The sequence below is a fragment of the uncultured Pseudoflavonifractor sp. genome, from assembly GCF_944387805.1.
GTDB lineage: Bacteria > Bacillota > Clostridia > Oscillospirales > Oscillospiraceae > Pseudoflavonifractor.
The window spans coordinates 1-55995 of record NZ_CALXGI010000006.1; the positions used below are offsets into that span (position 1 = coordinate 1).

Annotated in this window: 54 protein-coding genes (1 of these 54 only partly in view); 6 read left to right on the top strand and 48 right to left on the bottom strand. The window is 61.8% G+C overall.

Translation table 11 applies throughout. The features are described 5' to 3' along the window. Positions 1 to 307: 307 nt before the first annotated feature. The 15 genes from trmFO to Q0K06_RS02845 all read right to left on the bottom strand — a co-directional run bounded on the left by trmFO (position 308) and on the right by Q0K06_RS02845 (position 17696). Positions 308 to 1612 carry a methylenetetrahydrofolate--tRNA-(uracil(54)-C(5))-methyltransferase (FADH(2)-oxidizing) TrmFO gene (trmFO, locus tag Q0K06_RS02775; protein WP_294548296.1) on the bottom strand — a complete coding sequence of 435 codons (1305 nt, stop codon included), beginning with the start codon at positions 1610 to 1612 and terminating at the stop codon, positions 308 to 310. 60 nt (positions 1613 to 1672) lie between these two features. Then, entirely contained in the window at positions 1673 to 3997 is a 2325-nt protein-coding gene (topA, locus tag Q0K06_RS02780; RefSeq protein ID WP_294548298.1) for a type I DNA topoisomerase, read from the bottom strand. A gap of 52 nt (positions 3998 to 4049) precedes the next feature. Continuing rightward, positions 4050 to 5282 (bottom strand): DNA-processing protein DprA, encoded by a 1233-nt coding sequence (dprA, locus tag Q0K06_RS02785; RefSeq protein WP_294548300.1) that lies wholly within the window; start codon positions 5280 to 5282, stop codon positions 4050 to 4052. 20 nt (positions 5283 to 5302) lie between these two features. Then, positions 5303 to 6061 carry an RNA methyltransferase gene (locus Q0K06_RS02790; RefSeq protein ID WP_294548302.1) on the bottom strand — a complete coding sequence of 253 codons (759 nt, stop codon included), beginning with the start codon at positions 6059 to 6061 and terminating at the stop codon, positions 5303 to 5305. A 31-nt stretch (positions 6062 to 6092) separates the two neighbouring features. Continuing rightward, on the bottom strand, positions 6093 to 6746 hold the full coding sequence (locus Q0K06_RS02795) for a TrkA family potassium uptake protein (protein ID WP_294548305.1): 654 nt from the start codon (positions 6744 to 6746) through the stop codon (positions 6093 to 6095). A gap of 56 nt (positions 6747 to 6802) precedes the next feature. Beyond that, on the bottom strand, positions 6803 to 8152 hold the full coding sequence (locus Q0K06_RS02800; RefSeq protein ID WP_294548519.1) for a potassium transporter TrkG: 1350 nt from the start codon (positions 8150 to 8152) through the stop codon (positions 6803 to 6805). Between the two features lie 144 nt (positions 8153 to 8296). Beyond that, positions 8297 to 9799: a lysine--tRNA ligase gene (gene lysS, locus Q0K06_RS02805; protein ID WP_294548308.1), complete on the bottom strand. Its 1503-nt coding sequence runs from the start codon at positions 9797 to 9799 to the stop codon at positions 8297 to 8299. A 75-nt stretch (positions 9800 to 9874) separates the two neighbouring features. After that, positions 9875 to 10348, bottom strand: a complete 474-nt coding sequence (greA, locus tag Q0K06_RS02810) for a transcription elongation factor GreA (protein ID WP_294548311.1) — start codon at positions 10346 to 10348, stop codon at positions 9875 to 9877. Between the two features lie 154 nt (positions 10349 to 10502). Further along, positions 10503 to 11249, bottom strand: coding sequence for a hypothetical protein (locus tag Q0K06_RS02815; RefSeq protein WP_294548313.1), 747 nt, complete (start codon positions 11247 to 11249; stop codon positions 10503 to 10505). A 142-nt stretch (positions 11250 to 11391) separates the two neighbouring features. Next, entirely contained in the window at positions 11392 to 12573 is a 1182-nt protein-coding gene (locus Q0K06_RS02820; protein WP_294548315.1) for a S41 family peptidase, read from the bottom strand. Between the two features lie 109 nt (positions 12574 to 12682). Continuing rightward, a complete protein-coding gene (locus Q0K06_RS02825; protein ID WP_294548317.1) occupies positions 12683 to 13963 on the bottom strand; it encodes a M23 family metallopeptidase in 1281 nt (426 codons plus the stop codon). 25 nt (positions 13964 to 13988) lie between these two features. Beyond that, positions 13989 to 14888, bottom strand: coding sequence for a permease-like cell division protein FtsX (ftsX, locus tag Q0K06_RS02830; protein ID WP_294548320.1), 900 nt, complete (start codon positions 14886 to 14888; stop codon positions 13989 to 13991). Next, positions 14872 to 15564: a cell division ATP-binding protein FtsE gene (ftsE, locus tag Q0K06_RS02835; protein ID WP_294548322.1), complete on the bottom strand. Its 693-nt coding sequence runs from the start codon at positions 15562 to 15564 to the stop codon at positions 14872 to 14874. The genes ftsX and ftsE overlap by 17 nt, the downstream gene beginning before the upstream one ends. 102 nt (positions 15565 to 15666) lie before the next feature. Then, complete coding sequence (locus Q0K06_RS02840; protein ID WP_294548324.1) at positions 15667 to 16758, bottom strand: helix-turn-helix domain-containing protein; 1092 nt, start codon at positions 16756 to 16758, stop codon at positions 15667 to 15669. 185 nt (positions 16759 to 16943) lie between these two features. Further along, complete coding sequence (locus Q0K06_RS02845; RefSeq protein ID WP_294548326.1) at positions 16944 to 17696, bottom strand: pseudouridine synthase; 753 nt, start codon at positions 17694 to 17696, stop codon at positions 16944 to 16946. Positions 17697 to 17799: 103 nt separating this feature from the next. Here Q0K06_RS02845 and Q0K06_RS02850 point away from each other — a divergent pair, with 103 nt between their 5' ends. After that, positions 17800 to 18279, top strand: coding sequence for a DUF4830 domain-containing protein (locus Q0K06_RS02850; protein WP_294548328.1), 480 nt, complete (start codon positions 17800 to 17802; stop codon positions 18277 to 18279). Positions 18280 to 18330: 51 nt separating this feature from the next. Here Q0K06_RS02850 and Q0K06_RS02855 read toward each other — a convergent pair whose 3' ends face one another. The 9 genes from Q0K06_RS02855 to rpoB all read right to left on the bottom strand — a co-directional run bounded on the left by Q0K06_RS02855 (position 18331) and on the right by rpoB (position 32736). Then, positions 18331 to 18924 carry a hypothetical protein gene (locus Q0K06_RS02855; protein WP_294548331.1) on the bottom strand — a complete coding sequence of 198 codons (594 nt, stop codon included), beginning with the start codon at positions 18922 to 18924 and terminating at the stop codon, positions 18331 to 18333. Positions 18925 to 18947: 23 nt separating this feature from the next. Beyond that, positions 18948 to 19802, bottom strand: a complete 855-nt coding sequence (locus tag Q0K06_RS02860) for a mechanosensitive ion channel family protein (RefSeq protein ID WP_294548333.1) — start codon at positions 19800 to 19802, stop codon at positions 18948 to 18950. A gap of 229 nt (positions 19803 to 20031) precedes the next feature. Continuing rightward, positions 20032 to 21234 (bottom strand): elongation factor Tu, encoded by a 1203-nt coding sequence (gene tuf, locus Q0K06_RS02865; protein WP_294548336.1) that lies wholly within the window; start codon positions 21232 to 21234, stop codon positions 20032 to 20034. A gap of 162 nt (positions 21235 to 21396) precedes the next feature. After that, the gene (gene fusA / locus Q0K06_RS02870; RefSeq protein WP_294548338.1) at positions 21397 to 23505 is read right to left on the bottom strand and encodes an elongation factor G; all 2109 of its coding nucleotides are present in this window, start codon (positions 23503 to 23505) and stop codon (positions 21397 to 21399) included. Positions 23506 to 23517: 12 nt separating this feature from the next. Beyond that, the gene (gene rpsG / locus Q0K06_RS02875) at positions 23518 to 23988 is read right to left on the bottom strand and encodes a 30S ribosomal protein S7 (protein ID WP_294517717.1); all 471 of its coding nucleotides are present in this window, start codon (positions 23986 to 23988) and stop codon (positions 23518 to 23520) included. 201 nt (positions 23989 to 24189) lie between these two features. After that, a complete protein-coding gene (gene rpsL, locus Q0K06_RS02880; RefSeq protein WP_294548340.1) occupies positions 24190 to 24624 on the bottom strand; it encodes a 30S ribosomal protein S12 in 435 nt (144 codons plus the stop codon). A gap of 71 nt (positions 24625 to 24695) precedes the next feature. Then, positions 24696 to 24938, bottom strand: a complete 243-nt coding sequence (locus Q0K06_RS02885; protein ID WP_294548343.1) for a ribosomal L7Ae/L30e/S12e/Gadd45 family protein — start codon at positions 24936 to 24938, stop codon at positions 24696 to 24698. Positions 24939 to 25248: 310 nt separating this feature from the next. Next, on the bottom strand, positions 25249 to 28998 hold the full coding sequence (gene rpoC / locus Q0K06_RS02890; RefSeq protein ID WP_294548346.1) for a DNA-directed RNA polymerase subunit beta': 3750 nt from the start codon (positions 28996 to 28998) through the stop codon (positions 25249 to 25251). A gap of 21 nt (positions 28999 to 29019) precedes the next feature. Beyond that, positions 29020 to 32736 (bottom strand): DNA-directed RNA polymerase subunit beta, encoded by a 3717-nt coding sequence (gene rpoB, locus Q0K06_RS02895; protein ID WP_294548521.1) that lies wholly within the window; start codon positions 32734 to 32736, stop codon positions 29020 to 29022. A 466-nt stretch (positions 32737 to 33202) separates the two neighbouring features. Here rpoB and Q0K06_RS02900 point away from each other — a divergent pair, with 466 nt between their 5' ends. The 3 genes from Q0K06_RS02900 (at position 33203) to Q0K06_RS02910 (ending at position 36656) form a co-directional block, all read left to right on the top strand. Next, positions 33203 to 33727 (top strand): RNA polymerase sigma factor, encoded by a 525-nt coding sequence (locus Q0K06_RS02900; protein WP_294548348.1) that lies wholly within the window; start codon positions 33203 to 33205, stop codon positions 33725 to 33727. Next, positions 33724 to 35121, top strand: a complete 1398-nt coding sequence (locus Q0K06_RS02905) for a hypothetical protein (protein WP_294548350.1) — start codon at positions 33724 to 33726, stop codon at positions 35119 to 35121. Before Q0K06_RS02900 ends, Q0K06_RS02905 begins: the two co-directional genes overlap by 4 nt. A gap of 143 nt (positions 35122 to 35264) precedes the next feature. Further along, positions 35265 to 36656, top strand: a complete 1392-nt coding sequence (locus tag Q0K06_RS02910) for a conjugal transfer protein TraL (RefSeq protein WP_294548352.1) — start codon at positions 35265 to 35267, stop codon at positions 36654 to 36656. Positions 36657 to 36659: 3 nt separating this feature from the next. Here the strand turns inward: Q0K06_RS02910 and Q0K06_RS02915 are convergent, their stop codons facing one another. Then, positions 36660 to 37094, bottom strand: coding sequence for a DUF3842 family protein (locus Q0K06_RS02915; RefSeq protein WP_294548355.1), 435 nt, complete (start codon positions 37092 to 37094; stop codon positions 36660 to 36662). Positions 37095 to 37317: 223 nt separating this feature from the next. Between Q0K06_RS02915 and Q0K06_RS02920 the strand changes: the two genes are divergently transcribed. Both Q0K06_RS02920 and Q0K06_RS02925 read left to right on the top strand, forming a co-directional pair. After that, positions 37318 to 37608 (top strand): hypothetical protein, encoded by a 291-nt coding sequence (locus Q0K06_RS02920; protein ID WP_294548358.1) that lies wholly within the window; start codon positions 37318 to 37320, stop codon positions 37606 to 37608. A gap of 81 nt (positions 37609 to 37689) precedes the next feature. Then, on the top strand, positions 37690 to 38601 hold the full coding sequence (locus Q0K06_RS02925; RefSeq protein WP_294548361.1) for an SH3 domain-containing C40 family peptidase: 912 nt from the start codon (positions 37690 to 37692) through the stop codon (positions 38599 to 38601). An 82-nt stretch (positions 38602 to 38683) separates the two neighbouring features. On the opposite strand, the gene Q0K06_RS02930 is transcribed toward Q0K06_RS02925, so the two are convergent. The 23 genes from Q0K06_RS02930 to Q0K06_RS03040 all read right to left on the bottom strand — a co-directional run. Beyond that, a complete protein-coding gene (locus tag Q0K06_RS02930; protein ID WP_294548364.1) occupies positions 38684 to 39055 on the bottom strand; it encodes a serine proteinase in 372 nt (123 codons plus the stop codon). 286 nt (positions 39056 to 39341) lie between these two features. Then, positions 39342 to 39848 carry a phage holin family protein gene (locus tag Q0K06_RS02935; RefSeq protein WP_294548367.1) on the bottom strand — a complete coding sequence of 169 codons (507 nt, stop codon included), beginning with the start codon at positions 39846 to 39848 and terminating at the stop codon, positions 39342 to 39344. A gap of 10 nt (positions 39849 to 39858) precedes the next feature. Then, the gene (locus tag Q0K06_RS02940) at positions 39859 to 41433 is read right to left on the bottom strand and encodes an N-acetylmuramoyl-L-alanine amidase (protein ID WP_294548370.1); all 1575 of its coding nucleotides are present in this window, start codon (positions 41431 to 41433) and stop codon (positions 39859 to 39861) included. Next, positions 41430 to 42083: a hypothetical protein gene (locus tag Q0K06_RS02945; RefSeq protein ID WP_294548373.1), complete on the bottom strand. Its 654-nt coding sequence runs from the start codon at positions 42081 to 42083 to the stop codon at positions 41430 to 41432. The genes Q0K06_RS02940 and Q0K06_RS02945 overlap by 4 nt, the downstream gene beginning before the upstream one ends. A gap of 10 nt (positions 42084 to 42093) precedes the next feature. After that, positions 42094 to 42549, bottom strand: a complete 456-nt coding sequence (locus tag Q0K06_RS02950) for a hypothetical protein (RefSeq protein ID WP_294548375.1) — start codon at positions 42547 to 42549, stop codon at positions 42094 to 42096. An 11-nt stretch (positions 42550 to 42560) separates the two neighbouring features. Then, positions 42561 to 43217, bottom strand: coding sequence for a hypothetical protein (locus Q0K06_RS02955; RefSeq protein WP_294548378.1), 657 nt, complete (start codon positions 43215 to 43217; stop codon positions 42561 to 42563). 15 nt (positions 43218 to 43232) lie between these two features. Then, a complete protein-coding gene (locus tag Q0K06_RS02960; protein WP_294548382.1) occupies positions 43233 to 43499 on the bottom strand; it encodes a hypothetical protein in 267 nt (88 codons plus the stop codon). After that, entirely contained in the window at positions 43492 to 43839 is a 348-nt protein-coding gene (locus tag Q0K06_RS02965) for a hypothetical protein (protein WP_294548385.1), read from the bottom strand. Before Q0K06_RS02965 ends, Q0K06_RS02960 begins: the two co-directional genes overlap by 8 nt. Then, on the bottom strand, positions 43836 to 43985 hold the full coding sequence (locus tag Q0K06_RS02970) for a hypothetical protein (protein WP_294548387.1): 150 nt from the start codon (positions 43983 to 43985) through the stop codon (positions 43836 to 43838). Before Q0K06_RS02970 ends, Q0K06_RS02965 begins: the two co-directional genes overlap by 4 nt. Positions 43986 to 43994: 9 nt before the next feature. After that, positions 43995 to 46220 carry a hypothetical protein gene (locus tag Q0K06_RS02975; protein ID WP_294548389.1) on the bottom strand — a complete coding sequence of 742 codons (2226 nt, stop codon included), beginning with the start codon at positions 46218 to 46220 and terminating at the stop codon, positions 43995 to 43997. Then, positions 46217 to 46603: a hypothetical protein gene (locus tag Q0K06_RS02980; RefSeq protein ID WP_294548391.1), complete on the bottom strand. Its 387-nt coding sequence runs from the start codon at positions 46601 to 46603 to the stop codon at positions 46217 to 46219. The genes Q0K06_RS02975 and Q0K06_RS02980 overlap by 4 nt, the downstream gene beginning before the upstream one ends. After that, positions 46603 to 48618 (bottom strand): hypothetical protein, encoded by a 2016-nt coding sequence (locus Q0K06_RS02985; RefSeq protein ID WP_294548393.1) that lies wholly within the window; start codon positions 48616 to 48618, stop codon positions 46603 to 46605. Before Q0K06_RS02985 ends, Q0K06_RS02980 begins: the two co-directional genes overlap by 1 nt. 185 nt (positions 48619 to 48803) lie before the next feature. After that, positions 48804 to 49166 carry a hypothetical protein gene (locus tag Q0K06_RS02990; protein ID WP_294548395.1) on the bottom strand — a complete coding sequence of 121 codons (363 nt, stop codon included), beginning with the start codon at positions 49164 to 49166 and terminating at the stop codon, positions 48804 to 48806. After that, on the bottom strand, positions 49166 to 49750 hold the full coding sequence (locus Q0K06_RS02995) for a major tail protein (protein ID WP_294548397.1): 585 nt from the start codon (positions 49748 to 49750) through the stop codon (positions 49166 to 49168). The genes Q0K06_RS02990 and Q0K06_RS02995 overlap by 1 nt, the downstream gene beginning before the upstream one ends. Before the next feature lie 2 nt (positions 49751 to 49752). Further along, a complete protein-coding gene (locus Q0K06_RS03000; protein WP_294548399.1) occupies positions 49753 to 50058 on the bottom strand; it encodes a hypothetical protein in 306 nt (101 codons plus the stop codon). After that, positions 50055 to 50438 carry an HK97 gp10 family phage protein gene (locus Q0K06_RS03005; protein WP_294548401.1) on the bottom strand — a complete coding sequence of 128 codons (384 nt, stop codon included), beginning with the start codon at positions 50436 to 50438 and terminating at the stop codon, positions 50055 to 50057. Before Q0K06_RS03005 ends, Q0K06_RS03000 begins: the two co-directional genes overlap by 4 nt. Beyond that, the gene (locus Q0K06_RS03010; protein ID WP_294548403.1) at positions 50431 to 50742 is read right to left on the bottom strand and encodes a hypothetical protein; all 312 of its coding nucleotides are present in this window, start codon (positions 50740 to 50742) and stop codon (positions 50431 to 50433) included. Before Q0K06_RS03010 ends, Q0K06_RS03005 begins: the two co-directional genes overlap by 8 nt. Continuing rightward, on the bottom strand, positions 50735 to 51013 hold the full coding sequence (locus tag Q0K06_RS03015) for a head-tail connector protein (RefSeq protein WP_294548406.1): 279 nt from the start codon (positions 51011 to 51013) through the stop codon (positions 50735 to 50737). Before Q0K06_RS03015 ends, Q0K06_RS03010 begins: the two co-directional genes overlap by 8 nt. A gap of 57 nt (positions 51014 to 51070) precedes the next feature. Beyond that, a complete protein-coding gene (locus Q0K06_RS03020; protein ID WP_294548409.1) occupies positions 51071 to 52261 on the bottom strand; it encodes a phage major capsid protein in 1191 nt (396 codons plus the stop codon). Further along, positions 52261 to 52842, bottom strand: coding sequence for an HK97 family phage prohead protease (locus Q0K06_RS03025; RefSeq protein WP_294548415.1), 582 nt, complete (start codon positions 52840 to 52842; stop codon positions 52261 to 52263). Before Q0K06_RS03025 ends, Q0K06_RS03020 begins: the two co-directional genes overlap by 1 nt. After that, positions 52793 to 54058 carry a phage portal protein gene (locus Q0K06_RS03030; RefSeq protein ID WP_294548418.1) on the bottom strand — a complete coding sequence of 422 codons (1266 nt, stop codon included), beginning with the start codon at positions 54056 to 54058 and terminating at the stop codon, positions 52793 to 52795. The genes Q0K06_RS03025 and Q0K06_RS03030 overlap by 50 nt, the downstream gene beginning before the upstream one ends. 9 nt (positions 54059 to 54067) lie before the next feature. After that, the gene (locus Q0K06_RS03035; protein WP_294548421.1) at positions 54068 to 55720 is read right to left on the bottom strand and encodes a terminase large subunit; all 1653 of its coding nucleotides are present in this window, start codon (positions 55718 to 55720) and stop codon (positions 54068 to 54070) included. Next, positions 55717 to 55995, bottom strand: the 3' portion of a protein-coding gene (locus tag Q0K06_RS03040) for a hypothetical protein (RefSeq protein WP_294548424.1). Its footprint extends 72 nt past the window's final position; 279 of the gene's 351 nt are visible here — the last part of the coding sequence; the start codon falls outside the window, past its right edge — the gene reads right to left on this strand; it ends in the stop codon at positions 55717 to 55719. Before Q0K06_RS03040 ends, Q0K06_RS03035 begins: the two co-directional genes overlap by 4 nt.

Below are 55995 nucleotides of genomic sequence, written 5' to 3' on the forward strand. Positions count from 1 at the left end.
TTCGGCAAGGTTTTCGCATTGCGAAAACGCTTGGACGCGCCCCCGGCGCGGCTCGCTCCCGCTCGCAGGGCAAGCGGCCGTTACCTTATTCCGTGTCCAGCTCCGCCAGCTTCTCCAGCGCCCGCTTGGACAGCTCGGCGTTCTTGTTCCGCTTGTCCCCACGAAATTATAATTTCGTGGGGGCCCCTTGATTCCATCTCCTCGGGGCGAGTGAATCGCCCCTTCGGCAAGGTTTTCGCATTGCGAAAACGCTTGGACGCGCCCCCGGCGCGGCTCGCTCCCGCTCGCAGGGCAAGCGGTCGTTACCTTACTCCGTGTCCAGCTCCGCCAGCTTCTCCAGCGCCCGCCTGGACAGCTCGGCGTTCTTGTTCCGCTTGCCCTTCACCTTATAGCCCAGGGGCGGGATGATGCCGAAATTCACGTTCATGGGCTGGAAGTCGGTGACGCTCTCGTTGCTGATATACAGCGCCAGGGCGCCGGTGGCGGTCTCCTGGGGAAAATCCACGGGCGGCAGGCCACGCAGGCGGCGGGACAGCTCCAGCGCCGCCAGGAAGCCGGAGGCGGTGGACTCCACATAGCCCTCCACGCCGGTAATCTGTCCGGCAAAGCAGATGCGGGGGTCCTTCTTCACCCGGTAATACCGGTCCAGCAGGCGGGGGGAATCCAGGTAGGTATTGCGGTGCATGACCCCGTAGCGGACGAACTCGGCGTTCTTCAGGGCGGGAATCATGGAGAACACCCGCTTCTGCTCAGGCCACTTCAGGTGGGTCTGGAAGCCCACCAGGTTATAGATGGTGCCGTCGGCGTTGTCCTTGCGCAGCTGCACCACTGCAAAGGGCTCCCTACCCGTCCTGGGGTCCTTCAGGCCCCGGGGCTTGAGGGGGCCGTAGCACAGGGTGTCGTGGCCCCGGCGGGCCATGACCTCCACGGGCATGCAGCCCTCAAACACGTTCCTGTCCTCAAAGCCGTGGACCTCCGCCTCCTGGGCGGCGCACAGCTCGGTCCAGAAGGCCTCGTACTCCTCGGCAGTGAGGGGGCAGTTGATATAGTCCGGGGTGCCCTTGTCGTACCGGGAGGCAAAGAAGGCGCTGTCCATGTCCACGCTCTCAAAGGTCACCAGGGGCGCGGCGGCGTCGAAGAAGTTCAGGTAGCGGCTCTCGGGGAAAAATGCCTTGATGTCCTCGGCCAGGGCGTCCGAAGTCAGCGGCCCGGAGGCCACAATGACCTGCCCCTCCGCCGGAAGGTGCTCCACCTCCCCCTCCACTACGGTAATCAGGGGGTGGCTGCGGATTTTCTCTGTAACGGCCTGGGCAAAGCCGTGGCGGTCCACCGCCAGGGCGCCCCCCGCCTCCACCCGGTGCTCATCGGCACAGGACAGAATCAGGGAGCCCATGCGGCGCAGCTCCTCCTTCAGCAGGCCCACCGCGTTCTCCAGCTGGTCGGACCGCAGGGAGTTGGAGCACACCAGCTCGCCAAACCAGGGCGTGTGGTGGGCGGGGGTCATCTTCTCCGGCTTCATCTCCCGCAGCTCCACCGGGATGCCCCGCTGCGCCAGCTGCCACGCGGCCTCGGACCCGGCCAGGCCCGCGCCGATTACAATCACTGGTTCCATCGTATCTCCTTTGTATCGCAAGAGGGCAGGGGCGGGCGCTTCCCCGCCCCTGCCCCAGGGTTATTCCTCGGTCTTGGCGGCCTTCCTGGCCGCCGTCTTTTTCGTGGTGGTCTTCTTCGCCGCAGGCTTCTTCTCGGCTGCCTTCTTGGCAGCCGTCTTTTTCTCCGCAGGCTTCTTGGCCGCCGTCTTCTTGGCGGCGGTCTTTTTGGCCTTCTCCTCTCCCTCGGCAGGAGCGGCCTCAGCCGCGCCCTCGGCGGCGGGCTTCTTCTTGTAGCCCCGCTGATCCTCAGGCAGGAAGTTGGGGCACTCAGGGTTGATGCAGAAGGGCTTCTTAAAGCCTCTGCCCGACTTCTTGAACATCGTATGGCCGCAGGAAGGACAGTTGTCCTTCACCGGCACATCCCAGGTCATAAAATCGCACTTCACGCCGTTGCGGCCGGAGTTGTTCTCGCAGCCGTAGTAAGCAAAGCCCCGCTTGGAAGTCTTTTTCAGAATCCGTCCGCCGCACTTGGGGCAGCGGCCGGGCATCTCAATCACAATGGGCTGGGTATGGTCGCACTCGGGCCAGCCGGGGCAGGCCAGGAAGCGGCCGAACCGGCCCGACTTGATGACCAGGTTCCGGCCGCACTTGGGACAGATCTCCTCAGACACCTCGTCGGGCACCTTGATGCGCTCGCCGTCCAGGTCCTTTTCCGCCTGCCGGAGCTCCTTCTCAAAGCCGCCGTAGAAGCTGCTGATGAGCTCCCGCCAGTTGACCTTGCCAGTCTCCACCTCATCCAGCTGCTCCTCCATGTGGGCGGTGAAGGCGGTGTCCACAATGTCGGGGAACTTGTCCTTCATCAGGTCAGTGACCACCTCACCAAGAGGAGTGGTGCGCAGGTACTTGCCCTCCTTCACCACATACTCCCGGTCCAGAATGGTGGACACAGTGGGAGCGTAGGTGGAAGGGCGGCCGATCCCCTTCTCTTCCAGTGCCTTAATGAGGGTGGCCTCGGTGTACCGGGCGGGGGGCTGAGTGAAGTGCTGGTCCCGGTTCAGCTTCCGCAGGTCCAGGGACTCCCCTTCCTTCAGGTCGGGCAGCGGGGACTGAAACTCGTCCTCCTCCTCGTCCTTGCCCTCCACGTACACCGCCATATAGCCGGAGAATTTGATGGCCGAGTGGTTTGCCCGGAAGGTGTATCCGGCGGACTCCACGTCAATGGTCACGCTGTCGTACACAGCGGCGGCCATCTGGCAGGCCAGGAAACGGCTCCAAATCAGCTTGTAGAGCCGGTACTGCTCACTGGTCAGATCCTTCTTCACGTCCTCGGGGGTCAGGTTCACGTCGGAGGGGCGGATGGCCTCGTGGGCGTCCTGCGCGCCCGATTTGGCCTTGTAAACCCGCGCCTTGCCCGGATAGTACTCCTGGCCGTAACGGCCCAGGATAAAGCTTCTGGCGGCCGCAGTGGCCTCGTCAGACAGGCGCAGGGAGTCGGTTCTCATATAGGTGATGAGACCCACGGTGCCCTCTCCCGCGATGTCCACGCCCTCATAGAGCTGCTGGGCAATGGACATGGTCCGCCGGGGGGTCATGTTCAGCTTGCGGGAGGCCTCCTGCTGGAGGGTGGAGGTGGTGAAGGGGGGCGCGGGGTTGCGCTGCTTGTCCTGCCGCTTCACACCCCGGACGGTAAAGGGGGCGTGCTCTACGGCGGACGCCACCGCGTTGACCTCCTCCGCGCTGTGGAGCTCCATCTTCTTCTCACGGCCGTAGAAGGCGGCCTTGAACTTACCCGCCGCGGGGGCGATGCGCTCCAGCTCAGCCTCCAGCGTCCAGTACTCCTCGGGCTTAAAGTCCCGGATTTCCCGCTCCCGTTCAGCCACCAGCCGGGTGGCCACGGACTGAACCCGGCCCGCGCTCAGGCCCCGGCGGATCTTCTTCCACAGCAGGGGGGAAATCTGATAGCCCACAATGCGGTCCAGCACCCGGCGGGCCTGCTGGGCGTCCACCAGGTCCATATCAATGGCCCGGGGGTGGGCGATGGACTCGTTGACCACCTTCTTGGTGATTTCATTAAAGGTAACCCGGTGGGTTCGCTCGTCGGGCAGCCCCAGCAGCTCCTTCAGATGCCAGGAGATGGCCTCGCCTTCCCGGTCCGGGTCGGTGGCCAGGAAGATCTGGTCGCTCTTCTTGGCGGCCTTCTTCAGGTCGTCGATGACCTCTTCCTTGCCTTTGATGGGCTGATAGTCCAGAGTGAAGCCATGTTCCACGTCCACGCCCAGCTTGCTCTTGGGCAGGTCGCGCACGTGGCCCATCGACGCCTTCACCTGATACCCAGGGCCCAGGTATTTCGTAATGGTCTTGGCCTTGGCCGGTGACTCCACGATAACCAGATTTGTCTTTGCCACGATATACCTCCAAAAGAGGAGCGGCCGCTCCACCAGGCCCGGCTCCCCTCGCTTATTCTCGCTTTAGTCTCACGGTGCTCTCAAAGCGCCTGCCCGCCTTCTCCTCCACATATCCGCGGATTTGCAGCATGGTCAGGGCGCTGGACACCCTGCGGGCAGGAATCTGGGTCAGTTCCACCAGGTCGTCTGTCCGCAGCGCCCGCCCCTCCAGGGCCAGAAGAATGTCCCGCTCATCGTCGGTAAATCCTCCTTCCCCATCTTGTAAGGTAATATATGCCATTTTTTCAAGGTTGTCAACCGTTTCAGCCGCGGCGGCCCGGGTCTGATCCGGCTCCGGCAGAGGCGCGGGCGTCTCCAGCCGTTCTGCCTCCTCCTGAGCCGGGAGAGGCTCGGGACGGCTTACCCGTCCCGGCAGCAGATACTCATACTCACACAAAATGTCCCAGCCGGACATGATCAGCTTGGCCTCGCCCCGCTGAATCAGCAGATTGGTGCCCCGGCTCATGGGCGCGTCGGCATTACCGGGCACCGCAAAGGCATCCCGTCCCTGATCCAGGGCCAGGCGCATCGTGATCAGAGTTCCGCTGTGCTCCTCCGCCTCCACGGCGGCCACGCCCAGGGACAATCCACTGATGATCCGGTTGCGGACGGGAAAATGGTCGCCCTTGTTTTCTGTCCCCGGCGGGTACTCGGAGATGAGAGCCCCGGCTGCCGCCACGTCCTCATAGAGCCAGCGGTTTTCCGCCGGGTAGACCACGTCAATTCCGCCGCCCAGCACGGACACCACACTGCCGCCGCCCTTGAGGGCGCCCCGGAGGGCTGCCGCATCCAGGCCCCGGGCAATCCCGGAGACCACCAGCGCGCCCCCTCTTGCCAGGTCCATGCCCAGCCGCCCCGCCATGATTTTCCCGTACTCCGAGGGACGCCGGCTGCCCACCACACCGATGGTCACCAGCTCGTCAAAGGGGAACAGCTTTCCCCTCACATAGAGCAGGCAAGGCGGATTTGTAATCTGCCGGAGCCGCTCCGGGTACTCTGCGTCCTGGATGGTGAGAATGCGGATGCCCAGCCGGTCGCACTCGGCCAGGATACGCTCGGTCCCATCCATGCTCTTGTCCAGCAGGGACTTCTGCTGCCACTCATTGAGACCGAACAGGCGGTATTCCTCCCGGTCGGCAAAGTAGGCTGCCTCCGGCGTGCCGAAATGATCCAGCAGCTGGAAGGTCTGAAGGGGCGTAAGTCCCCGCCGCGTGGTGAGCCAAATCCAATATTTCAGCGCTGCCACAGCCATCCCCTCCTATTCTCTTACCGGCACATCTCCCACAGTACAATCCCTGCCGCCATAGCTGCATTCAGGGATTCACAGCGCGTCCGCATGGGGATTTTGATTGTCCTCCGGCACAGGGCCAGGGCCTCCTCCGAGATGCCCCTGCCTTCGCTGCCAATCACCACAGCCGACCGTTTCAGGTCCACCTCCCGCACGTCCGCCGTATCTGCCCGAAGGGCAGTTGCATAGAGCGGGATACCCGCCCCGTCCAGCAGTGCCCGGACCGTCTCTAATTCCGTCTCCCAGGCGGGCAGGCGGAAGCAGGCTCCCATCGTCGCCCGGATGGTCTTGGGACTCCAGGGGTCGGCGCAGCCGTTGACCAGCAGCAGGCCGTCGGCGCCGAAGGCGTCGGCGGTGCGCCAGATGGTGCCCAGATTTCCCGGGTCCTGCACTCCGTCCAGCACCAGGTAACGCCCGCCGGACAGCTTGTCCGGCGGCGCGAGCGCCGGAGTGCGGCACACCGCCAGCAGCCCCTGAGGTGTCTCCACCGAGGAGACCGCTCGGAGCAGGCTGTCAGGCACCTCCACTTGACGGGTCCTGCCAGTCAGGCTTTGGGGCACGGAACAGCCCTCCGCCGCCAGAATGGTTTCCACATCAGCCCCCCACTTTAGGGCCTCTTCAATCAGCTTCGGCCCCTCGCAGACAAACGCGCCCTCTTCCCGCCGCTGGGCGCGGCTGTGCGCCAGCTTTTTGATCCGGACCATCAGGGGATTCTGCCGGCTGGTGATGTGCTCCATAGGGGGCCTCCTTCTCTCTGCTGCCTGACCCTTACAGGTCGTGCAGACGGTTGATGTCCTCGTTCCGGCCCAGGGTGACCACCGCGTCCTTGCCCTCCAGAACGTAGTCGCCGCCGGGAGCCACGGTCAGCTGACCGGTGCTTCCCCTGCGGACGGCGATAATATTGACATGGTACCTGGCCCGGACGTCCAGATCCCGAATGGATCGGTGCTGCCAGCTCTTGGGGATCTCCAGTTCCACAATACCAAAGTCCTCGGACAGCTCAATAAAGTTGAGCACGCTGGAGCTGGACAGCCCCTGGGCCAGCTTGACGCCCATCTCATGTTCGGGGAACACCACCCGGTCGGCGCCAATTTTCTCCAGCACCTTCCGGTGGACATGGCTCTGGGCCTTGCAGATGACCCGCTTGACGCCAATCTCCTTCAGATTCAGCGTAATCAGAGCGCTGTTGCCCACGTCGTCGCCCACAGCCACAATGGCGCAGTCGTAATTGCGCACACCCAGGGCACGGAGCACGGCGGGATCCCGTGCATCGCCGGCCACGGCATGGGTAACCCGGTCGGCCACCTGCTGTATGCCTTCCTCGCTGGCATCAATGGCCAGCACCTCGTGCCCCAGCTCACAAAGCTCAGTGGCCACGGCAGTGCCGAAACGTCCCAGTCCAATAACAACAAAAGTCTTCATGATAATTCACCTTTCTCCGCTGTTGGCGGATGCAGAATCGACGGCTCTATCTGCCGTCAGCCGATCATAACGTCCAGATTCGGATATTTGATTTTTGCCGGATAGCGGCTCCTGGTCAGGAATGCCATGGAGAAGGTAAGAACACCGATACGGCCCAGATACATCAGGCAGATAAGAATCACGTGAGAAACAGGACTCAGGGAAGGCGTAATGCCCACGGTCACGCCCACCGTGCCCAGTGCCGACGCTGTTTCAAAGGCGGCATGAAGATAGGGTACCCCATCCGCCAGAGAGATCAGAATGGAGCCTGTCATAAACAGGAATACGATGATCAGCGCCAGTGTCATGGCGTCGATGACCTTTCGGTAAGAGATGGCCCGCCCCCGGATGGTCACCTGCTCCCGGCCGGCCAGATTGGCCCGCAGGCTCAGCAGCAGCAGCGCCGCCGTCACCGTCTTCAGTCCGCCGGCTGTGGAGCCCGAGGATCCGCCGATCAGCATCAGGACGCAGGAGACCACAATGGAGCTGTCCTGCAGACCGCCCTGATTAAAGGATGCAAAGCCCGCCGTACGCAGCGTCACAGATTGGAACATCGCGTTGAGCACCTTCTGGGGCAGCGGCATGGCTCCAAAGGTGGCGGGGTTGTTGTACTCCACGCACAGGAAGAACACAGCGCCGCAAATCAGCAGCCCGGCAGTAATGGTGAGCACCATTTTCGTGTAAAAGGAAAAGCCTTTCCATCTTTTGACCCGAAGCATATCCTCCCATACGAAAAAGCCCAGACCGCCGGATACAATCAGCACCATAATCGTGCCCAGCACCAGCGGATCGTTGTTGTACCCTTCCATACTTGTAAAGGCGCCGAACTTTCCACCTACCAAATCGAATCCGGCGTTGCAGAAGGCGGAAATGGCGTGGAAAATTCCCCGCCAGATGCCGCCCAGAAGGCCAAACTGAGGAATAAACCGGGTAGAGAGCACCACTGCGCCGATACCCTCCATGGTGAATGTCACCATCAGCGCATGACGTACCACCCGGACCACGCCGTCCATGTCGTTCAGGTTCAGCGTGGATGCTATGATCAGCCGCTCAGACAAGCCGATACGGCGGCGCAGCAGCAGTGAGAACAGCGACAGCACGGTCATAAAGCCCAGGCCGCCCACCTGTATCAGCAGAATGATGACCACCTGTCCAAAGAAGGTCCAGCTCATCCCCGTATCCACCGGGACAAGTCCGGTCACGCAGGTGGCGGAAGTGGCGGTGAACAGGCTGGTAAGAAATCCGGCGCTCTGGCCGTTCTGGGATGCAATGGGCAGCATCAGCAGCAGCGTTCCCAGCAGAATAATGATAGCGAAGCTCCCAGCCACCATGCGGGTGGCATTCATACTCTTCCTCCGGATCAGCATGTCTCTGAACCAGATACCGATATATTTTTTCAAACTAACGCCTCCACAGTATAGCGGGGGCGTGATTCGTTCCGCCATTTTCCCCGTTTTACGCAGAACAGCATACCGAAGGGATGGATCTCCTCCGGTATGCTGTTTGTAAGATTAGTCCAGGGGCTTCATGGTGGGGAACAGAATCACGTCCCGGATGGTATCAGAGTTGGTAAGCATCATGACACAGCGGTCAATGCCAATGCCCAGGCCGCCCGTGGGCGGCATGCCGTACTCCAGGGCATTGAGGAAGTCCTCGTCCATCATGCCGGCCTCGTCGTCGCCCTTGTCCCGCAGCTCCACCTGCTTCTGGAAGCGCTGGCGCTGGTCAATGGGGTCGTTGAGCTCGGAGAAGGCGTTGCCCATCTCACTGTGGCAGATAAACAGCTCAAACCGCTCGGTGAGCCGGGGGTCCTTGGGGGAACGCTTCGCCAGAGGGGACACGTCCACGGGGTGCATGGTGATGAAGGTGGGCTGAATCAGCTTCTCCTCTACACGCTGGTCAAACACCTCGTACAGGGCATTGCCCCAAGTTTTATCAGCGGTCTCAGGCAGCTCCACGCCGATGGACTTGGCGGCCGCCACAGCCTCCTCATCAGAAGTGATGGCCATAAAGTCCAGGCCGGTGTACTGCTTCACCGCCTCGTGCATGGGCATCCGGGGCCAGCCAGGAGTCAGATCGAGCTTCTCGCCCTGCCACTCCACCTCGTAGGTGCCCAGAATCTTCTGGGCGGCGGAGGACAGCAGGTCCTCAAACAGATCCATCATGTCGTTGAAATCGGCAAAGGCCTGATAGAGCTCCACCGTGGTGAACTCGGGGTTGTGCTTGGGATCCATGCCCTCATTGCGGAAAATACGGCCCAGCTCGTATACCCGGTCCATGCCGCCCACAATCAGCCGCTTCAGGGGCAGCTCGGTGGCGATGCGCATGTACATATCAATGTCCAGGGTGTTGTGGTGGGTGATGAAGGGCCGGGCGGTGGCGCCGCCGGAGATGGTGTTGAGCACAGGGGTCTCAACCTCCATATAACCCCGGTTGTCCAGGAACTCCCGGACGTGCTTAATGAACCGGGAGCGCACCACAAAGGCCTGGCGCACCTCGGGGTTGACAATCAGGTCCACATACCGCTGGCGGTAACGGGTCTCCTTGTCGGTCAGGCCGTGGAACTTCTCAGGCAGGGGCCGGAGGGACTTGGAGAGCAGAGTGACCTGCCTGGCCTTGACGGAGATCTCGCCCCGCTTGGTGCGGAAGGCCTCTCCTTCCACGCCCACAATGTCGCCGATGTCCACCTTTTTGAACCGGGCGAAGGGCTCCTCTCCCAGCTCGTCAATGCGGACGTACAGCTGAATGCGGCCCTGGACGTCCTGCAGGTCGCAGAACATGGCCTTGCCCATGCCGCGCTTGGACATGAGGCGGCCAGCAACGGAGACCGTCTGTCCCTCCATCGTCTCAAAGTTGTCCTTGATCTCCTGGGAGTGGGCGGTCACGCTGTACTTGGTCTGCTGGAAGGGGTCCATTCCTGCGTCCTGCAGGTCCTTCAGCTTGTCCCGGCGAACCTGGAGAAGCTCCGAAAGGGACTGCTCCTCCTGGCGGGGGGCGTTGGTATTCTCTGTCATACTCCTTGCTCCTTATCTTGTTGCCGGATAATCCCGGCTTCTCTTATGTTGTTCCGCTGGGGGCCGCGCCCCAGCTTACTTGCTGATCTCCAGCACCTTGTAGTGCATGGTGCCCGCAGGCGCCTCCACCACCACGTCATCGCCCACGCTCTTGCCCAGCAGGGCCCGGCCAAAGGGGGAGTCCTCGGAGATGCGGCCGTTCATGGGGTCAGCCTCCTGAGAGCCCACCACCTCATACTCCAGCTCCTGGTTGAGCTTCACATTCAGCACCTTGATCTGGCTGCCCAGGCGGACCGTCTTCCCGTCGTGGTTATCTTCCTCAATAACCACGCAGTTCTCCAGGATGTTCTCTACCTCGGCAATCCGGGAGTAGAGCTTGCCCTGCTCGTTCTTGGCCTCATCGTACTCGCTGTTCTCGCTCAGATCGCCGAAGGAGCGGGCCTCCTTAATCTGATCGGCCACCTCTTTCTCCCGGACCGTCTTCAGATAGACCAGTTCATCTTTCAACGCCTTCCAGCGCTCAGGGCTGAGCTTGAATTCCTTCGCCATATTGCTGCGCACACCTTTCCGTTTCAAACAAATTTCATTCAACCGTGAAGGGGCCGGCGCCGGCAGCCGGTCGGTCCCTATTTTTGCGTATAATAAAAGACCCACTATCTCGCAATAGTGACGTTACGTATTATATGTAGTTTGTCTGGTTCTGTCAAGGGCCTTTCCGCTCCGAAATCCCCCCGGCCGCCATCTTTTCTTCCTGCTCCCGGACAATCTGCGGCGGCTGGGACAGGCAGCCGGCCTCCCACAGGGCGGCTGTCAGCGGCAGCGGCGCAAACCCCTCCGGGATAGCCCCGGCCGGCCGCAGCGTCAACCCCAGCAGGTCCGGCGCCGGGCCGTGGAGCACCAGGGCGGGACAATTCGGCCTTCTGCCTGAGACAGGTGAAAATTCTACAATCAGATCCGGACGTTCCCGCTCCAGCACCGGGAGGCCATACTCCCGGCGCAGGTAGTCCGCCAGCTCTGACCCGCCGCCGGGCACATCCACTTCCACGCCCCACACGCGGGCACACAGCGCCGCTGCCGCCTGGAAGAGCGGGCGGGACACCCGGCCGCCGCGCAGCGCCACCACAGCCCGCCCCGGCGGATGCAGCCTCTCCAGCGCCGCCAGTGCCAGGGGAGCCGCCAGTGCCTGGCACATGGGGCCCGGGTCGACACCCCGCAGCCCCTGGGCATCCAGCAGATCCCAGTACGGAAAGTCCGGCCCGGTCAGCACCCGGCAGATGCCTCCCTCCCTCAATCTCCTGGCGGCCCGCTCCACACGCCGCGCCAGCCGCTTCTCCCGCCGCCCGCCGGTGCCCGGCACCAGCGCCCGCGCCAGCGCCAGGCCCATAATCTCCGTCTGCTCCAGGATGGTCTTTCGGCCCCTCTCCCCTGTCAGCGCCATATAACCCAGCATGTTCCGCTCCCCCGCCGCTCCTGTATTGGGGCGGCGCAGCCGCCGCTCCGGTCAGGGCAGTATATTCCTCCCTCTCGGCTTCCATGCCACAGAAAAGCCCGGAGGCCATCCCAGGCGGGACAGTCTCCGGGCTCTATCAATCTCATCCATTTGATTGCGTCCTGCCCAGCAGCTCCAGCGCGGCCTGAAGCTGAGCGTCCTCCTCGTAAGGAAGCCGGCCCGCCTGCAGAAGCTGACCCTCCTCCTCAGAGAGGTACACCTCCCGGTCCAGGGTAACGCCGGTTCCAATGAGCGAGATGCCGTTGCCGGTAAAGTATTTCTCGGTGGAGATGCCCAGCCCTCCGCCGCTGGGCAACGGGAAGGTTTGCTGGGAGTAGCCCTTGCCGGAGGTGGGTTCTCCCACGATGACCCCCACCCCCTGCTCCTGCAGCTCGGCGCCAAAGAACTCGGCAGCAGAGTAAGTACTTGCGTTGACCAGGGTGGCCATGGGCAGGTCAATGCAGTGACTGTCCGAGTTGGTTACAGTCTCATTGCCCTCCCGATCCTGCTGGCGGAAAATGGGGCCCTCGGGCAGCAGATAGTCCAGCATCTCGGTAAGCTCGTCCAGGTAGCCGCCGCCGTTGTTGCGCATGTCAAACACCAGCGCCGTGGCCCCCTGAGCCACCAGGTCATCCACCGCCTCCTTCACCCGGTCGGCGCTGCGGCGATAGAAGTTCTTCACCTGGATATAGCCTGCGCCGCTCTCCAGCAGCTCATACTCCACCGGGTCGGTCTCCATCTGGGCCCGGGTTGTGGTCACGGTACGCACCGCGCCGTCGGCCCCTTGAATCTCCAGCTCCACGCTGGTGCCTGCCTCGCCCTGAATCAGGTCTGCGCCGTCGTATCGGGCGTCACCGGCCAAAGAGGTGCCGTCCACGGCGATGATAATGTCTCCCACCTGAAGGCCGGCCTGGTCAGCGGGTCCGTCCTCCGTGACGCCGATGACGGTGAGGCCCTCCTCACTGGTATAGTTGACGGTCACGCCAATGCCGGTATACATGTTCTGCCGGCGCTGCTGCGTGGCGGCGTAGCTCTCCGGATCCAGATAGTAGGACCAGCGGTCATTCAGCGCCGACACCATGCCGGCCATGGCCGCGTCCACCACATCGCTCTCCTCATACTCACCCACAAAGCGGGTGTTGATCAGTGTCAGCCCCTCCAGCAGAGTAAGGGCCTGCGGACCGATAAGCGCCCAGGCCGCCAGGGCAACGCCGCCCAAGGCGACAGCCAGGGTAATCACCACGGCCAGAATCAGGGCCAGGGGGGAAAATCGCTTTTTTCTCATTGGGATGCTTCCTTTCCAGGCAGAGTTTGTACGGCTGCTTTATCAAAGGCGGGAGCGGGCAGGGGGTGTCTCCCCCGCCCGCTCCCGTCTTTCATGCATTCTTTGGTTATCAGGTATTGTACTGGCGATAGAAGGGCAGGTCGGGCCAGTACTGCTCCGGGTCCACCCGTGTGCCGTTGACCCGGATTTCCAGGTGCAGGTGGTTGCCGGTGGAATTGCCCGTGGAGCCCACATAGCCGATGATATCGCCCTGACTGACCACATCGCCCACTCTGGCCGCCCGGCTGCTCATGTGGGCGTAGAGACTGGTGGTGCCGTCGCCATGACTGATGACCACATAGTTTCCATAAGAGCTGCCGTACTCCGAGATGGTGACCACGCCGCTCTTCACCGCCTTGATGGGCGTGCCGTAGGGCGCGGCGATATCCGTGCCGGTGTGGCTGTGGGGCCGGCCGGTGATGGGATGGATCCGGTAGCCAAAGGCGGAGGTCAGGGTCATGCAGCTGGTGGGCAGCGGATAGAGCCAGCCGTTGCTGACGGTAAACTGGATCTGGTTCTGCCGGATCAGCTCCTCCAGCTCCGCCTCCTTCTGGGCAATCGCGTCGTTGACCCGCGCCTCTTCGGCGGCCTGGGCCTCCAGCAGGCGCTCATACTCGGCCACGTCGCTCTCCAGGTTCTTCAGCACCTGGGCTGCCTCCTCCACCTTGACGGCCTGATCCGCCCGCTGTTGGTCCAGCAGAGTTTTCTGATTGGCCTGCTCGGTACGGGAGCTCTCCAGCGCGGTAAGGGCGTCGGCCACCGCCTGGCGGTCCGCCTTGAGCTGCTCAATCACCGCGTTGTCGTAGTCCATCACGTCCTGAACAAAGACCAGCTTGTCCAGCATGTCGGAAAAGCTGCTGGCGTTGAAGAGAATGGCCCAGTAAGAGACGTTGCCCGCCTCCTCCATGGCCCGCACCCGCTGGCAGAAGAGCTCATACTGGGCCTCTTCCTTGGCCTGGGCCTCAGCCAGATTGGCGGTCTCCTGCTCGATGAGCTGGTCGTAGTAGGCAATCTGGCTCTCCGTGTTGGCGATTTGCTGGTCGATGTAGGCCAGCTCCTGGTCCCGGAGCTGCTTCTCCTGCATGGCCTTGTCCTTCTGGCCCTGGACCTGCTCCAGCTGGCTCTGCAGCTCCTCCTTTTTGCTCTCCACGTCGGAGGCGCTGCCCTTCAGGTCCTCAATCTGCTGCCGGAGTTCATCTTCGGTCACGGCCCGCGCCGCAGGCATGGCCATGGTTAGAATAGGCAGGAGCAAAAGGAGCACCATTGTGCAGGCCAGGACTGCCATCAGAATTCTTCTGGCGTCCCACACCTTTTTCTTTCCTGACCTCTGGTTTTGCTGTTTCTTTGCCATGAGTATCTCCTTTTTGTCTCGCCCCTTATACCTGCAGGAACTTGCCGATGGCCACCATACTGCCGCCGACGCCCACCACCAGACCGGTGCCGCAGAAGATGCCGAACACCTTCAGCGCCAAGGTCTGGAAGGGGATGATGGTGATAAGCTGGATGGTGTCGGATGTCTCAATAGCCTGGCCGATGAGGCTGTACACGCCCCACTGGAGGAGGAAGGCCACCACGGCGCCTACCAGGCCCAGGATCATGCCCTCTACCACAAAGGGCCAGCGCACAAAGCTGTTGGTGGCGCCGCACATCTTCATGATGGCAATCTCATCCCGCCGGGTAAAGGTTCCCAGCTTGATGGTATTGGCGATGATGAACAGAGACATGACCACCAGCATGACCACCAGAATAATAGCGACGCCGCTGGCCACGTTGCTGATGACCACAAAGCCCTGGGCAATCTCCGGGATGGCCTGGATATTCACTATGCCGGGCACCGACTCCACAGCTGATACTGTGGCGGAGAACTGCTCAATGTCCCTGACCTTGATGCTGTACCGGTCCCGGAACACCTCATCAGGCAGATTCAGAAACAGTTCGGCATCCTCGCCGTTGGCGTACTGCTCCACATAATTCTCTTTGGCGGTCTCCTTGCTGATGAATTCCACCGAGGCCACATTGGGCACCGCCTCCAGCGTCTTCTGGAGGGCGGCCTCCTCCTCTTCCGGGATGGTCTCGTCCACATAGGCCAGAAATTCGTTGTCCCGCTCCAGCTCTCCCAGCATATTGCCCACGTTGACGGCCACCAGGGAGAAGGAGCCCATAATCAGAAGGCAGGCCACGATCATACACACGGCGGCAAAAGACATGAGACCGTGGGTAAAAATACTGTGGAAGCCCTCAGAAACAAAATAGCTGAAATTAAAACGTTGTCTCATTGTTGTAATACCCGCCTGTCTCGTCGCTGATAATCCTGCCGCTCTCAATTGCCACCACCCGCTTGGAGAAGCGGTTGACCAGTTCCTTCTCGTGGGTGACCACCAGCATGGTGGTGCCCAGTTCATTGATGCGCTCCAGCAGCATCATAATCTCCAAAGATCGCTGAGGGTCCAGGTTGCCGGTGGGCTCGTCGGCAATGATCATGCTGGGGTTGTTCACCAGCGCCCGAGCGATGGCTACACGCTGCTGTTCGCCGCCCGAGAGCTGGTTGGGACACATGTCCTTCTTCTTGGACAGGCCCACCAGCTCCAGCACATAGGGAATCCGCTTGCGGATCTCCCGGGATGAAGCGCCCACCACCCGCATGGCGAAGGTCAGGTTCTCCGTCACTGTCTTTTTCTCGATCAGACGGAAATCCTGGAAGATAACCCCCAGCGTACGCCGGAGATAGGGCACCTGCCGGGGCCGGATGGTGTTCAGGTTGTAGCCGTTCACCATCAGCCGCCCCTCAGTGGGCGCCACCTCGGCGGTCAGCAGCTTGATAATGGTGGACTTGCCGGAGCCTGAGGGGCCCACCAAAAAGGCAAATTCGCCGTCATCAATCCGCAGATTGATCCCTTTCAGGGCCTTTGTACCGTTGTCATAGGTCTTATAGATATCGATGAGTCGAATCATAGCTACCTCGTCTGCCTGATAGTTATCATGCGTACCAATACATATCCATTCAACTGCGTATAGGGGACGCCGAAACCGGCGTCCCCTATACGGTTGTCATGTTCAGGAATCAATGCCCCGGGAGATCAGATACTTTTTGACCATGAGGGCCACCTTAAAGGTGATGGCGTCGTCAAACTCCCGCAGGTCCAGACCCGTCAGCTTCTTAATCTTCTCCAGGCGGTACACCAGGGTGTTCCGGTGGACAAAGAGCTTACGGGCCGTCTCGGACACATTCAGGTTGTTCTCAAAGAACTTATTGATGGTGAACAGGGTCTCCTGATCCAGGGCGTCGATAGGATTCTTCTTAAAGACCTCCTGGAGGAACATCTCGCACAGAGTGGTGGGCAGCTGATAGATCAAGCGCCCAATACCCAGATTCTCATAGTTGATGATGGACTTCTCGGTGTCAAACACCTTGCCCACGTCAATGGCCACCTGCGCCTCCTTGTAGGCCCGGGCCAGATCCCGGATGTGGGTAACAATGGTGCCGATGCCGATAACCGCCTTCACATTGAGCTCCTCGGCCAGGGCGTCCTCAATCTGCTTGGCCACCTTATACAAGTCCTTGCTCTCGGTGGTGTCAGACAGCTGCTTGATCAGAGCCACATCGGTCTCGCTGATGGAGAGGACAAAGTCCACCTGCTTCTCAGGGAACAGCGACCTGACCACGTCGATGGCACCCACATCGGTGGAACCCACCTGGCGGATCAGGAACACAGCCCGGGGGACCTCAGAGGTAAAGTGCAGCTCCTTGGCCCGGACATAGATATCTCCCAGCAGGATATTGTCGGAGATAATGTTCTTGACAAAGGTGGCCTTGTCATGCTTCTCCTCGTAGTAGGTCTTTGCTCCGTTGAGCGCCACGGCAGCCATGGCGCAGATAAGCCGGGCCTGGTCATCCTCGCCGCGGACAAATACGGCATAGTCAAACTGAGCGCCCCAGCCGGTCAAAGGCTTAAACGTCTTTCCTTCAAAGGTGACAATCTCATTTCCCGCGGCGTTTACCGCCTCCACCGCGCCGGGCCAACGCTCTCCAATATTGGTCAGCTCATTGCAGGCCACTACCGTCCCCTCGGAATCGATAACGCCAACGGCTCTGTCTGAGCTCTCTTTCATCTGTAGTACGACGCTCTGGAAAATCCTGCTGGACATAGGCGACAGCCTCCCTCAAACTCTATTATCATGGGAACGCACATTTTCCTTTACAGTATAGCGGATTTTTTTGTGCATTTCAATAGCAAACGCAAATTTTTTTGTGAAAATTGCCGAACCAGGTCTGTCACTTCCTAAATTTGTGACGATATCAGGGAAAGTTTGCTGTTTTTTCGCCGTTTCTATCACTTATCAGGCAAATTTTTTTGTGGATTTTCTGACACAGCGCCCGGAACGGACCGCAGTTTGGCCAGTTCCGCCTCTGTCAAAGGCCGCCAGTCCCCCTTCTCCAGCTCCTTGTCCAGTGCCAGCGGTCCCATGGTAAGCCGCTTCAGATAGCGTACCGGCTTGCCTCGGGCCGCCAGCATCCGCTTAATCTGGTGGTACTTTCCCTCCCGCAGCGTCACCAGCGCCTCGTCAGGTTCTTCCAGCAGCTCCAGCCCCGCGGGCAGACAGGCCAGCCCGCCCCCCAACGTCATCCCGCCGGAAAATGCTTCCACGTCTGATTGGTCCAGCTTCCCCTCCACGCGGACGAAATAGGTCTTATCCACATGCTTGCGGGGAGAGAGCAGGTCGTGGGCCAGAGCCCCGTCGTTTGTGAGCAGCAGCAGCCCCTCCGTATCCCGATCCAGACGGCCGGCGGGAAAGAGGCCAATCCTCCTCAGGTGCTCCGGCAGCAGCTCCAGAACGGTAGGCTGCCTGGGGTCCTCTGTGGCAGAAACCAATCCTGCCGGCTTGTGCAGCATCAGGTAGGTATACCGCGCACAGAGCACGCTCTGTCCGTCCACCTGCAGGTCCAGGCCCTCTCTCTGGTATTTCTCCTCCGGACTGCGGACCACGCCGCCGTTGGCCGTTACCCGGCCGGCCCGCACCAGCTCTTTCACCTCCCGGCGTGACCACCGTCCCGTCGAGGCCAGAATTTTATCCAGTCGCTCCATATTGTTCTCTCCTGTCCCTCTGTTTTGCCGCCGTTTCCTGGCATAACCTCTGCCCCGCTCACATATGGATTACCACGACATAAAACGGAGGGAGCGTTGTGCTGTGTTTATCTTTACCGCCAAAATAGACCGCAGAAAGCTCACCGCCGCGGCTGTGGCCGGGGTGATTTTCTGCGGCGCACTGGTGGCCCTGTTCTTCCTCCTGGGCGGGAGGGAAACAGCTGTCTCCGCCCCAGTGGGGTCCAGCAGCGTCAGAACCAACGAGGACCGGGTGGCTTACCTGGAGCAGTACGGCTGGACAGTGGAGCCGGAACCCATCGCAGTGGAGGAGCTCCTGATCCCGGAAACCTTTGACGAGACCTACGACCAATATCTGGAGCTCCAGTCCAGCCAGGGCTTTGACCTGACCAAATACTGCGGCAAGCGGGTGAAGCGTTATGCCTACGCCATCACCAATTACCCCACCGGCGAGAGCGGCGTCCAGGCCGGCCTCTTGGTCTATAAAAATACGGTCATCGGCGGAGAGGTGCTGTCCAGCCAGCTGGACGGCTTTATCCACGGTCTGTCTCTTCCACAGTCCTGAGAAGCGCTGTCTGCGGCGCCGCGCACGTCGAGGCGCCCGGCGCGCCTCTCTTTATCGCTGTTCCTTCAGCACGCCCCTGCTTCGGTAGAGAAATACCATGAAAATCAGGCGATTCAGCAGCTGCAGCACCAGATAGGCCAGCACCAAGGCCGGCATCATCTTCGTGTTGCGGATATAGAAGATGACGCCGGCACAGAGAATGCCACCGCATCCGCACAGTGTGCACAGCCGCCAGGTCCATTTTCCCCGGCCTGCGTCTCTCTCTCCGTCCCGCTCTGCCATCAGACGGCTGGACAGGCGGCAGACTACCGCAATACCCGCTATCTCCATCAGCTGCCTGACTACTGCCAGAAGCAAAATCAGCAGTGCATTGTCCATAATCAATGCGGCCAGCAGTCCCACCACAGCGCTTCCCCGCGCGCACCATATGGCCCGCCAGTAGCCGCTCTCCACGATAGAGGAGGCCGACAGCCCCACAAATACCATAAAAAAGACCGCCAGGCACATAATGGCAGAGAGCACCCGAAGCGGCATCAGTCCCAGGACCAGCCCCGTGGTGTTCAGCAGCACATAGGCTGCGGACAGACACACGCCGAAAAACACCTTCATCAGGCCCTGTCCTACCGCAGAAAATTGCTTTTCCATCGGCAACCGCCTCCTGTGCGCGCTTAATCCTGCATCATATGGACATTCAAATGGTTGTAGGTCATCTCAATCCCGTTCTGATCAAAGGCCGCCTTGACCTGTTCCAGCAGGTCGGAATAGAGCGCCCAGTAGTCATTGGTGGCGCACCAGACCCGCACAGCGTATTCAATGGAACTGTCATTATAGGCCGAGACCCGGGCAAAAGGAGCAGGCTCCCGGAGCGCCTTGGGATGGCTGCGAATGACCGCCTGAATCGTCTCCTTCACCAGCTCCACCGGCGCGTCATAGGAGGTATTGAACTTTAAATCTACCCGCCGCCGCTCCTCGGCGGTATAGTTGGTAATCTTGGCCGAGGAGATCTGACCATTGGGAATCATAATAAGCTTGTTATCGTAAGTTTTGACTTTTGTGTACACCAGGCCAATTTCACTTACGGTACCGCTCACACTTTCCGTCTCAATATAATCCCCGGCCTTAAAGGGCTTGGATACCAGCACCTGAATCCCTCCCGCCAGATTGGAGAGCGTGCCCTGAATTGCCAGAGAAATAGCCAGGCCGATAACAGAGAGCAGCGCAATCAGGGACGTGACTTCTATGCCAATGTATCCAAGAACGATGATAATGGTCAAAAACCAGAGCAGAATTCTGACCACAGATTTGATGAAAGTATGGAGTCCCTTCTCAATGTTCAGCCGGTCCAGCGCCCGATTGAGTATGGACATCAGCAGCTTCATCACAATCAGGCAGGCCGCCAGCAGCAGCGCCACATACAGCACCCTCAGCCAGAGGTTGGGCGCCTGAAAAAACTTTGTAAATGCATCTACGACCTGTTCTGAATCAGCACTTACCGCGCTGTTCACATCAATACTACCATCCACAGGTCCGCCCCCCTTCCACAGTCGCATTCATACAGCACACCGCGCAAAAATCCGCAGGACGCTCATAATGATTATACAATATTCAGCTGTCAATGTGAAGCATATCCTGCATCTCCTGTCAGTTCCTTCGTTTTTCGAATTTTCCCTGCGCACAAAAAAGAGAGGTCCTATCCAAAACGGACAGGACCTCTCTGAGATCACACGTCAGCTGCGCGCAGCGAGAAGCGAATTACTCGTCGATCTCGATGACGACGCCGGAACCAACGGTACGGCCGCCCTCGCGGATAGCGAAGCGCAGGCCCTTCTCGATGGCGATGGGGGTGATCAGCTCCACGTTCATATCGACGTTATCGCCGGGCATGCACATCTCAGTGCCCTCGGGCAGGGTGATGATGCCGGTCACGTCGGTGGTACGGAAGTAGAACTGGGGACGATAGTTGTTGAAGAAGGGGGTGTGACGGCCGCCCTCGTCCTTGGTCAGCACGTAAACCTGGCCCTTGAACTTGGTGTGGGGGTGAATGGAGCCGGGCTTGCAGAGCACCTGGCCACGCTCGATGTCGGTCTTGGCGATACCACGGAGCAGGCAGCCCACGTTGTCGCCGGCCTCAACGTAGTCCAGAGTCTTGCGGAACATCTCCATGGAGGTGACGACGGTGGACTTCTTCTCCTCGGTCAGGCCAACGATCTCAACAGTCTCGCCGGCCTTCAGGATGCCACGCTCAACACGGCCGGTAGCCACGGTACCACGGCCGGAGATGGTGAACACATCCTCGACGGGCATCAGGAAGGGCAGGTCGTCGTTACGGGCGGGAGTGGGGATATACTCGTCGACAGCATCCATCAGCTCCTTGATGCAGGCATACTCAGGAGCGTTGGGATCGGTGGACTCGGACACCAGAGCGTTCAGAGCGGAACCCTTGATGATGGGGATCTCGTCGCCGGGGAACTCATACTTGTCGAGGGTCTCGCGGACCTCCATCTCCACCAGCTCCAGCAGCTCGGGATCGTCAACCTGATCGCACTTGTTCAGGAAGACCACGATGGCGGGCACGCCCACCTGACGGGCCAGCAGGATGTGCTCCTTGGTCTGAGCCATGGGGCCGTCGGTGGCAGCGATGACCAGGATGGCGCCGTCCATCTGAGCAGCACCGGTGATCATGTTCTTGATATAGTCGGCGTGGCCCGGGCAGTCCACGTGGGCATAGTGACGCTTGTCAGTCTCATACTCCACGTGAGCGGTGTTGATGGTGATGCCGCGCTCCTTCTCCTCGGGGGCCTTGTCGATGCTGGCATAGTCCTCGAACTGAGCCTGGCCCTTCAGAGCCAGATACTTGGTGATAGCAGCGGTCAGGGTGGTCTTGCCGTGGTCAACGTGGCCGATGGTGCCAATGTTGACATGGGGCTTAGTACGCTCAAATTTTGCCTTAGCCATGTTGGGTATCCTCCTTAATTACATGTTAACATGTTTGATGTTTTAAATGAATGCGTAGATATTGTATAGCATTGACGGAGAAATTGCAATACTTTCTTCCGCATCCGGAAAAACTCATCCCGCGGGCCCCTCCGAAGAGGGGCCTTTGGGCTGTTTTGCAGCTTAGTCGGCGTTGTTCCGGCCGCGCTCAGCGATGATCTTCTCAGCGATGTTCTTGGGAATCTCCACATAGCTGTGGGGCTCCATGGAATACTGGCCGCGGCCCTGAGTGCGGGAACGCAGGTCAGTGGCATAGCCGAACATCTCGCTCAGAGGCACCAGAGCGTCGATGGCCTGAGCACCGGGACGGGCTTCCATGCCCTGGATCTGGCCGCGGCGGGCGTTCAGGTCGCCGATAACGTCGCCCATATAGTCCTCGGGGACAATGACGTCCACCTTCATGATGGGCTCGAGGAGCACGGGATCAGCCTTGCGGCAGGCCTCTTTGAAGGCCATGGAGCCGGCAATCTTAAAGGCCATCTCAGAGGAGTCGACCTCGTGATAAGAGCCGTCGTACAGGGTGACTTTCACGTCCTCAACAGGGTAGCCGGCCAGAACACCGGCCTGCATGGCGCCCTGAATGCCGGCGTCAACCGCAGGAATATACTCCTTGGGGATGGCGCCGCCCACAATGGCGTTGACGAACTCGTATCCCTTGCCGGATTCATTGGGCTCCACATGAATCTTTACGTGACCATACTGGCCCTTACCGCCGGACTGACGGGCATACTTGGTGTCCTGATCCACAGCCTTGCGGATGGTCTCCTTGTAAGCGACCTGGGGTGCGCCAACGTTGGCCTCCACTTTGTACTCGCGGAGCAGGCGGTCCACGATGATCTCCAGGTGGAGCTCGCCCATGCCGGCGATGATGGTCTGGCCCGTCTCCTCGTCGGTATAGGTCTTGAAGGTGGGGTCCTCCTCAGCCAGCTTGGCGAGGGCGATGCCCATCTTCTCCTGACCGGCCTTGGTCTTGGGCTCGATAGCCACGCGGATAACGGGGTCGGGGAACTCCATGGACTCCAGAATGATGGGGGCCTTCTCGTCGCAGAGAGTATCGCCAGTGGTGGTGTTCTTCAGACCGATGACGGCGGCAATGTCGCCGGAGTACACAGTCTCGATATCCTCACGGTGGTTGGCGTGCATCTGCAGGATACGGCCGATGCGCTCCTTCTGCTTCTTGGTGGAGTTGAGCACCGCGGTACCGGTGTTCAGGGTGCCGGAGTAGACACGGATAAAGGACAGACGGCCGACAAAGGGATCGGTGGCAATCTTGAAGGCCAGAGCGGCGAAGGGGCCGTCGTCGGTGGAGTGACGCTCCTCCTCCTCGTCGGTGTCGGGATTGATGCCCTTGATGGCGGGGATGTCCACGGGAGAGGGCATGTAATCCACGATAGCGTCCAGCAGCTTCTGCACGCCCTTGTTGCGGTAGGAAGTGCCGCAGGTGACGGGCACAACCTTGTTGTCGATGGTACCCTGGCGGAGAACCTTGCGGATCAGGTCCTGAGGAATGGGCTGATCCTCCAGGGCCAGCTCCATGATCTCGTCGCTCAGGTCGGCGCAGGCGTCAATCAGCTTGGTGCGATACTCCTGGGCCAGCTCCATCATGTCCTCGGGAATGGGCTCCACGCGCATGTCCTTGCCCATCTCATCATAGTAGATGTCAGCGTCCATCTCCACCAGGTCGATGATGCCCTTGAAGGTATCCTCGCTGCCGATGGGGAGCTGAATGGGCACGGCGTTGCACTTGAGGCGGTCATGGATCATGTTCAGCACGTTATAGAAATCGGCGCCCATGATGTCCATCTTGTTGACATAGATCATACGGGGGACCTTGTAGTGGTCCGCCTGGCGCCAAACGGTCTCAGACTGGGGCTCAACGCCGCCCTTGGCGCACATGACGGTCACAGAGCCGTCCAGCACGCGCAGGGAGCGCTCCACCTCGACGGTGAAGTCCACGTGGCCCGGCGTATCAATGATGTTGATACGGGTCTGGGGGAACTGATTCTTGGTCCCCTTCCAGTAGCAGGTGGTGGCGGCGGAGGTGATGGTGATGCCGCGCTCCTGCTCCTGGGCCATCCAGTCCATGGTGGCGGTACCGTCGTGGGTCTCGCCAATCTTGTAGTTGACGCCGGTATAGTAGAGGATACGCTCGGTAGTGGTGGTCTTGCCCGCGTCGATGTGGGCCATGATACCAATGTTCCGGGTATTCTCCAGGCTAACTTTTCTAGGCATACTTTAACTCCTTTACCAGCGGTAGTGAGCGAACGCCTTGTTGGACTCGGCCATCTTGTGAGTATCCTCGCGCTTCTTGACGGCGGAACCCAGGTTGTTGGCGGCGTCCATGATCTCGCCGGCCAGACGCTCCTTCATGGTCTTCTCGCTGCGGGCGCGGGAGTAAGTGGTGAGCCAACGCAGACCCAGGGTCTGACGGCGCTCGGGACGGACCTCGATGGGCACCTGGTAGGTGGCGCCGCCCACACGGCGGGCCTTAACCTCCAGGGAAGGCATGATGTTCTCGATAGCGGCGGTGAACACATCCAGGGGCTCCTTACCGGTCTTCTCCTTGATGATGTCAAACGCCCCGTAGACCACCTTCTGGGCCACGCCCTTCTTGCCGTCCAGCATGATGCTGTTGACCAGCTTGGTAACCAGTACGGAGTTATACAGCGGGTCGGGCAGAACCTCCCGCTTGGGTACGTTTCCTCTTCTGGGCACTTTGCTTCCCTCCTTCATAGTATGATTTCATAGGTACTCGAAGGCGATTCATACGCCCCCGTGTAAGACAAGTGCCTGCTTGTCCAGTGCCCTGCCGGAAACGCCCCTATATATAAGGAAGCGCTTCTGCAAGGACAACTGCCTTGCGCTCATGCGCATTGTGTCATTTCAATGTTGCTGGGGTAAGTTGCAGCGGGGAAATTACTTCTTCGCGCCGCCCTTGCCGGCCTTGGGCCGCTTGGCGCCGTACTTGGAACGGCCCTGCATACGGCCATTGACGCCCTGAGTGTCCAGAGTGCCGCGGATGATGTGGTAACGCACACCGGGCAGGTCCTTGACACGGCCGCCGCGGATCATGACCACAGAGTGCTCCTGCAGGTTGTGGCCCACACCGGGAATATAGGCGGTGACCTCGTAGCCATTGGTCAGCTTAACACGGGCAATCTTACGAAGAGCCGAGTTAGGCTTCTTGGGGGTGGAGGTACGCACAGCGGTGCACACGCCGCGCTTCTGGGGGGAAGGCAGGTCGGTCTCGCGGTTGGTCAGGGTGTTCAGGCCATGCTGCATAGCGGGAGAAGTGGACTTATAGGTCACCTTCTCGCGGCCCTTACGGACGAGCTGGTTAAACGTAGGCATGGTTTTCCTCCTTTCTTAGACGATGATAGAATATATTTTAACAGAATAACCGTAAGATTATTCCGCTAAAATCAACGGATCAGAGCCGCCACAGCGCTCCCTACGGCAATGCCGCAGGCGGCGCCCAGCTCCTTCATGGCGGGGACATGCTCCACAGCAATCCCCTTCTCCCGGCAGAGCGTCTCCACCGGCTCGGTTACACGGGGATCGGCATCCTCTGCCAGAAAGACGCGCACCGCTCTCCCGTCCCCAATCGCCCGTTTTGTCTGCTTGACACCGGCCACCTTGGGGCCATTTTTCAGCTCCGAGAGCATCTGTGCGCCTCCTTCTTCCCGTTTTCTTACGCAAAAAACAGTGCATTGATACGCCTTGCGCAGACATACCTGCGCAATTTGAGATTATAGCATAGGCGGATTGGATAGTCAAGCACAAAAATACCGGAAAACGCGGTGTTTTTGCAGTTTTCTTCCCTTTCGGGCACTGATAACAATTTTACCCCCACACCCCGGCTTCCTTTCTATGGAAAACGTACAGATTACTCCCCTACCCTGACTGCTCCGGACAGAAAAATGTGCTCCGCCGCCCTCTGAGAGGCGGCGGAGCACTGTGTTTTGCAGGATTTGCTTAGAAGCTGGAGCGCATAAGCTCCTGAGTGGCGTGGACCGCAGAGGCGGACTCGGCCTGAGCCTCCTCCTGCTTGTCGTACTTGCGGTAAGCGGCCAAGCCGGAGCCGGCAGGAATCAGCTTACCGATGATGACATTCTCCTTCAGGCCCAGCAGGTGGTCCACCTTGCCCTTGATGGCGGCCTCGGTCAGGACCTTGGTGGTCTCCTGGAAGGAGGCGGCAGACAGGAAGGACTCGGTGGCCAGAGAGGCCTTGGTGATGCCCATCAGCAGACGGGTGCAGGTGGGCAGCCGCAGTTCCATGCCGTCGTTGGTCTCGCCGGCGGCGATGCGGTCCTGGACCGCCTTGTAGGCGTCCTTGAACTCAATGATGTCCACAGTGGAGCCGGAGAGCAGATTGGAGTCGCCGGCGTCCTCAACGCGGACCTTGCGCATCATCTGGCGGCAGATAACCTCAATGTGCTTGTCGTTGATGTCAACGCCCTGCTGACGGTAGGGCTTCTGCACTTCCTGGATGAGGTAGTTATAGACCGCGTGGACGCCCCGGATACGGATAACATCCTGGGGATAGAGAGCGCCGTCGGTGAGGGCGTCGCCCTTTTTCACCGTGTCGCCGTCCTTCACGCGGATGCCCGCGGAGTTGGGAATGGCATAGGTGACCACCTCGCCGTCGTCGGCGGTGATGGTAACGTTGAGCAGCGTGGCGCGCTTGGCTTCCTCAATGGAAACCCGACCGGAGATCTCAGCCAACTGAGCCATCTTCTTGGGACGGCGGGCCTCGAACAGCTCCTCAACACGGGGAAGACCCTGGGTGATATCGCCGCCGGCAACGCCGCCGGTGTGGAAGGTACGCATGGTCAGCTGGGTGCCGGGCTCGCCGATGGACTGGGCGGCGATGATGCCCACCGCCTCGCCGGCGCCCACCCGCTCACCGATGGCCAGGTTGATGCCGTAGCACTTGGAGCACACGCCGCTTCTGGCCTCGCAGGTGAGGACAGAGCGGATCTTGGCCTGGTGGATGCCGTGAGCCTCCAGCAGCTTGGCGTGGTCCGCGGTCATCATGGTGTGGTGGTCAATGAGCACCTCGCCGGTGACGGGATCGCAGATATCCTCCACAGGATAGCGGCCCTTCAGGCGCTCGCCGAAGCTCTCGATGACCTGGCCGTTCTCAGAGATCTCGGAGACGATAATGCCGTCGTGGGTGCCGCAGTCCTCCTCACGGATAATGACCTCCTGGGAGACGTCCACCAGACGGCGGGTCAGGTAACCGGAGTCGGCGGTACGCAGAGCGGTATCGGCCATACCCTTTCGGGCGCCTCGGGAGGAGATGAAGTACTCCAGGACGGACAGGCCTTCACGGAAGTTGGACTTAATGGGGATCTCAATGGTACGGCCGGAGGTATCGGCCATCAGGCCGCGCATGCCGGCCAGCTGACGGATCTGGGCGGAGCTGCCGCGGGCGCCGGAGTCGGCCATCATCCAGATGGGGTTATACCGGTCCAGGCAGGCCATCAGGGCGTCAGTCACGTCCTTGGTGGTCTTCTCCCAGGCCTCAACCACCAGGCGGTACCGCTCGTCGTTGGCCAGGAAGCCCTGCTTGTACAGGTTGTCAATCTCCACAATCTTCTTCTCCGTGGCGGCGATGAGCCCCTCCTTCTCCTTGGGCAGGGTCATGTCGTAGATGGAGACGGTCAGGGCGCCGCGGGTGGAGAACTTATAGCCCCGGGCCTTAATGGTGTCCAGTACGCCGGCAGAGTAGTTGAAGCCATACTTGGTGATGCACTTGTCAATGATCTTGCCCAGCTGCTTCTTACCGGTGACGAAGTTGATCTCCGGGTCAAACATGGTCTCGGGATCGCTGCGATCCACAAAGCCCAGGTCCTGGGGGATGCCCTCGTTGAAGATCAGGCGGCCCACGGTGGTGCGCACCAGCTTGCTCTTGGTGACGCCGTCCACCTCGCGGCTGCGGCGGACCAGAATGGGCACATGGAGCTCCAGCTCGCCTTCGTCGTAGGCCAGGCGGGCCTCGGTGTCGCTGGAGAAGGCGTGGAGCACCTCCCGGGGCAGCTCGCCGTCGGGAGTCTCGGCACAGATGCCGGCGTAGGTGGGGATATCGTCCAGAGAGCCGGGGTGCTTGACCCAGATGTAGTCGTCGGCCTGGATGACCCCCTCGGCCAGCGCGGCCTTGACAGCGGCCACATCCTCATAGGTCTCGCCTTCGGTGTGCTCGGGGTACTTCTCGTAGGTCAGGTAGTAGGAGCCCAGCACCATATCCTGAGTAGGCACGGTGACGGGGCCGCCGTCCTGAGGACGGAGCAGGTTGTTGGCGGAGAGCATCAGCAGCCGGGCCTCAGTCTGAGCCTCGGCGGACAGAGGCACGTGGACGGCCATCTGGTCGCCGTCGAAGTCGGCGTTGAAGGCGGTACACACCAGGGGGTGCAGCTTAATGGCCCGGCCCTCCACCAGCACCGGCTCGAAGGCCTGGATACCCAGACGGTGCAGCGTAGGCGCACGGTTGAGCATGACGGGGTGCTCCTTGATGACGAACTCCAGCGCATCCCACACCTCGGCCTTGCCCTTGTCCACCATCTTCTTGGCGGACTTGATGTTGTTGGCCAGGCCGTCCTCCACCAGCTTCTTCATAACGAAGGGGCGGAACAGCTCGATGGCCATCTCCTTGGGCAGGCCGCACTGGTAGATCTTCAGCTCGGGGCCAACCACGATAACGGAACGGCCGGAGTAGTCCACACGCTTGCCCAGCAGGTTCTGACGGAAACGGCCCTGCTTGCCCTTGAGCATGTCGGACAGGGACTTGAGCGCCCGATTGTTGGCGCCGGTGACGGCGCGGCCCCGGCGGCCGTTGTCGATGAGGGCGTCCACAGCCTCCTGGAGCATCCGCTTCTCGTTGCGCACGATGATGTCGGGCGCGTTGAGCTGGATGAGGCGCTTGAGACGGTTGTTGCGGTTGATGACCCGGCGGTACAGGTCATTCAGGTCAGAGGTAGCGAAACGGCCGCCGTCCAGCTGCACCATGGGGCGCAGCTCAGGAGGAATCACAGGCAGCACGTCGATGATCATCCATTCAGGCTTGTTGCCGGAGAGACGGAAGGCATCCACCACCTCCAGGCGCTTGACGATGCGGGCCTTCTTCTGGCCGGAGGCGTCCTTCAGCTCGGCGCGGAGCTGCTCGGACAGCTGCTCCAAATCGATATCCTGAAGGAGCTTCTTTACGGCCTCAGCGCCCATGCCGGCCTCAAAATCATCCTCGTACTTCTCCCGCATGTCGCGGTACTCCTTCTCGGAGAGAATCTGGTTCTTGGCCAGAGGGGAGAAGCCGGGGTCGGTGACAATATAGCTGGCGAAGTAGAGCACCTTCTCCAGAATGCGGGGGCTGATGTCCAGCAGCAGGCCCATACGGGAGGGGATGCCCTTGAAGTACCAGATGTGGGACACAGGGGCGGCCAGCTCGATGTGGCCCATGCGCTCACGGCGCACCTTGGCCCGGGTGACCTCCACGCCGCAGCGGTCGCAGATTTTGCCCTTGTAGCGAATCTTCTTATACTTGCCGCAGTGGCACTCCCAGTCCTTGGTGGGGCCAAAGATGCGCTCGCAGAACAGGCCGTCCCGCTCGGGCTTGAGCGTGCGGTAGTTGATGGTCTCCGGCTTCTTGACCTCGCCGTAGGACCACTCGCGGATCTGCTCCGGGGAGGCGATGCCAATGCGGATGGCGTCAAACTCAGCGTAACTCATAACTCTGTCGTCCTCCCTTTCTTATTCCTCGTCGCCGTCATCGGACAGGAAGTCCATGTCGCCGCCGTCGGAGAAATCATCATCCTCGTCGCCGTCGGAGATGGCCAGATCGTCATCGTCGCTGCCCTCCTTGAGGGTGTAGCCGGCGGCCTGGAACTCGGCCTCGCCGCCCTGGTCGTAGCCAAAGCCGAAGTCGTCGTCGTGGCTGTGGTCGGGGGTGTAATTGTCCTCGTCGTCGTCCTTGAGCTCAATCTCCTGGCCCTGGGCGTCCAGAACCTTGATGTCCAGGCACAGGGCCTGCAGCTCCTTGACCAGAACCTTAAAGGACTCGGGCACGCCGGGCTTGGGCACGTTGTGGCCCTTGACAATGGCCTCGTAGGTGCGGACGCGGCCGGTGGTATCGTCGGACTTGACGGTGAGGATCTCCTGGAGGGTATAGGCGGCGCCGTAGGCCTCCAGGGCCCACACCTCCATCTCGCCGAAGCGCTGGCCGCCGAACTGCGCCTTGCCGCCCAGAGGCTGCTGGGTGACCAGGGAGTAGGGGCCGGTGGAGCGGGCGTGAATCTTGTCGTCCACCAGGTGGTGCAGCTTGAGGAAGTAGACGTAGCCCACGGTGACGCGGTTATCGAACCGCTCGCCGGTACGGCCGTCGTACAGCCAGCTCTTGCCGTCGGGGCTCAGGCCGGCCAGCTGAAGGGTCTCGGCGATGTCCTTCTCGTCGGCGCCGTTGAAAATGGGGGTGGCCACCTTCCAGCCCAGGGTCTTGGCGGCATAGCCAAGATGGACCTCCAGCACCTGTCCGATATTCATACGGGAAGGCACGCCCAGGGGGTTCAGCACGATATCCAGGGGGGTGCCGTCGGGCAGGAAAGGCATATCCTCCTGGGGCAGAATGCGGGACACGACACCCTTGTTGCCGTGACGGCCGGCCATCTTGTCGCCCACGGAGATCTTGCGCTTCTGGGCGATGTAGACGCGGACCACCTGGTTGACGCCGGGGGACAGCTCGTCGCCGCCCTCGCGGGTGAACACCTTCACGTCCACGATGATGCCGCTCTCGCCGTGGGGCACCTTCAGAGAAGTGTCGCGGACCTCACGGGCCTTCTCGCCAAAGATGGCGCGGAGCAGGCGCTCCTCGGCGGTCAGATCGGTCTCGCCCTTGGGGGTGACCTTGCCCACCAGGATGTCGCCGGAGCGGACCTCGGCGCCCACGCGGATGATGCCGCGCTCGTCCAGGTCCTTCAGGGCGTCCTCGCCCACGTTGGGAATATCCCGGGTAATCTCCTCGGGGCCCAGTTTGGTGTCCCGGCTCTCAGTCTCATACTCCTCAATATGAATCGAGGTAAAGACATCATCCTTCACCATACGCTCGTTGAGCAGGATGGCGTCCTCGTAGTTATAGCCTTCCCAGGTCATGAAGCCCATGAGGATGTTCTTGCCCAGGGCGATCTCGCCGTTGGCGGTAGAGGGGCCGTCGGCAATGACCTCCCCCTTCTCCACCCGCTGGCCGGCGTCCACAATGGGGCGCTGATTGATGCAGGTGGTATGGTTGGAGCGCATGAACTTTGTCAGCTTGTAGTCCACCACCCGGCCGCTGTCGTAGCGGACGGTGATGTACTGGGCGGAGACCTTCAGGATCTCGCCGTCCTCCTCAGCCAGGATGGCCACGCCGGAGTCAATGCAGTTCTTGTGCTCCTGGCCGGTAGCCACGATGGGCGCCTCGGGGCGGAGCAGAGGCACGGCCTGCCGCTGCATGTTGGCGCCCATCAGAGCGCGGTTTGCGTCGTCGTTCTCCAGGAAGGGGATCTGGGCGGTGGCGATGGAGAACATCATCTGGGGGGAGACATCAATGTAGTCCACCTGCTCCCGGTCCACCTCGATGATCTCATTGCGGCGGCGGCAGGTAATACGGTCGTTGATCAGATGCTTGTTCTCATCCACGGGCTCGGTGGCCTGGGCGATGATGAACTGGTCTTCAATATCGGCGGTCATGTACTCCACCTGATCGGTGAGGCAGCCGGTGGCCTTGTCCACCTTGCGGTAGGGGGCCTCAATGAAGCCGTACCGGTTGATGCGGGCGTAGGCGGACAGGTAGGAGATCAGGCCGATGTTGGGACCTTCGGGGGTCTCGATGGGGCACAGACGGCCATAGTGGGAGTAGTGGACGTCCCGCACATCGAAGGAGGCCCGGTCACGGGACAGACCGCCGGGGCCCAGAGCGGACATACGGCGCTTGTGGGTCAGCTCAGCCAGAGGATTGGTCTGGTCCATGAACTGGCTCAGGGGGGAGGAGCCGAAGAACTCCTTGATGGCGGCAGTGACAGGACGGATGTTAATCAGGCTCTGGGGGGTGACGATATCCAGGTCCTGAATGGTCATGCGCTCCCGGATGACACGCTCCATGCGGCTGAAGCCGATGCGGAACTGGTTCTGGAGCAGCTCGCCCACGCAGCGCAGGCGGCGGTTGCCCAGGTGGTCGATGTCGTCGGCAGTGCCGGCGCCGTTGGCCAGGCAGTTGAGGTAATTGATGGAGGCCATCATGTCGTCCACAATAATGTGTTTGGGCACCAGATCGTCGGCGTGCTCCGCCACAGCCTCCTTCAGCTCCTCGCCGGAGTACTGATTCAGCAGCTCCTGGAGGACGGAGAAGCGGACCCGCTCGGTGATGCCGCACTCAGCGGGGTCAAAGTCCACGAACTTGGACATGTCCACCATGTTGTTGGAGAACATCTTCACCTGAGTGCCGTTCTCCAGCTCAATGACGGCCTCGTTGACGCCGCGGTCATCCAGCTCGTGGGCCTTCTCCCGGCTGATGATCTCGCCGGGCTCAGCCAGAATCTCGCCGGTCATGGGGTCGGCGATGGGCAGGGCCAGCTTCTGGCCGGCCAGCCGGTGCCACAGAGCCAGCTTCTTGTTGAACTTATAGCGGCCCACGGCGGACAGGTCGTACCGCCGGGGATCAAAGAACAGGGCGTTGAGCAGGCTCTCGGCGGAGTCCACCGTGGGGGGCTCGCCGGGACGGAGCTTGCGGTAGACCTCCAGCAGGGCGTCCTCATAGGTCTTGCAGGCATCCTTCTCCAGGGTGGCCAGAATACGGGGGTCCTCACCGAACATGTCGATAATCTCGGCGTCGGTCCGGGGACCCACGGCCCGGATAAAGCAGGTGATGGGCAGCTTGCGGTTCTTGTCGATGCGGACATAGAACACATCGCTCAGGTCGGTCTCATACTCCAGCCAGGCGCCCCGGTAGGGGATGACGGTGGTGGCGTAGGTCACGTTGCCGGCCTTGTCCTCGGTGCGGGCGTAGTACACGCCGGGAGAGCGGACAATCTGGGAGACGATGACGCGCTCAGCGCCGTTGATGACAAAGGAACCGGAGTCGGTCATCAGGGGGAAGTCTCCCATGAAGATCTCCTGCTCCTTGATCTCCTCGGTCTCCTTGTTGCGCAGGCGGACCCGCACCTTGATGGGGGCGGCATACGTGGCGTCCCGCGCCTTGCACTCCTCAATGCTGTACTTGGGCGGCTCGTCCATGGAATAATCAATAAAGGAGAGCTCCAGGTTGCCCGCGTAGTCGGTGATGGAGGCCACGTCCTTGAACACCTCACGAAGGCCTGTGTCCAGGAACCACTGGTAGGAGTTCTTCTGAACCTCCAGCAGGTTGGGCATGTCCAGGATTTCCTCGTGACGGGCGTAGCTCTTGCGCAGGGTCTTGCCGTAGTACACGTCCTTGACCATCATCGTAGAAATAACACCTCGTTTTCTGATACTGCCGCGATTTTTTGCCTGTTCCATCAGGCCGAAAACCGCTTTCTCTGTCCTCTTCTTCGTCAAATCCTACAAAGGGGTACGCCGCGGACGTTCCGATACGCCCGCATGCGTTGAAACGATATTTGGGTTTCCTATTGCGCTTTTCTCATGTCCGTGTTAAACTGTACCCAAGCTGGGAGAGAATTGGGATGTATCTTTTCCGGCTATGAGAGCATTTAAGTATATCATGTGTAGTTGTATAAGTCAATCCCCTTTGCAGGTGAAATTTGGAGAAATCCAGATTTTTATTTTGCCTTCCTGCCGGTTCTAAACGGTTCGTCCTCATTCGGGCGAACCGTTTTCTTTTTTCGCCCATCTGTCACAAAATCGTCTCTGCAGCCGTTATCATGGGTGAAACCAGGTTTCAGCATTACATAAGGAAAGAAGGGACACCATGGACGAACAGCAGCTCCAGGACGCCTTTTCCGCCGGGGACGAGGCCGCCCTCTCCACCGCCATCGACCGCTATGGACAGTCCCTGCTGCGCTACTGCCACCACATTCTCTGTGACTATCACGAGGCTCAGGACGCGGTACAGGATACCTTTTTCAAAGCTTGGCGCTACCGGGAGCGGCTCAAGGCCGCCCCGCTCCAGCCATGGCTGTACCGGCTGGCCTATACCGCCTGTATCGACCAGATACGGCGGCGGAAGCGGCAGCTCTTCGCGCCCCCTCCTCCGCCTTCATCAGACCCGGACTATATCGGCGAGGACCTGCGCCGTGCCCTGCTCACCCTCAGGCCGGAGGAACGTGCCATGGTCTTTGGCCGGGTCATGGAGGAACAGCCCTTTGAGGTCCTGGCCCAGCGGCACGGCATATCCGCCGCCACCGCCCGGCAGCGCTACCAGCGAGCCAAAAAGAAGCTGGCCAGGACTCTTGCTCCATCTCACCCATCCTGTGTAAAGGAGGATTGTTTATGAACCGAACCCCGGATGAACAGCTGATATACGACGCCCTCTCCCAGGTGCACACGCCCTGCTGTGACATTGAGCAGGGCGTCCGCCTGCGGCTGGCTGCGGACAGCGACCGTCAGCGCCGCGCCCTCCCCCGGCGCACCCTTCTGGTGGCCGCCGCCCTGGCCCTCTTTTTTATTATTGGCGCCGCGGCTGCCGGCGTCTCCGGCCTATGGCAGCACTTCTGGCCCGGCGCTGATATTCCCTCCAGTGCTGTTACCTCCCCCGGCGTCAGCCAGACCGCCGGAGACTACACTCTCATCCTGGAGGATGTGATGGCCGACGACAGCGGCATCATCCTGCTACTCTCCATCTCCCGTTCGGACGGCGGCCCCATAGACCCGAACACCCGGCTCAGCGGCCACGTCATGCACGCCAGCCTTCTGGCCGACGGTCAGTCCTTCGGCGGAGGAGGTATGGACACCCCCGTCCTCTCAGAGGACGGAACCACGCTCTTCTTCCGCTGTGAGCTGGAGGACCACCGTCTCTCCGCCGGAGTGACCCTGTCCGGCAAGCAGCTCACCTTTACGGCTGACGGCGTGGTTATTCCTCTCTACTCAGACAACGCCCTGGGCTATCAACCGGAAGAGACCGTATCTCTGGCAGACCTTGGGGAGTTGGATATCCCGGAATACAGCGCCGGACAGGACGTCGCCGCCCTGGAACAGGTCTCTATCCCTCTGCCGCTGGACGAGGAATTCCCCCAGTACCGGATACTGGGCGCGGCGGTCACCGAAAACGGGCTGGGTATCCTTCTCAGCGACGGCACAGCCCAGAGCGGCGAACTGGTATGCAGCGGCGTCCTCCCGGAGGCTCTGATGGACACCAGAACTGGTGAGCGCTATTCCCTCTTCGGCGGCGACGGCGTCACCCTGTCCGACGGCATCAGAGGCGTACTTTACACCTTCCGTGACTGTCCCCTTACCGCCGCCGACCTACCTTGGCTGGAGTTGATGGTCTCCTATCAGATGGACAAGGTCCTGTCCGACGCACCCTTCTCTCTCACCTTTACCGCCGACCAGAGCGCAGCTTTGACGCTGGATATCCAAACCACTGTGGACCTGAACGGCACAGCCCTCCAGCTCACCAGCCTGCGGCTCTCCGCCCTGGATGTCTCCTTTACCGCAGCCAACGGCATCGGCAACCTGAGCACCCTCTCTGACCAGGACATCGCCCCGGTGCTCACCATGGCGGACGGCAGTCAGGTTGCCACCGTGTGGCAGGGCGGCTCCGGTGCAGCCAACGGCCCCTCCTCCGCCCACTTCCAGCCCGTAGACAACGACGGAAACCGCATTTTCCCCGACACTGCGGACATCGTCTCCGTCTCCCTGGCCGGACAGGTCGTCTGGACCGCACCATAACCTTATTTCTCCCCTTTTCACGCCTCTCCCCCCACCGGGAGAGGCTCTTTTTTGCTCCGCCGCTCCTTTCGCCCGGTTTCCCGAAATTTTCTTCCCTTTCCATGGTAGGATTATGGAAGATTCTTCCTGAAAGAAGGGATTTTATGCCTGACACGCTCTGGCACTCTCCCCGCACCTGCGGAGCCTGGCTGGCGATTCCGTGCGGAGCGGCGGGGGCGGCGCTGCTGATGCTGGCTCTGGTCCGGGTGATGGGGCTGCAATATGCCACCGTACCAGACCGGTGGCTGATTTTTATGCTGGTGCTCATGCTGGCGGCCTTGTCTCTGGCCCTGCTGGCCCTGGAGAGCTGCGGCTGGCAGCTGTGTCTGCTCTGCCTGCTGCCGGTGGGGGCGGCCCTCTTCTACCGTGTGCTGTGCCTGGATTACTGCTCCTATGATTATTACGACTTCCTCGGCCCCTGGACGGCCTATTTCCGGAACAACGGCGGCTTCGCCGCTCTGAAGGACAGCGTGGGAAACTACAATGTCCCCTATCTCTATTTTCTCGCCGCCCTCTCCTATCTGGACGTGCCCGATTTCTACCTGATTAAACTCTTCTCCGTGCTCTTTGATATAGTCCTGGCCTGGGGCGGCTTCCGGCTGTGCCGTCTCTTCTGCCCGGATGACAGCCCCCGCCCTTCCGTTGCCTTCTGCCTGCTCCTGCTGCTGCCCACGGTGGTGCTCAACGGCGCCTGCTGGTCCCAGTGCGACGCCATCTACGCCGCCCTTCTGCTCCACGCACTGGCCTGCGGCCTGGAGAAGCAGGGCGCCGCCTCTCTGGCGCTGGCCGGGCTGGCCTTCTCCGTCAAGCTTCAGACCGTCTTCCTTCTGCCCCTGTGGGCCGCCCTTTGGTTTACAGGACGGGTTAAAACCAGGCACCTGCCCCTCTTCCCCGCCGCCTTTCTGGCCGCCATCTTCCCGGCACTTCTGGCCGGGAAACCCCTGCCTGATATTTTAATGGTATATGCAGCGCAGGCAAAGGCCTATTCCGCCCTCACGCTTAACGCCCCCTCGGTCTATGCCCTGTTCCCCGGCGCGGTGCCTGCGGAGGCCTCTTTTCCGGCCGCGCTGGGCACCGCCGCCGCCGGGCTGCTGGCGGCCGGCGTGCTGCTGGCCCTTTTTCTCAACCGGCGGCGGGTCCCCCAGCAAGCGCTGCTGGCAGGCGGCGCGGTACTGGCCATCGGGATTCCCTTTCTCCTCCCCCACATGCATGACCGGTACTTTTTTCTGGCAGATGTCCTCACCTTACTCTGGGCCTGCACCGACAGACGGCGCGTTTTCCTTGCGGCACTGGTCCAGACAGCTTCTCTGGGCGCCTACTACACCTATTTAAAGTTAGAGCGCGCCTTTCCTATGTCCGTAGGCGCCCTGCTCATGCTCTCCGCACTGCTGGGCGCCGCCTGGGGGCTGTTCCGGTCTCTGGCTTCTCCGGCGGACAGGCCTCAGAACGCGCAGGAGCGCCCCCGCCTGCACAGCAGACAGAGGCGCGCCGGATGAGGTTCAGTCCTGCGTCAGCCGGTCCAGCTCCTGCCCTGCCAGCTCCACGGCCCGGTCCAGGTATTGCGCCACTGTGCCGGGCTCCGCCGCCACCCGGATGCGGCAGCGCTCCATGGGGATGAGAATCTTGACCGCTTCACTCTCCCCGATAGCCAAAGCCATGGCAGGCGTGACCTCCCCCAGCAGGCCGTTGGCGGCCAGCACGGTGACCACCCCCAGAATCATCTGCACCTTTCCTGCGTTGACTACGACTGCGTTCTCACCAGTGGCGCCGTCGTCCGCCCCCGCCTTCAGCATGCGGGCAGTGGCTCCGGAATTGGTCCCCAGGGCGCGGATATGAAGCCAGGGATAGTTCTTCTTCAGCTTCTCCACAAGGCTCTTCCCGATTCCGCCTCCCAGTCCGTCCACTACGGCTACAATAATATTTTCCCGTTTCAATTCCTACCGACTCCATTCGTTATCCATTTTTCGCTCTATCTACGCAATTTTACCCTGTGCTGTGCAAAATTGCAAACAATTTTTACGAAAAAATCCCTTCGTCATTTTGATTGACATAATAATTCTCCTGGCAGGATTTTCTGCCGGAAAAAGTTTGACACGGCGACTACAATGTGTTACAATTTGGTTACAGTTTGATTCTAGTTGTTACAAGGAGGGCCTCATGGCTGAAGAAAAGATTCCTCTGGTTTATAAAGGTCACCCGCTCCGCCGCAAAGATAATCTGATCTACTACGGCAGCATGGCGGATAAATACATTATCATGATGCAGATTATGGACACCAAGAAGGTAAAAGACCTGGATGTGGCCACTCGCGTGTCCGTGCAGCTGCAGCTCACCGACCCTGACCTGAAGAGCCGGGACCGGATGGTAAAGAAGACTGAAAAGGACAGCCTGTACAACGCCATGGATGTGGCTTCCGTCTGGCTGGAGCGCAGCCTCTCCTCTAAATAAGAGGCTCCATTACCGCAACTTTACAAAAGAGAAAGCATTTTCGGCGCAAGCCGGACCAAATCTGTATGGAGGATGATACCAATGATACCTGCCGGAAAGTTCCTGCGCGTCGCAGTTCTCGGCGCCGCCCTCTCCGCTATTACCGTCGCCGGCGCTTCTGCCGCCAGCGTGGGTGTAGGCACTGTTACCGCCGACGCCCTCCGCCTCCGCGAGAGCGCCAGCACCGACTCCACCATCCTGGCCACCGCTCCCAGCGGCGACACAGTCGTCGTCCTGGCGGACGCGGGCAACGGCTGGTACAAAGTGGATTACAATTCCATTGAGGGCTATATGTCCGGGGAATATCTGGACGTGCAGGCAACTGCCGATGTGAAGATCGGCTACGGCAAGGTGAGCACCGGCGGCTCCACGCTGAACATGCGCAGCGGCCCTGCCACCAGCTACAGCCGCGTGGCCACCCTCAGCGACGGCGCTGTGGTGGACATTGTGGGCATTGATAACGGCTGGTACAAGGTTACATATAACGGCGCCACCGGCTACGTCAGCAGCGATTACATGATTACCGTAAAGGACTCCGCCGGTTCCCGCGGCGACAGCACCGCCGTCTCCTCCAACGCCAGCCTGGGCCAGCAGATTGTCGACTATGCTCAGAACTTCCTGGGCTGCGCCTATGTGTGGGGCGGCAACGGTCCCTCCTCCTTTGACTGCTCCGGCTTCACCAAGTATGTGTACTCCCATTTCGGCTACACCCTGAACCGCACCGCTACCGACCAGCTGGCAAACGGCGTGGCTGTAACCAAGGATCAGCTTCAGCCCGGCGATCTGGTGTTCTTCAACAGCGGATACACTTCCAAGCCTGTGTCCCACGTGGGTATCTACATCGGCAACGGCAAGTTTATCCACGCCTCCACCAACGCCTACATGGTTCAGATTGATGATCTCTCCAGCGGTTACTACTCCCGCGTCTATGTCTACGGCCGCCACATCATCTGAGTATCATTTTTGAATCTCCATACATAACAGAAAAAGAGCGCCGCTGTCCTTCTTCAGGACAGCGGCGCTTTTCTCTTTCTTCTCAAAGGGTTCCGTCAGAGTCGTCCCCGCCGCAGCCAGGCTCCTCAGGCGGAATATTGGTGTACACAGGAGGCGTCTCCGTGTCCTCCAGGCTGCCCTCCGCTTTCAGCTCAGCGATGCGGCTCTTGTTCTCCTCGATGGTCACCTTGGAGGCAGTGATCTTCTCGCACAGCGCCACATAGGCCGCCTCTGGAGCCATGCCCCGCTCGGCGTAATAGAGCTTGCCGATCTCGATGTAAGCCTTTTTAATTGCGTCCTCCTCGGCGGAGTTGGCCAGATTCAGCTTGGCAATCTCGGCCAGCTGCCGGGATTTGGCCACGCCCGCCCGGCCCAGATCCATCGCTTTATCCTTCAGTTCATCAAAAAATGCCATAGGAAACAACCTCCTCATGTCTTCCCAACTTCTTCATCCGATTCAACAGGACGCTTCTTCGGAATCTGGGTTTATTTTAACCTCTTTTCTTGCCCGGCGCAATAGCCCTCAATATGATTTAAGCCTTTTTTAATGTACTCGTATTCCTTGCAACCATTTCATTCGATTTTATGGCGTATATTCGCAGGTTTTTAATCAATATATAACTTTTTATGATTCGTTATATTTCACATAAATAATGGATTAGTAACAAGGCCCTGCCGGAATGTTCCGGCAGGGCCTTGCCTTATTTGTTCTTACTCTCTGCCTGGACGGCGCTGTCATCCGCAGGCACCACTTTGTTGCCGGCCTCATCCACTGCTGTCTTAGCGGCGGCCAGGCCCTTGAGCAGGATGTCCGGCACGTCCACGCCCAGGGCCACCATGTTCTCCACGATGCTGGTCAGCTCATTGATGATGTAAATGGCCAGCACGAACCAGCCGATGAGCTGGAGGAAGGACAGGTCCAGACCCAGCACGGTGCCCACGTCGATGAACACGCAGGCGACGCCGAAGGCCAGGGCGATGAGCACCCAGTAAGACACCTTCTTGAGAATGCCTTTGGCGCCCTTGGCGCTGGACATGGTGCCCGTGGCCCTTGCTTTGAGAACGCCGTAGACATAGTCCACCACATTGAGCACAAAGAAGAAGGCAAACAGAGGCCAGTGGGTGCCGAAGGCATAGGACAGGCCCGTCAGGACGGCGCCCCAGATAAGATTGGCCTTGTCCGCAAATGCGGCGAAGATGTTTTCCATATGTATCTCCTCACTTTCCGGCCTTAATGGCCTGGTAGAGCCGCTGGAGCATAACCCACACCTCGGCGCGGGTGACATTGTCCAGAGGGCGGCTGCCGTCCGCAATACCCATAGCGGTCACCCAGTTCTGCGCGTCGGTGTACCACTCGGTGGGCTCCTCCGGCTCCTGGGGTGTCTCACCATACAGGAGCGCCCGGACAGCGGCGCGGAAGTCGTCCATCGTCTTGCCGTGTCTGGGCCACCAGTGCTCCACGTCGGCATGGTTGGAGGCGATGCCCGCCCGGTAGCCCTCGGCGTGGCAGAGGATGTCCGTCACAGGGTTGAGCTGGTAGGCGTTGCACAGCTTGGCGCACAGGGCCATGGCGCGCTCCCAGGCGGCGGCAAAGTAGTCCTCCGCCTCCTGGGGGTCATAGGCCATAAGAGAGCCCTCCTGGGCCGCTGCCGCCGCCAGGGTGGCGGGGCCGCAGGAGCCGTCCTGAGTGAGCCCCAGCGCGGCCTGGGCGGCCCGGGTGGCTGTCTCGGTGGCCGGGCCAAAGCTGCCGTCAATCTCCCCGGAGTACAGGCCCATCCGCTGTAGCTCCTGCTGCCAGCGCTTGACAGCCCAGGCACTCATACCCTCAGCCCCACGGTACAGGGGGACCCACTCCACCGGCAGCAGGCGGCACTGCTCCGGCTCGCAGACCTCAATGGCAATGTGGGTGTCGTTGGCGGTCCTGCCGCTGGTACCGGTGCCGGCGTGCCAGCCGCGGGCACTCCACGGCAGGGTCATCAATGTGTTGCCGTCGTCAATGATGGCGTGGACCGCCGCCGTCGCCTGGGCGTTGTCCCATGCGCTGCGGATCTGGTCGGCCATGGCACCGGGGGTGGCGGTGCTGTGTACCATGATACCCTTGGGGGTAATCTTGCGTCCCGCCTTGTAGCAGGCGCTGTCTGTCATAATAGCTTGAGTAATCTCATCCACAGGCTTGTCCTCCTTGCCGTCGTCCTCTGCTGTCAGCCAGACACACAGGTAGCTGTCCACCGGACGGGTGGAGTCAATGACCTGCCCGCTGCCAAAATCGCACTGGGAGCTGCCGCCGCCGTCCAGCATGATGGCCGTCTCAGCTCCCAGGGTGTACAGCTCCTCCCGCAGCGCCTCGGGGGTGGCCGCGTCCGCCGTGCCGTCGCCGGAGCAGTAGAGGATGAGGTTCTCCCCGTCCAGGGCCATGGCCGTGCGGCCCCTCCGGTCCCCCAGCTCCCCGCCGTAGCTCAGGGCGTCATGGATGCCCACCATGGGGGTGAGCAGCTCATAGCCGCCGATGTAGCTGGCCCGGTCATCGGCGGGCAGCGCGGTCAGTGCGATATCGCTTCCAGAGTCCCAGGCGTAGCCCCAGCAGCCCCAGGCTGCTTTTGCCCGCACCACCCCGTCTGCCTTCAGGTGGTGGGTGGGCTTGCCGATGTACTCGAAAAATCCGGCGTTGCAAATGAGGTCCGGCCCCTCCGCTGCCTTGACCTGCTCCAGGCTCCGGCCCCCGCCGGTGACCAGGGCCATGCGCTTGATGTGTCCGAGTTGGACACGCTGGATGCACGTGCTTGCGTGTGTCACAATCCCGCTCCTTCCATGTTCTCTTCCAACGCCATGAGTTTCCGGAGCTCCGCCTCGGTGTCCCTCAGCAGCGCATCATCCGGCTGGGCGCTGTAAAAAGTTTTGGCCGCCAGCGCACGGGCTCTCTCGGCACTGATCCGGGCCATAGCTTCCTCCTGCGGCACTTCTCCACGCCGGATGCCCAGGAGGAAGGTACGCAGCTCCTCATCAGGGCGGTGAGCCTGGGAAAAGGGCATCCCCTGGGCGTAGTTGGCCGCGATGGCGTAGAACAGCGCAGCATAGGCCGCGCGCTTTGGATAGCGGTCATACAGTATATCGGAATATTTCTCCAGGCGGCCGGCATGGGCGGTGAGAATCCGGTAGACCGCGCCTTTCTGGGCTGCTGTAATGGTCTCCCGCCTGTCCATCAGATACCTGGATACCTCGTTGTCGCTGCACACCTGGGCCGGGTAGAGCCACTGGAGGTAATAGGCGTTATCGTGCCGGCAGAAAACGCGGTTCAGGAACTCCGCTCTGGGCACCTGAATTATGTTGCTCTGCCCTTCCATGTGCATGTCCCAGCTGTCCGCCACCCGGCAGCAGTCCACGTCGCTCTCCGGCAGCTCCAGGCCGTAGCTCCGGCTGCCGGCAATCACTTCGTAATAGTTCATATTTCCCCCCTCACAGGCCGTACAGCGTGAACATCCGGTCAGATATGCTGCCGTCCGGGCATATGGTCCAGGTCATGCGGTAAGCGCCGGACTCTGCCTTAAATGTGAGCCAGCCTGTTGCCGGGTCGTGGAGACTGGAGGTAATCACATTGCTGACCCAGTGGTTGACACCGACAGACGGTCCATGCGCTCCCACAGCCACAATGGTGTACGCGTCGCTCACCGCCGCCAGGCCGTAAAATGCACGCTGCCCGAAGGAAACCGGTGTGTCGATGACTCCCCCTAAGGTGTTGTAGGTGCCCAGCCGCTCCCCCAGTGTGGATCCGGGACTCGGGATGGCCCCGATGTAGGAGTGAAACTCGTCCAGCGTAGCGTCTGCCGGAACCTCCACGCCCTTGTCTCCAATGGCCTGGGCAATATTGAATTTAGCCTGGGCAAGCCGGTCAATTTCACTCTGGATGCTCATAGCGCCCTCCCTCAGATGGCGGCCAGGGCGGCCTCGATGTCCCCGTTGAGGGAGACGGTGCCCGTACCGGAGTGGTACCCGGCGGGCACGGTGTAGGTGCTGGTGGTCAGTCCGTCAATGGTGGCGGAGACCGCCCCGTTGTTGGGCATGGTGCCCGCCTTCTCCGCGCCGCTGGCGTCCACAAATATCTTGTTGGCCAGTACGTCGCCCTCGCCGGCGGTGACGCCGGACACGTCGCCGTAGTTGTCCGGGATGGGCTCCACCGTCACCTGGGAGAGGGCGTCATAGCCCTCGTCCGCCGTGATATTCTGCTGGGACTTGGTGGGGGTGACGGTCTTGGTCTGGAGGTTGACGCCCTCGCCGGAGTAGCTGCCCGCCACGCCCAGGATGGTGACGCCCTGCTTAATGTTGCCCGGGAGCAGCTTCTGCTGCTCGGCCGGGGCGATGGACACGGTGCCGGAGCCGTTGTGGTATCCGGCGGGCACGGAGTAGGGGGTGCTCTTGTCCGCGATGGACCCCGTCACCCCGCCCCGGTTTTCCACGCCCTCCACAGCGGTGACGCAGTCCTCCAGGTCCGCCGAGCTCTGGGCCAGGCCAAGGGCCACCAGCTTGGCCCGCAGGGCGTTGCGCAGGCCCTGGATGCGGGTAATCTCACTCTGTATGCTCATATCTGTACTCCTCTCTTATACGGAGGCCAGGAGGGCCTCCACGTTGCCCAGCTGGGTATAGACGGCGGCGGAGGTGACGGGCCGGGTGTTGTCCTCCTCCACGGCGTCGGCCGTGTCCACCGAGAGCACGCCGCCCTCCAGCTTCAGGCCGTCGCCCACCTGCCACATGACGCCGCCGGAGCCGCCCCCCGTCACGCTGCCGCTGAGGGGGGCAGGGGCCCGTATCCGCCCGGCCAGGGGCACGTCTGCGGAGATACTGGCGGCCAGACGCGCCTCAGACATGGCCAATCTCCTCCTCCAGTACCAGCTCCGACCTGGGGACAACGGTGTGGACCTCTCCGGCGGCGGTTCTCAGCCGCACATCGTAGGCATAGGACCGGACGGGCAGCGCGGCCGTGTCCTCCGGCAGCAGGTCCGCCACCGCCTCCCCCGTCTCCTGGAGGGCCATCTCCTTCTCCACCAATGCCTCCAGGTCCGTATAGGACCGCTTGACGGTAAAGACCACCGTCTCCCCCGCCTCAAAGGGCCGGGGCGCGCCGTCCGCGCCGGTACAGCTGACGGTGATGCGTCCGCTGTCTCCCCGTACCATGCGGAGCCGGGTTCCCTCAACCAGGATGCTCATCCCGTCTCCCCCTCCTCCATGGCCGCGACTTTGTCCAGCAGGGCGTCCATCTCCTCGCCGGAGTACTTGCTGGTGTAGTACTCCGTGGGGGACTGGGCCTGCTCCAGGGCCGCAATGCGCGCCTCCAGCTCCTCCAGTGTCGCCATTTTCTCACCTCACACAATGATTCTCCGGCCCAGCCGGTCCAGGACCATCCTGCCGTTTTTGTCTTTGACGGGGCCGGACACATAGGTCTTGGGCACGCCGAAAAAGACCAGTACACACCCGTCGCCTCCCTCACCGCCGCCGCTGGGACTTCCTCCCGCGCTCTGCTCGGCCACATAGGAGTTGAGGGTGGCCACTTCATATCTGGGTTCACCCCATGCCCCGGTTCTGATGCGGCAGGATGTATATCCTGAGCCGCCGATGCCGCCGCCTCCGCCGCCGTTTCCGCCGGCGCCGCCGGTACCATAGGCGGACGGCTTGTCCGGCGCTGCGGCGTCTGCGCCGTCCGCGCCCCTTCCGCCGTACGCTGTGGCGCTGTTGCTGGATACATAAGCGCTTGACGGCGGCCCTCCGTCCGCGCCATTGGCCCCGGCGGCTGCTCCGCCGCCAAAGCCCCCGGAGGATATCGCAGTGCGCACGCCGTAGTCAGCATCCGTCACACCGGCAGACTGCTCTCTTTGGGGCTCACTGTTGCGTTGTCCGCACTTGTAGGTCACGCCCTTATAGATAACGTCAGAGCCCGGCACAACCGCCCCGTCCTGGAACCCCATGCCTGAGCCGCCCGCCACGCCGGAAACGCCGTCGGCGGCAAAAATATCCTGCGTTGTCACGTCCATATAGCCCTCCGGGCTGCGGGAGCCGGAGGCGGAGGAATAGGAGCCGAACTCCGTGTCTCCGCCCTCCTCGCCCTGGGCCGTCTCCTCTCCGGCCGCGCCGCCCTTGCCGCCCTTGCCGCAGGAGTAGGAGATCCGCTGCCCCGGGTCAACGGTAATGTTGACCTGGAGTATTTTCCCTCCCGTCCCCGGTTCGCCAGGCTTTCCGCCGGCGCCGCCAAGCGCTACGGAAACGTCCTTGTAGAAGGTCATGTAATTTGTAACAATCTGTTCGTCGCTTACAATACTCTGCGCCCCGCCCGGCTCTCCGGGCAGGCCGCTCCAGCCGCCGCTGCCGCCGCCGATGAGCACCGCCAGAGCAGTCGTGCCCGGCAGCACCTCGTCCGGCACAACCCACTCCCCCGCGCCGGTGAGTACCACTCTCTGGTCCAGGGTGCCCGTGTCCGCCTTGGGCGGCCTGTAGCCCACCAGGACGTGCTCGGTGGCCACAGGGCGGCCGCCCAGGGCCACGGCGCTGTCCTGGATGCATCCGGCAGCCGCGCCGCCGAAGGGGTGCTCAAAGGCCACCACGTCCCCGGGGGCCTCGCCCTGGTGGATGATATCGTGGGTCAGGGTGTCCAGGCAGGCGTAGTACCGGGCCAGCCGCTGGGCCACCGCAGAGGAGTTGACCAGGGACACCAGGGTGGCCTCCTTGACCTCCACCACATTGGGCACGTCGTCGGGCAGCACCTGGGCCCGCACGTCCCGGGTGGTGTGGACGTACTTCTGTCCCGTCAACTTTCCGGTGCCCGCCGAGAGCCGGGCGTAGTTGGCCCCGCTCTCCAGGACGGAGAAGCCCTCGGCGGAGAGGGTGTGGACCGGCTCTGAGAACTGGATGATATCCCCCTCCACCGCCGTGCCGTCGAAGAGGTCCACAGTCTCGCTGCCCGGGATGTACTGGTGCTCCAGCACGGACACCTCGGTCACCCGGGCGGAGTACCCGACGCTGTCGCCCAGGAGCACCCGGTCCTCCGGGATGGCGGCGGTCACGCCGTCCCACAGGGACTCGATGCGCAGCGTGCCGTTCTGGTCCACCTTGGCGCTGGCCCCCACGGCGAAGAGCACCTGGGTCAGGTTGGCCCGGCGGGTGGCGATGGGCAGCCAGCCGTACAGCTTGACGCCCGCGAACCGGCTCTGGATGAGGTAGGGGATATTGCAGATATCGGCCACCACCTCCGCCACGGTCTGGCCGGTGTAGATGCCGCCGTAATGGGCGGACTGCTCCAGCAGGGCCACCGCGTCGTTGGCCGTCAGCTCGTAGCTGTATGGCCCGGTGCGCTGAATGCGCTCGATGTAGTATGTGCCCCGAAGGGCGTCCCGGTGGAAGTAGAGCAGCTTGTCGTTGCGGCGGAAGGCGAGCAGCGCCGCCCCCACCGCCTGGTCCCGGATAACGAGCTGCACCTGGAGGGTGCCGATCTCCAGGGCGTCGGACAGGAGGGCCAGGGCGGTGTACGCCTCGCCGTCCTCTATCTCGTCGTCGGTGAGGGTGATGTCCCCGTATACCAGCTTGTTTATCGTGCTCATACAGGCCTCCTCTGGGGCTTCTGGGCGGAGAAGTTGACCGTCAGGCCGGTCCAGCGGGTGACGCCGCCGATTTTGTCCCGCTGGGTGTCCTCGCCGGAGGACACCATGGCGTCATAGGTCATGGTGCCCTGTCCGTAGGGCACGGTGACGGTGTGGGACTCCACCGGCGCGGAGATGGCCTCGAAGAAATCGTCGTACTCCTCCGGGGCCGCCGGGTCGGGCTCCACCTCCATGGCATAGTCGTAGTAAGTGCCGATGATGGAGCGGAAATAGGCGCCCGACTTGACCATACCAGACCGGTCGTCCTCCTCGATGCGGAAGGACCGGCGCAGGGTCCTGATTTTGACCCGCACCCTGTACTGTCTCCCGTCCATGGTGACCATTACCGTCTCCCTCCTGTCAGCTTCACGCCCAGGCGGGTGCGCTCCCCCTCAATGCAGGAGTAGAGCACGCGGCCCACCTTGGTGCCGTCCAGATATACGTCGCCCCGGCCCGTTCCGCCGGAGCCGCCCCGCTCCGCCAGGGCCTCCCCGGCGGCCTGCTTGATGGTGGAGTAGGGCGCCACCACCTCCGGCTCCTGCTTGTTGTCCCCCAGCACCGCCAGGAACGGGTTGTTGGGCGGCACCACGCCGCCGGTGGCAAAGCCGGGGATGGAGCCGCCAGCGGAGGACATGCTCCGGTTGAGGTTCTGGGTGGCCTCGTTTGCGCGCTTGGTAGCGGAATCAACCATCGCAATGACAGTCAGAATACCAGCCGCAATTAGCGCAGCAGCTACGCCCATTGACAATGCAGACTGAAATGCTCCGACGGCGATTGCAGCAGCAAATGCCGCAGCTGTCAGAAGGCCGAGCAGCGACAGGACCTTTTCCAGCCCCGTCATGTCACTCCATGCATCAATAACCTGAGTTGCCAGTCCCGCCAACAGGCCGAACACCACCACCGCAACCATTCCCCTTGCTCCAAGGCCGGAAAACAGGTCTACCAGCGGGGATATAACATCCGATACGCCCTTCACCAGACCAGCCAGAGGCCCAATTGCCCCTATCAGACCGACAACCGCAATAATGGCGTTTCTGGAGCCGTCGTCCAGAGAGGTGAACCACTCCAGAAATTCCGTTGCAAATTCGGTGAGCTGGGTGATAATTGGCACCAGGGGCTCCGCCAGGTCGGCCATAGCGGTCTGAAGCTCCATGCTGGACTGGCGGTTCTTCATCAGCTCCTGGTTGCTTTCCGCCCAGCCTTCGTAGGCCCCCTTCAGCGGGCCGCCCACCAGGGCGTTGAGGGCGTAGTCCTGCTTCTGAGCCTCCGTGGTGCACATGGCCAGCCCCGCCGAGAAGTTCTCCGCGCCGATGCCCAGCCGGTCCAGCAGCTCGCCGAACTGGCCGGTGGCCTCACCAGTGGCCAGGGTCTCCTGGAGACTGTCGGCCAGGGACTCAATTTTCAGGGTGTCGGGGAAGGTGATGGCCGCGTTGGCCAGGCCCTCCACCGCCTGCTGGAGGTTGCTCTCGGTAAAGCCCGCCTGGAGCAGGTTGGAGATGGCCTCGATGCTGCTGTCCGTCTCGCCGGACACCGCGTTGAAGTCCAGAAAGGCCTGCTGCACGGCATCCATACCCACCCCGGCCTGCCGGGCGTTGTTCTCCAGCATGGACAGGTCGCCCCGCAGCTCATCGGTAGCGGGGACAGTGGCCAGGGCCGCGCCGGCCAGGGCGCCCACGGCGGCGGTCACCGGTGCAAAGGCTCCGGCTACTTTTCCCGCCTTGTCGGACACGGCCCCCGCCTTCCGGCCCAGCTCATCCAGGCCGCTGGAGCAGTCCTGGAAGGCCTTCTCCGCGTCCTTGGCCTCCCGCTCGCTCTCGGCCAGCTCCCGCTGGAGGGCGTCGTACTGGCTCTGGTCCATCCTGGCCCCGGCAAACTCCTTGTCCAGGTCCTTCACCGCCTGCTGGAGGGCCTGGTGGGCCTTCCGGGTGTCCTCCAGCTTGTCCTTGAATTTGTCGTACTGCTCTGTGGAGATTTCGCCGCTCTCCAGCTTGGCCTGCATGGACGCCTCGTTGGCCTCCAGGCCCTGCATGGAGGCCGCCACGCTGTCCAGCTGGGCCTTCAGCGGCTCGTACTTGGCCTGGTAGTCCTTCCCCCGCTGGAGGGCCTGGTCGGCGCTCTGGGCGGCCTGGCGCAGGGTCTTGAGCTTGTCCGCCGTGCCGCTGGCCGCCTGGGCCAGCAGCTTCTGTTTCTGGGCCAGCAGCTCGGTGTTGCCCGGGTCCAGCTTGAGCAGCCGCTCCACGTCCTTGAGGGACTGCTGGGTGGCGGACAGCTGCTTGTTGGTACCCGCCAGGGCCTTGTCCAGCTTGGTGGTATCGCCGCCGATTTCAACGGTGATGCCCTTGATTCTGTTGCGTGCCATTGGTCCGCCCCCTTAAAATGCGTCAAAGTCTTCCTGAGTGGGAAGCATGTCATACTCCGCGCCGTCGTTGCCCGCCTCGATGAGCATGTCGGTGACCATGCCGATGGTGAGCAGCTCCAGGTCCCGGATGGGGATGCCCAGCTGGGCCGCCCGCAGGAGGAACAGCGCCGTGGTCAGCTCCCGGTCTACGGGATTCGTTTTTTTTTGCTCTCAGCGATGGACTGGTTGTTGGCCCGCCACAGCTCCAGCAGCTCGGGGAACACCTCGTAGATGGAGAAGGTGTCGAAGCCGTCCAGCCAGTCCTCCACGGTGTGCGCCTCCATGTCCGGGTCGGCGTGGCGGGCCATGAGATAGGCCACGTTTTCAAAGACCTCCAGCAGCTTCACCGGGATGGGCTCCTCCCCCGCCTGGGCCTTCTCCACGGCCTGCTGGATGTCCCGCATGTCCTGCATGATGTCCCGGCCGAACTTGATGCGGTAGAGGCGGGGGATGGCCGCCGTGGCCCGGAAGGGCACAGCCCGGCCGTCAATGGTGATAATCCGCTCCATCAGCCGCCCACCCCCGCGCCGGGCTGCCACACGGCCTTGTACCAGTTGTTGTACTTGTCCTCCGGGGTGTCCGGGGTGGTGCGGGCCTTGATGCGCCCATCGGAGAGGGGGGACGCGGTGAGATTCAGAGTCTCGGTGGAGGGCTCCTTGGTGTTGGTGGTGGTGCCGCCGGAGACGCCGGGCCGGGTGGCCGAGCAGTTGTACAGCACATGCCGCACCGCCTTCTGGTCGCCGGCAAACTCAAAGAGCAGGGCGTGGGGCTTGGGCTCCGCGCTCACGTTCTCCACCAGCACCTTGTCGGTCTCGTCCTCCGTCTCCCCCAGTACGTCCTTGCGGTAGCTGTCCGGAATGAGGGCAATCTCCAGGGTGCCCTTGTAGCCGTCGTTGGCGGAGGTCACATAGTAGGCCATGTCGTCGGCATAGAAGGTGCTCTGGTCGCCCTGGGCGTCCATGGAGAGGCTCACCGCGCCGGGAATGGGCACCGGCGCGGCAAAGGTGATTTCCCCCGCCTCCCCAATGGTCAGGAGGGAGTAATGCACGTTCTTCAGGCCGAACTTTACCTTGTTGGCTTTGCCTGTTGCCATTGTTACACCTCAATTTCGTATAAAATCTGATAGACTTTCTCGTCCTGGAGGTACTCCTCGCTCTTCTCCCAGCACAGGCCCTCCAGGGCGGCCTCTACTTTGGCCTCGGCGGCCGGATCCTTGGCGGAGGTGTACAGCTCCACCTGGTAGTGGCCGGCGGAGTAGTACATCACGTCGTCGGCGAAAAGCTGGGCATCGTACACATAGACATAGCAGATGTACGGCGGGTCCTGCCTGGTGCGGAAGGCCCGGTAGGCCACCGGCACTCCGGTGTCCGCCAGGTGGCGGGCCAGCTCCTCCTGGGTCATTCCTCCAGCGCCTCCTTCAGGTCCAGCAGCAGCTGCCGCTGCATCTTCTCCTCTGCCGGGCGGATGTGGGGGATGCCCTCCACCCGTCCGCCGCCCACTTTGGCGTGGCCATGCTCCAGCAGATGGGTGAGCTGGCCCTTGGTCTTGTTGCCCACCCGGACCCGGATGCCCTTGGGGCCGTCGTACACGGTCTCGCAGCGCCAGCCTTTCTGGTAGGCTCTCCGCTGCTTTCGCGCCGGGCTGCGGCGCTGGATGTCCTCTTTACAGGACTCTCCCGCCGCTTTGACAGTGCGCTTTACGGTATCCCTGACTTCCTGGCCATAGTCCTCCAGTACAGCCCCCAGGGCCTCCGCCATTCCATCCACTCTGACCTTACCCATGGGCCACCCCCGCCTTCTCCTCCAGGTACAGCTCGGTCTCCTCGCTGTCCCTGCGGCGGTAGGTGCGGTAGATCACGTACCGCCTGCCGCGGAGCTCGGCCTCCTGCTGTCCGGTGTAGTTGACGGACGGCGTGACAAACATGACAGAGGGCTTCATGCCCTCCCGGCCGCCCTCGTACCACTCCGCCCGGGTGACCGATCGCTCCTCGCCGAAAATCTCCGTCCGGGTTTCGCCGGCGGGCACCTGCTCCATCAGGCTGTTGGGGGCGTAAGTCAGGCCGATGAGCACCAGGGTATCATTCATAGCCGTCGCCTCCCCGGTACTCCTCGCACATGGAGAGGACGGCCTTCAGGCTCTCGTAAGCCCTGTGGTACTCCTCCCCTTTGCCCCGGTAGTCAAACTGCCAGCGGGCGTACAGCTTCACGGCCATGCCGGTCAGGGCGTCCACGTCGCCCTTGTCCACCCCCGCTGTCTTCAGGTCCAGCACCGCCGCGTCGATGGTGTCCTGTATCTCGTCGTCCAGCGCGGCGCCGGAGATGCGCAGCGCGGTGCGGATGTCCTGCACATGGGTCATGTCAAATCCCTCCTATTCCCCCAGGCGGCCCCGGCGTGGGGCCGCCTGAGGCGGGTATCAGCTTGCGGCCCGGGTGAACAGGCACAGGGCCTTCTTGTCGGCGGGCTTGCCGTCTGCCAGGGCCATGACCCGGTAGACGGTGGAGCCGGAGCGGAAGGCCACCGACTTGTCGCTCTCCACGGTGGGCGCCATGGCGAAGTTGAACTTATAGCCCTCGAAGAGGTCGCCGAAGACAATGTTGTCCTTGGGGATGCTGTCCTCCAGAATGACGGGATAGCCCAGGATGTTGAATTTGGCGGGGCTCTGGACGTCGGCCACCACCACGGGCTTGCCGTTGGAGTCGGTCATGCCCAGCAGGTCGGAGTAGAACACCGCCCGGGGCATGGCGAACTTGGCGTTGGCCATGTACTGGGTGGGCAGGGTGGCCAGGAGGGTCATCAGGTCCTTGTAGGTCATACCCGCCTTGGTGTAGGTGCCGGTCTGGGTGATCTCGCCGCTCTTGGTCAGGCCGGTGGCCTGGTTGCTGCCGGTGCCGGCGGCGATGGCGGCGGCCACGGCCACGGACATCTTGTTGCCCAGGCGGGCCACCAGCCAGTCTTCAAAGGCATCAATGCCCATGGCCATCACGTCGGCGGTGATCTCCACCGTCTTGATGAGCTTGTAGGCTCCCAGGGTGACGGCGTCCAGGGCGTCGGCGCTGTCGGTGGCAGCGGTGCCCATGTCCACCCAGCTGACGCCGTTGACGGTCTTCTCGATGGGATAGGTCACGTTGCCGGGGATGTAGGTCACGTCCACCGCCTGGATGATGGGGGTCAGCTCCATGCGGGCGATGATCTTGTTCATGGTGGTGGTGGGAATGGCCGCCGTGGCGGTGACTGCCGCCCGCTCCTCGGCGGACAGGTCCCGGCCCTGGAGATTCCGCAGCCAGGCGGAGCGGTACTCCGGCGTGTCCACGCCATAGGTGCGCTGCTCGGGCGTACCGTCCTCAAAGGTATGGGCCACCCGGCCGGTGCGGCCTGCGCCAATCTCGCTGAGCAGCTGACGGCGCCGCTCGGCGCTGCGGGTCAGGGTGTCCCGCTCCTCCTTGAGGGCGCGGGCCTCCCGCTCCAGGGCGTCCACGTCGCAGTCGTCCCGCTCCAGCTCCTGGGCGATGGCGGACAGGCGGCTCTCAATCTCGCCCATGCGGGCGCTGGGGGCGGCAAAGAACTGGATGCCGATGCCGCTGAGCTTGCTCTTGTGGTTTTTCATTATCTGATTACCTCCAAATAAAGTTTGAGTCTCTGCCTTTTCCGCTCGGCAGCCTGGGCTGCAAGTCGCTCCGCTTTTTCTGCCTCCATCACTCCGTGGAGCCAGGAACGGGCGGATATTTCGGTCGACGGGTTGGCCGGCATGGACACGGCCGACACGTCGTAGACCTTCGCGATTTTCAGAATGGTGCGGGTCCTGGTGGCCCGGTCGTAGGCGTCCTTTTCCACCCGGAAGGCCCAGGACATCCTGGTCACCAGCCCGCTGCTGATTTCCTCGTACATGCTGCGGGCCGCCTCGCTCTTGGACAGGTCCGCCGCGATAAAGAACCCCCGCTCGTCCGGCTCCAGCAGCAGCGTGCCGTTGCTGTTGCGGGCCAGCACCCGCCCGGCGTGGTCATACTGCATGATGACGTCGGACAGGTCCGCCCCCTCCAGGGCGTGGCGGTCAATCTGCTCCCGGTACTTTATGCCGTCGTACTCATAGAGCACATAGGGGTCGTCAAACGTGGTGGCGTAGCCCTCCACGTAGCAGTCACTCTCCAGCCGCTTCTCCGCCGCCTCCCGGGGCAGGAGCAGGCTCATTGCCCGGTACTCCCGGTCCTTGCACACCGGCATCGCCGCTCACCTCCGTCTTTCCCTGGGGCTCCTTCCCCAGCACGTTCACCTCGGCGTAGTCCCGCCGGATGTAATATTTTTTGGATTCCTCCGTGTTCAGGGCCGGCAGCTGGAACACCTCCCGGCCCTCGTCCATGTTCATCATGCCCCGGTCAAAGAGCTGGGTCACGGTCTCCAGCTTGTCGTCCATGGTCATGTGCTGGAGGCGGTTGACCGAGAATGCAATTTCCTTACCCCGGGCCACCTCAGCCGGCGTAAAGGTCATGTTGGTGTGAACCAGCCCCAGCTCAATGGCAAAGGGCTCAATCTTGCCCTCGTAGTAGGCCGACCACTGGTCGGACGTGTACTTGTTTTGCAAAATGGCGTCCGACATGCCGTAGTAGTCGAACACCGACTCCCGGATCTGGGCCGCCTGCTTGTCGTCCACAATGTAGGGCTTGCTGTCGATCTGCTTGATGTCGGCGTACTTGCTGTCAAAGATCATCACGCCGCCGGAATTGGCCGCCGTCAGGTTGTCCTGGACCAGGCGGTCCCGCTCCTCCTTCATGGTCTCCGGCTTGAGCACGTTGACCAGCCGGGCCAGGAAGCGCACCGAGGCAGAGGCCTTGACGCCGTTGAGGATGCTCTGGTTCTGGGCGTTGAGCAGCTCCATGGTGGGCCGCAGGGCGCCGTTGCCCTCGCCGAAGAAGTCGCTCCGGTACTGGAACTGGGTCAGGATGCCGGTGTTCTCCAGCTCCAGCACCCCCACCTGGCCGGTGGGAAACCGGAAGCGGACGTACTGCCCGCCGCCCCGCTCCACAATCTCCGCCTGGGACGGGAGGATGGGGTAGAAGCCCTCGGTCTTCAGCATCAGCTCGTCGCTGTACACCGGCACGATAAAGGCGGTGTTCTCGGTCATGTAGATGGTGCCCAGCCGGTACAGGTACTTCTTGGTGTCCATCCAGGGGTTGGGCCGGAATTGCAGAATCCGCTCCAGCCGGCCGCTGCCCGGGCCGGTGACAATGGGCTTGAGCTTGCTGACGTGGGTGGCAAAGGTGTGGATGCAGGCCCTGGTCAGGGCCATCTCATAGACCCCGCCCTCAAAGGAGGTGTAGACCGGCGTGTACCCGCCCAGGGTCTTGAAGTAGGTATAGACCGCCGCCTCGGCGGTTTTTTGTGGAAACAGCTTTTCAAAGAGTCCCATGGGCTTACCTCAGTTCAGATTGATATACAGGTCCTTCTTGTCCTGGAGCACCGTGTAGGCGCACAGCAGGGCGGCCGTGCCGTCCACCCGGCGGCGGGGGTCCAGGGTCTTGACCAGCTGGATGTTGCCGTTGACGTCGCTCTTGGCCTCACTGTTGACCAGGCACCACTTGTCCACCGGGTTGTTGTTGTAGATGACCCGGTGGTCCCGGAAGTCGGCCGCCAGGTCCTTCATTGGCTGGGACAGGGTGGCCACGCCCTGGCGCACCGGTATCATGGAGTCCGGGCCGAACTCAGCCTGGAAGGCCCGCAGCAGGCTGTCGTCGATGTGCCACGGGTCGTAGCCGATGTAGAGCATGTACAGCCCCTCCCTGTCCCGCAGCTCCCGGAACCAGTCCAGGAAGATCTGCTTGTCGCACTTCCGGCCCGGACAGGTGCGCATGTACCCCTGCTCCACCCAGAGGGAGTAGGGCACGTTGTCCCGCTCCCGGCGGCTGCCCGTCCGCCGGGCCTCCTCCAGCACCGCCTCCGGTATCCAGTACATGGACCGCACATACACATTGGGGTCGTCCGGCCGCATGAAGACGGCCTTGGCGGCGTTGAGGTCGGTGGTGTCGGCGGCGTCAAAGCCGCCGATGCCGTAGTCGAAGGGGATCTGGAACGTGGCCTCGTTGTTGAGCTCCTCCCACCGCAGCCAGGCGCTCTCCGAGGTCTGGGGCATGTTGAAGTCCTTTACCAGCACGGTGGGCTTGAAGCTGGGGTCGTCCTTGGCCTTCTGCACCATCTCGGCCAGGTAAGCCCGGCTCTTGATGGTCCCCAGGCCGGGGTTTGCCTTCTCCCAGCACGCCGGATCGTCCCACTCCGCCCGGTCGTCCAGCTCGTAGAGGAAGGGCAGGAACCGGGGCGCGGAGATTTTCCCGTCCAGCACGTCGCAGGCGTATTTGTACTGGGCGTCAAAGATGCCCTCCCGCACAAAGCCGTTGGTGGTGATGACAAAGAGCAACGGCTGACTCCGGGCGCCCATGGCCTGCTTGACCAGGTCGTACAGGTCCCGGTTCTTGATGGCCGCCAGCTCGTCGATGGTGGCGGCGTGGGCGTCCAGGCCGTCCAGGCTGGAGGTGTTGGAGGCCATGGGCTTGATGAATCCCATGTTCATGGGGCAGTAGATGTCCGACACCCGCTTGCGCAGGTGCTTGGCCAGCATGGGCGACATCTGCCGCATCCGCACCGCCGCCTCATAGCCCAGGCGGGCCTGGTCCAGCTTGGTGGCCACGTTGTAGATCTGGGGCGCGCCCTCGCCGTCGTTGACCAGCAGGTCCAGCTCAATGGCGGCGGTCTCGGTGGTCTTGCCGTTCTTGCGGCCCTCGATGACCAGCACCTCGTTGTAGCGGCGCAGGTTGTTGTCATCCACAAAGCCGAACACCGCCTCCAGCCGCGCCCGCTGGAACAGCTCCAGCCGGAGGGGCGCGCCCATGCGGCCGGAGGGCACCTTGCAGAAGCGCTGGATGAAGCCGATGTGCCGGGCCGCGATGTCCGGGTCGAAGTGGAACTCCCCGGGGCTGGCCAGGTCCTCCAGCAGCCGCTCCGCCACCTGCTTCATCCGGCGGCAGGCCGGGATAGTCCCGTCCAGCAGCCCGGTGCAGTAGCGCTCCAGGTCGGTCACCTGGCACCACCGCCCCCGGTTTTCAGGAACTCCATCAGCTCGTCATCCGCAGGTGGCGCCTGGGGCAGCATGTCCCCCAGCTGCCGGATGACGGCGGCGTAGTTTTTAATCATGGCGTTGTAGACATCCACCTCCACGGACTTCTTCTCACCCCACTGATTTTCGCCGTTTTGATACTCGGATTTCACGCCGTTTTTCCGAATCTGGGCCTGGAGGGCGGTCAATTGCTCCTCCATGAACACCGCGTTCAGAATCAGCTGGAGGCAGATTTTCTG

What these genes read in the sequence shown, in the direction of transcription:
- trmFO (WP_294548296.1), bottom strand. Translation starts at nt 1,612, where the DNA reads ATGGAACCAGTGATTGTAATCGGCGCGGGCCTGGCCGGGTCCGAGGCC.
- Q0K06_RS02790 (WP_294548302.1), bottom strand. Translation starts at nt 6,061, where the DNA reads ATGGAGCACATCACCAGCCGGCAGAATCCCCTGATGGTCCGGATCAAA.
- Q0K06_RS02795 (WP_294548305.1), bottom strand. Translation starts at nt 6,746, where the DNA reads ATGAAGACTTTTGTTGTTATTGGACTGGGACGTTTCGGCACTGCCGTG.
- Q0K06_RS02800 (WP_294548519.1), bottom strand. Translation starts at nt 8,152, where the DNA reads ATGCTGATCCGGAGGAAGAGTATGAATGCCACCCGCATGGTGGCTGGG.
- lysS (WP_294548308.1), bottom strand. Translation starts at nt 9,799, where the DNA reads ATGACAGAGAATACCAACGCCCCCCGCCAGGAGGAGCAGTCCCTTTCG.
- greA (WP_294548311.1), bottom strand. Translation starts at nt 10,348, where the DNA reads ATGGCGAAGGAATTCAAGCTCAGCCCTGAGCGCTGGAAGGCGTTGAAA.
- Q0K06_RS02815 (WP_294548313.1), bottom strand. Translation starts at nt 11,249, where the DNA reads ATGCTGGGTTATATGGCGCTGACAGGGGAGAGGGGCCGAAAGACCATC.
- Q0K06_RS02820 (WP_294548315.1), bottom strand. Translation starts at nt 12,573, where the DNA reads ATGAGAAAAAAGCGATTTTCCCCCCTGGCCCTGATTCTGGCCGTGGTG.
- Q0K06_RS02825 (WP_294548317.1), bottom strand. Translation starts at nt 13,963, where the DNA reads ATGGCAAAGAAACAGCAAAACCAGAGGTCAGGAAAGAAAAAGGTGTGG.
- ftsX (WP_294548320.1), bottom strand. Translation starts at nt 14,888, where the DNA reads ATGAGACAACGTTTTAATTTCAGCTATTTTGTTTCTGAGGGCTTCCAC.
- ftsE (WP_294548322.1), bottom strand. Translation starts at nt 15,564, where the DNA reads ATGATTCGACTCATCGATATCTATAAGACCTATGACAACGGTACAAAG.
- Q0K06_RS02840 (WP_294548324.1), bottom strand. Translation starts at nt 16,758, where the DNA reads ATGTCCAGCAGGATTTTCCAGAGCGTCGTACTACAGATGAAAGAGAGC.
- Q0K06_RS02845 (WP_294548326.1), bottom strand. Translation starts at nt 17,696, where the DNA reads ATGGAGCGACTGGATAAAATTCTGGCCTCGACGGGACGGTGGTCACGC.
- Q0K06_RS02855 (WP_294548331.1), bottom strand. Translation starts at nt 18,924, where the DNA reads ATGGAAAAGCAATTTTCTGCGGTAGGACAGGGCCTGATGAAGGTGTTT.
- tuf (WP_294548336.1), bottom strand. Translation starts at nt 21,234, where the DNA reads ATGGCTAAGGCAAAATTTGAGCGTACTAAGCCCCATGTCAACATTGGC.
- fusA (WP_294548338.1), bottom strand. Translation starts at nt 23,505, where the DNA reads ATGCCTAGAAAAGTTAGCCTGGAGAATACCCGGAACATTGGTATCATG.
- rpsL (WP_294548340.1), bottom strand. Translation starts at nt 24,624, where the DNA reads ATGCCTACGTTTAACCAGCTCGTCCGTAAGGGCCGCGAGAAGGTGACC.
- Q0K06_RS02885 (WP_294548343.1), bottom strand. Translation starts at nt 24,938, where the DNA reads ATGCTCTCGGAGCTGAAAAATGGCCCCAAGGTGGCCGGTGTCAAGCAG.
- rpoC (WP_294548346.1), bottom strand. Translation starts at nt 28,998, where the DNA reads ATGAGTTACGCTGAGTTTGACGCCATCCGCATTGGCATCGCCTCCCCG.
- rpoB (WP_294548521.1), bottom strand. Translation starts at nt 32,736, where the DNA reads ATGGTCAAGGACGTGTACTACGGCAAGACCCTGCGCAAGAGCTACGCC.
- Q0K06_RS02900 (WP_294548348.1), top strand. Translation starts at nt 33,203, where the DNA reads ATGGACGAACAGCAGCTCCAGGACGCCTTTTCCGCCGGGGACGAGGCC.
- Q0K06_RS02905 (WP_294548350.1), top strand. Translation starts at nt 33,724, where the DNA reads ATGAACCGAACCCCGGATGAACAGCTGATATACGACGCCCTCTCCCAG.
- Q0K06_RS02910 (WP_294548352.1), top strand. Translation starts at nt 35,265, where the DNA reads ATGCCTGACACGCTCTGGCACTCTCCCCGCACCTGCGGAGCCTGGCTG.
- Q0K06_RS02920 (WP_294548358.1), top strand. Translation starts at nt 37,318, where the DNA reads ATGGCTGAAGAAAAGATTCCTCTGGTTTATAAAGGTCACCCGCTCCGC.
- Q0K06_RS02925 (WP_294548361.1), top strand. Translation starts at nt 37,690, where the DNA reads ATGATACCTGCCGGAAAGTTCCTGCGCGTCGCAGTTCTCGGCGCCGCC.
- Q0K06_RS02930 (WP_294548364.1), bottom strand. Translation starts at nt 39,055, where the DNA reads ATGGCATTTTTTGATGAACTGAAGGATAAAGCGATGGATCTGGGCCGG.
- Q0K06_RS02935 (WP_294548367.1), bottom strand. Translation starts at nt 39,848, where the DNA reads ATGGAAAACATCTTCGCCGCATTTGCGGACAAGGCCAATCTTATCTGG.
- Q0K06_RS02945 (WP_294548373.1), bottom strand. Translation starts at nt 42,083, where the DNA reads ATGAACTATTACGAAGTGATTGCCGGCAGCCGGAGCTACGGCCTGGAG.
- Q0K06_RS02950 (WP_294548375.1), bottom strand. Translation starts at nt 42,549, where the DNA reads ATGAGCATCCAGAGTGAAATTGACCGGCTTGCCCAGGCTAAATTCAAT.
- Q0K06_RS02955 (WP_294548378.1), bottom strand. Translation starts at nt 43,217, where the DNA reads ATGAGCATACAGAGTGAGATTACCCGCATCCAGGGCCTGCGCAACGCC.
- Q0K06_RS02960 (WP_294548382.1), bottom strand. Translation starts at nt 43,499, where the DNA reads ATGTCTGAGGCGCGTCTGGCCGCCAGTATCTCCGCAGACGTGCCCCTG.
- Q0K06_RS02965 (WP_294548385.1), bottom strand. Translation starts at nt 43,839, where the DNA reads ATGAGCATCCTGGTTGAGGGAACCCGGCTCCGCATGGTACGGGGAGAC.
- Q0K06_RS02970 (WP_294548387.1), bottom strand. Translation starts at nt 43,985, where the DNA reads ATGGCGACACTGGAGGAGCTGGAGGCGCGCATTGCGGCCCTGGAGCAG.
- Q0K06_RS02975 (WP_294548389.1), bottom strand. Translation starts at nt 46,220, where the DNA reads ATGAGCACGATAAACAAGCTGGTATACGGGGACATCACCCTCACCGAC.
- Q0K06_RS02980 (WP_294548391.1), bottom strand. Translation starts at nt 46,603, where the DNA reads ATGGTCACCATGGACGGGAGACAGTACAGGGTGCGGGTCAAAATCAGG.
- Q0K06_RS02985 (WP_294548393.1), bottom strand. Translation starts at nt 48,618, where the DNA reads ATGGCACGCAACAGAATCAAGGGCATCACCGTTGAAATCGGCGGCGAT.
- Q0K06_RS02990 (WP_294548395.1), bottom strand. Translation starts at nt 49,166, where the DNA reads ATGGAGCGGATTATCACCATTGACGGCCGGGCTGTGCCCTTCCGGGCC.
- Q0K06_RS02995 (WP_294548397.1), bottom strand. Translation starts at nt 49,750, where the DNA reads ATGGCAACAGGCAAAGCCAACAAGGTAAAGTTCGGCCTGAAGAACGTG.
- Q0K06_RS03000 (WP_294548399.1), bottom strand. Translation starts at nt 50,058, where the DNA reads ATGACCCAGGAGGAGCTGGCCCGCCACCTGGCGGACACCGGAGTGCCG.
- Q0K06_RS03005 (WP_294548401.1), bottom strand. Translation starts at nt 50,438, where the DNA reads ATGGGTAAGGTCAGAGTGGATGGAATGGCGGAGGCCCTGGGGGCTGTA.
- Q0K06_RS03010 (WP_294548403.1), bottom strand. Translation starts at nt 50,742, where the DNA reads ATGAATGATACCCTGGTGCTCATCGGCCTGACTTACGCCCCCAACAGC.
- Q0K06_RS03015 (WP_294548406.1), bottom strand. Translation starts at nt 51,013, where the DNA reads ATGACCCATGTGCAGGACATCCGCACCGCGCTGCGCATCTCCGGCGCC.
- Q0K06_RS03020 (WP_294548409.1), bottom strand. Translation starts at nt 52,261, where the DNA reads ATGAAAAACCACAAGAGCAAGCTCAGCGGCATCGGCATCCAGTTCTTT.
- Q0K06_RS03025 (WP_294548415.1), bottom strand. Translation starts at nt 52,842, where the DNA reads ATGAGCCTGCTCCTGCCCCGGGAGGCGGCGGAGAAGCGGCTGGAGAGT.
- Q0K06_RS03030 (WP_294548418.1), bottom strand. Translation starts at nt 54,058, where the DNA reads ATGGGACTCTTTGAAAAGCTGTTTCCACAAAAAACCGCCGAGGCGGCG.